This window comes from Leclercia sp. (assembly GCF_036780805.1).
Lineage (GTDB): Bacteria > Pseudomonadota > Gammaproteobacteria > Enterobacterales > Enterobacteriaceae > Enterobacter.
Genome location: NZ_DAIQCE010000017.1, coordinates 1 through 56,941, shown reverse-complemented (window position 1 = coordinate 56,941; position 56,941 = coordinate 1). Strand labels below are relative to the sequence as shown.

Sequence of the window (56,941 nt, the reverse complement as noted above, 5' to 3'; positions counted from 1 at the left end):
ATCCCGGCCTTCTCCCACAGGGAGAAGGTGCAAACCCTAAAAATGGCAGCCAAAGGCTGCCATTTTGCTTTTACCTAGGACGCCGCGATAAACAAGTCCCTGAGCTGGTGAAGCTGGTCGCGGATCTGCGCCGCCTCTTCGAACTCCAGATTCTGCGCGTGCTGCATCATCTGCCCTTCCAGTTCGTGAATTTTCTGCTGCAGCGCTTTCGGCGTCAGGGCAACGGTATCGGCCTCCACCGGTGAGCGTGACTTACCGCGTCCCTTGGCTTTGGTTTTGGCGATGTTCTGGCCGAGCGCCAGGATATCCACCACCTTCTTGTTCAGACCCTGCGGCGTGATGCCGTGCTCTTCGTTGTAGGCCTGCTGCTTCTCGCGGCGGCGTTCGGTTTCGCCAATCGCTTTTGCCATCGACGGGGTGATCTTGTCGCCGTAGAGAATCGCTTTGCCGTTAACGTTACGCGCCGCACGACCAATGGTCTGGATAAGTGAACGCTCGGAGCGCAGGAAGCCCTCTTTATCGGCGTCCAGAATCGCCACCAGCGACACTTCCGGCATATCCAGCCCCTCTCGCAGCAGGTTGATCCCCACCAGCACGTCGAACTCGCCGAGGCGCAGGTCGCGGATGATCTCCATGCGCTCCACGGTGTCGATATCCGAGTGCAGATAGCGCACCTTCTCGCCGTGCTCCTCGAGGTATTCGGTCAGGTCTTCCGCCATGCGTTTGGTCAGCGTAGTGACCAGCACGCGTTCGTTGATGGCGGCACGGGCGCGGATCTCCGACAGCAGGTCGTCTACCTGGGTGCCAACCGGACGCACTTCAATAATCGGATCCAGCAGGCCGGTTGGACGGACCACCTGATCCACCACTTCGTCGCCGGATTTCTCCAGCTCGTAGTTGCCCGGCGTCGCGGAAACGTAGATGGTTTGCGGCGCCAGCGCCTCAAACTCTTCGAACTTCATCGGGCGGTTATCCAGCGCGGACGGCAGGCGGAAGCCGTACTCCACCAGGGTCTCCTTACGCGCCCGGTCGCCGCGATACATCCCGCCAATCTGCGGGATGGTCACGTGGGATTCGTCCACCACCAGCAGGCCATCCGCCGGCAGGTAGTCAAACAGGGTCGGCGGCGCCTCGCCCGGCCCGCGCCCAGAGAGATAGCGCGAATAGTTTTCGATACCGGAGCAGTAGCCCAGCTCGTTCATCATCTCGAGATCGAACTGGGTACGCTGGCTGATGCGCTGCTCTTCCAGCAGCTTGTTGTTCTCCAGCAGGGTCTTGCGACGATCCGCCAGCTCAACTTTGATATCTTCCATCGCCTGCACGATACGCTCGCGCGGGGTCACGTAGTGGGTTTTCGGGTAGACGGTGAAGCGCGGAATAATCGACTCTACGTGGCCGGTGAGCGGGTCAAACAGCGACAGCCGCTCCACCTCTTCATCAAACAGCTCCACGCGCAGGGCGAAGTCGTCCGACTCCGCCGGGAAGATGTCGATCACTTCACCGCGAACGCGGAAGGTACCGCGCTGGAACGCCTGATCGTTGCGGGTGTACTGTAACTCGGCCAGACGCCGCAGGATGGCGCGCTGATCGATAATCATCCCCTGAGTCAGGTGCAGCATCATCTTCAGGTAGAGATCGGGATCGCCGAGGCCGTAGATGGCGGACACCGAGGCCACCACCACTACGTCGCGACGCTCAAGCAGGGCTTTGGTGGCGGACAGACGCATCTGCTCGATATGCTCGTTCACCGAGGCGTCCTTTTCGATAAAGGTATCGGAGCTCGGGACGTAGGCTTCGGGCTGATAGTAGTCGTAGTACGAGACGAAGTACTCCACCGCGTTATCGGGGAAGAACTCTTTCATCTCGCCGTACAGCTGTGCGGCCAGGGTTTTGTTGGGCGCCAGCACCATTGTCGGGCGCTGCAGATCGGCGATCACGTTGGCGACGGTAAAGGTTTTACCCGAACCGGTCACCCCCAGCAGCGTCTGGTGTGCAAGCCCATCCTCCAGCCCCTCTTTCAGACGGCGAATCGCTTCGGGCTGATCGCCAGAAGGACGGAAAGCGGAATTCAGTTTGAACGGTTTACTCATGAACGGCGACCTGATGATGATTAATACGGCAGGTGAGTAATTTTACTCCTGATGGCTATTTTTGCCAGTAAATTATACTGGATATAAAACCAGTAACATCTGCGCCATTTTGTGCCATCACCAGTGGGAATCAAGCAATGCTGCGCAAAATTTCGGCTGCGACGGGATAAAATTCCATCAGGGGTGGGTTATCCCCAGAATTTTTTGATTTTTAACATTTGTCAAGGCGAGCCGCCGGTCTTTAGCCCAGCAAATTGACACTTTGATGACAATGATTGCTTTTATTTAACGCGTTGATCTGCAATGAAGTTATCGAAAAGACGCGTTTCGCAGCAATTCAGGCGCAGGCCGCGTATTCTCTCGCTTACCCTGTGTTTTCTAACTCTAATGCACATGGTTATCCACAGGAATAGTGGATAACTGCCTCCAGCCCATACGGAACGTGACTCGGCCCGTTCCCGGTTTTTGCCCACAGCGCGGCGGTAAAAAATTTTTATCGCCTAATTATGGCGATCTGATGACAAAAATCAGCTAACGAAATGGTGAGGGACTGCTCACATTTTAACCAAAATGGTACCTGCACCAGGCACACCATACGGGGCACCGATGCAGTGCATCTCCCTGCCCTCGCCGCGCTGTTTTTTGAACCTAATCCGAAAAAAGCAGGTTTAATCGCCGTTTTTAGGGCAGTGGCAAGAGTCTTGCAGAGTATCAGGGGACACCGATGCCTGAAAAGGAGCACTACCATGTTAAGCCTGCGCGCCGTAAACCAGTATTACGGGGATCGCCACACCCTGTGGAACGTTGACCTCGATCTCCCGCCCGGCGTCTGCACTGGCGTTGTCGGGCTGCCCGGGATGGGGAAAACCACCCTTGTGAACTGTATTGCCGGCCTGCTGCCCATCGCCAGCGGCACCATGGTCTGGCACGAACCCCCCGGTGCATTACACCAGGCCGGAACGGAAATTAGCTTTGTGCCGCAGGACAGGCGGATCTTTTCGCAGCTGACGGTAGAGGAGAATCTGCATATTGCGCAGATGGCGAAAGGCGTCGCGGGCGGAACGGTGAGCCGCGACGTTTTTGAGTTCTTTCCGGAGCTTTACCCGCTGCGCCAGCAGCGGGCCTCGGGCCTGAACGACGACCAGCAGTACCAGCTGGCGCTGGCAAACGCCCTGGTGACCCGCCCTCGCCTGCTGATCCTCGACGAGCCCAGCCACGGCACCGGCCAGCTGTTTACTCTCAAGCTGGCGCAGCTGCTGCTGAGGTTCAACCGGGAGCTGGGGTTATCGGTGCTGCTGGCCGAGCAGCACCTCTCCCTGATCCGTCGGGTGGCGGATCGCTTTTGCCTGCTTTATCGCGGGCGCAACGTGGCCCAGGGCCGGGTCAGCGAGCTGGATGACCCGCTGATTGCCCACTGGATGGGGCCGACGGCGTCAGCGCAGTAAGGGAGAGATATTGCCCGACTGCCGAAGTGTCAGCCGCATCGCCCAGCCACGGGATCTCGCCCAACAGCGGTGCAGGCAGCACGCGCCGGAGCGTCGCCATGTATTCGGTATGACGTTTACCGGGCGGCACAACGCCGTTCGCCACCCAGCCTGCAAAATGCAGCCCCGCCTGCTGAATCGCCTGCGCGGTCAGCATCGCGTGGTTGATACAGCCCAGCTTCACCCCCACCACCAGGATCACCGGCAGGCGTTCGGCCAGCACCCAGTCGGCGAAGGTCTGCTCCTGCGACAGCGGCGTGAACCAGCCTCCCGCGCCTTCCACCAGCACCCAGTCGGCACGGCTCTCCAGCGTGCGTAACCCGGCCGAAAGCGTGCTGAACAGGATCGGGCGCTGCTCATCAGCGCTGATGATGTGCGGCGAGGTGGGCTCCGCAAAGGTATAAGGGTTTACGGTCGGGTAGCTCAGCGCCACGCTGCTGTTGCGCTGTAACGCCAGCGCATCGCTGTTGCGCAGCCCTTCGGCGGTCATCTCGCTGCCCGACGCCACCGGTTTGTAGCCGGCGGTATTACGGCCCAGCGCCCGCGCCGCCTGTAGCAGGGCGGTACTGGCGACGGTTTTACCGACCTCGGTGTCGGTGCCGGTGACAAAATAACGTTCAGTCACGTTCGATAATTCCATGAAAAAGTTGATAAGAGAGCGGGAATTGCCCCGCCTGCTGCGGCCAGGCCTGCGCCAGCTGCTGCAGCTGGCCGCGCGTCAGTGGCCTCCCGGCCCGCCCGGCGTGCAGATGAGTAGCACCGATCCCCTTGAGGGAATGCATCGCGCTGAGCGCATCGTCAAACAGCAGGGTGACGGTCTGGACCGCGCAGCGGTACTGCCAGCGCGCCAGGGCGTCGTTCACCTGCTGCCCGGTCAGAAAGCGGTTGGCGTGCAGCTGGGTGTCCACCGCCTGCCAGGCCTGATTCAGCTCCGGCAGCGAGCCGTTGAGCAGCGTGGTGAAGGCCACCTTGCCCCCCGGCTCGGTCACCCGGTAGAGCTCGGCCAGCGCCTGCGGCAGGCTGGCGCACCATTGCACCGCCAGATGGCTCCAGACCAGGCTGAACTGGGCATCGGCCAGCGGAATGGCTTCGATATCGGCCTGCAGATAGCTATCCGCCGCCTGGTTGCGGCGCGCTTCCTCCAGCATCGGCGCACTGAGATCCATCGCCGTAACCACGCTCCCGGCCTGACGCCAGGCCAGGCTGTTACTTCCGGGCCCGCAGCCCGCGTCCAGCACGCTGACAAACCGGTGCTCTGCGAGCAGGGCCCGCAGCCCGTCTGCGCTTTGCCGCTGGAGTGCGTCGTGGCGCGAGTAGCTGTGCGCCGCCCGGCCAAAGGCGGCGGCAATCGCCTGTTTATTCACCTGCGGCATGCAGCGCCTCCAGTAACGCGGTGATATCTCCCGGATCATGGGCCGCCGTCAGGGTCAGGCGCAGGCGCGCCGTGCCCGCCGGTACGGTGGGCGGACGAATAGCGGTTACCCAGATCCCCTGCTCTCTGAGGGTGTGCGCCAGACGGAGGGCTCGCGCATTGTCGCCGACGATCAGCGGCTGAATGGCGCTCTGCGAGGCGGTGATCGCCATCGGCAGATCGCGCACGCCCGCGCGGAACTGGCGGATATGCGCCGCCAGCCGCTGCCGACGCGCGTCGCCTTCGTCGCTGCGAATCAGGTTAAAGGCAGCCAGTAGCGCCACCGCCTGGGCAGGCGGCATGCTGGTGCTGTAGATCAGATGGCGGGCGAACTGCAGCAGGTAGTCGGCAACGGGTTCGCTGCACAGCACCGCCGCCCCGCTGATCCCGACGCCTTTGCCGAAGGTCACCACCAGCAGCTCGGGCTTAACGCCCTGGCTGGCAGCGCTTCCGCGCCCCTCTGGCCCGGTGACGCCAATGCCGTGGGCATCGTCCACCAGCAGCCAGCTGCCCTGACGCTGGGCCGCCGCGTGAATATCGCCCAGCGGGGCGCTGTCGCCGTCCATGCTGAAGATCCCCTCGGTCACCACCAGCTGTTGCCCGGCGCAGGGTTTATCCAGCAGCGAATCCAGCTGGGCGACATCGTTGTGGGCAAAGCGCCTGAGCTGAGCCGGGCTGTGGCTGGCGGCCTCCAGCAGCGAGGCATGGCTTAAGCGATCGGCCAGGATGCGGTCGTCCTTGCCGGTCAGGGCGGCAATCAGCGCCTGATTGGCGGCAAAGCCGGAGATAAACAGCAGCGCCCGCGGGTAGCCGAGCCAGTCGGCAAGATGCGCCTCCAGCGCCTGATGCGCGTGGGTGTAGCCGCTGACATGACCGGAGCCCCCGCTGCCCACCCCGTACTGCTCCGCGCCCTGCTGCCAGGCGCGGATGATGGTGGGATGCTGGCTCAGGCCGAGATAATCATTGCCGGAGAAGTTACAGTACCGCCGCTGCTCGCGGATGAGAAAGCGCCCCGCGCCGTTCTCCACCGGGGTGCGCACGCGCAGGGCGTCTGCCGCCCGGCGTGCAACGAGGGCAGCATCGATGCGTTGTTGCCAGGTCATACCGTCGCCGCGTTGTAGAACTGGTCGGTATCGGCGTTGAAAAGCTGCTGTTCGAGCTGGTGCTGCTGCTCGTTATCGCCGGTCAGAACCGCGGTCTGCTGCGGGTTGAGCCCCAGCTTGCGGAACAGCTGGACGTCTTTGTCCTCTTCCGGGTTCGGGGTGGTGAGCAGCTTGCAGCCGTAGAAGATGGAGTTGGCCCCGGCCATAAAGCACATCGCCTGGGTCTGCTCGTTCATCTGCTCGCGGCCCGCCGAGAGGCGCACGAACGACGTCGGCATCATCACCCGCGCCACCGCAATGGTGCGAATAAAATCAAAGGCGTCGACGTCGTCGTTGTCCGCCAGCGGGGTGCCTTTCACCTTGACCAGCATGTTGATCGGCACGCTCTCCGGCGGGGTTGGCAGGTTCGCCAGCTGCAGCAGCAGACCGGCGCGATCGGTTACCGTTTCGCCTAAGCCGACAATCCCGCCCGAGCAGACCTTAATGCCCGCCTCGCGCACTTTGTCCAGCGTGTCCAGACGCTCCTGGTAGGTGCGGGTGGTGATGATATTGCCGTAGAACTCCGGGGAGGTGTCGAGGTTGTGGTTGTAGTAATCCAGCCCCGCCGAGGCCAGACGCTGGGCCTGATGGTCGTCCAGCGTGCCGAGGGTCATACAGGCTTCAAGGCCCATCGCCTTCACGCCCTGCACCATCTGCTCGAGATAGGGCATGTCGCGCTCGTGCGGGTTTTTCCAGGCCGCGCCCATGCAGAAGCGGGTCGACCCGGCGTTTTTCGCCTGACGCGCCGACTCCAGCACCTGCTCCACTTCCATCAGGCGCTCGGATTCGAGGCCGGTTTTGTAGCGCGCGCTTTGCGGGCAATATTTGCAGTCTTCCGGGCAGGCCCCGGTCTTGATCGACAGCAGGGTGCTGACCTGAATCTGCTGCGGGTCGAAGTGCTGACGATGGATCTGCTGCGCTTCAAACAGCAGCTCAAGCAGGGGTTTTTCAAATAATGCAGTGACTTGCGACAGTGTCCAGCGAGTCTGGTGAGCCATGGGGCGTCTCCAAAGGGGTTTTGTTCAGGATGGGTTCGGGTTATGCTTGTAAACCTAAATGTTTTCAAAATGGTTTACAAGTCGATTATGACAACGGACGATCTCGCCTTCGATCGGCAACACATCTGGCATCCCTACACCTCCATGACCCAGCCCCTGCCGGTGTATCCGGTAACGGAAGCGCACGGCTGCGAGCTGACGCTGGCCAGCGGCGAACAGCTGGTGGACGGCATGTCCTCCTGGTGGGCGGCCATTCATGGCTACAACCACCCGCGGCTTAACGCAGCGATGAAAGCCCAGATTGACCGCATGTCGCACGTGATGTTTGGCGGCATCACCCATCAACCGGCGGTGGATCTCTGCCGTCGGCTGGTGGCGATGACCCCCGAGGCGCTGGAGTGCGTGTTCCTGGCCGATTCCGGCTCGGTGGCGGTGGAAGTGGCGATGAAAATGGCGCTGCAGTACTGGCACGCGAAGGGCGAAAGCCGTCAGCGGTTTATCACCTTCCGCAACGGCTATCACGGCGACACCTTTGGCGCGATGTCGGTATGCGATCCCGACAACTCGATGCACAGCCTGTGGAAAGGCTATCTGCCGGAAAACCTCTTCGCTCCGGCACCGCAAAGCCGTTTCGACGGCGAATGGGATGAGATGGACATGGTCGGCTTTGCCCGGCTGATGGCTGCCCATCGCCACGAAATTGCCGCGGTGATCCTCGAGCCCATCGTGCAGGGCGCGGGCGGGATGCGCATGTACCATCCCGAGTGGCTGAAGCGCACTCGCAGGATGTGCGACCGCGAGGGCATTCTGCTGATCGCCGACGAAATTGCCACCGGCTTCGGACGCACCGGCAAGCTGTTTGCCTGCGAGCACGCGGGCATTACCCCGGACATTCTCTGCCTTGGCAAAGCCCTGACCGGGGGCACCATGACGCTGTCCGCCACCCTCACCACCCGCCAGGTGGCGGAAACCATCAGCGACGGCGAAGCTGGCTGCTTTATGCACGGCCCGACCTTTATGGGCAATCCGCTGGCCTGTGCGGTCGCCAGCGAGAGCCTGGCGCTGCTGGAGAGCGGTGCGTGGCAGGATCAGGTGGCCGCCATCGAAGCCCAGCTGCAGGACGAGCTGGCAACGGCTCGGGATTCGGATTTTGTCGCCGACGTGCGGGTGCTGGGGGCCATCGGCGTCGTCGAAACTACCCATCCGGTGAACATGGCCGCGCTGCAGCGCTTCTTCGTGGCGCGCGGCGTCTGGGTGCGCCCGTTCGGCAAGTTAATCTACCTGATGCCGCCGTATGTGATTCGCCCGGACCAGCTCAGCAAGCTCTCCGCCGCGGTGGTGGATGCGGTTCAGGATCCTGCGCACTTTACGCTTTAGTTTATGCGTTACACTTCGTGCAGGGCTCACTATGGAGGAACAGTATGAAACTCATCAGTCAGGATCTGCGCGACGGCGATAAACTCCCGCTGCGTCATGTGTTTAACGGCATGGGGTATGAGGGAGATAACATCTCCCCGCACCTGGCATGGGACGAGGTGCCGTCGGGCACGAAAAGCTTTGTCGTGACCTGTTACGACCCGGACGCCCCTACCGGCTCCGGCTGGTGGCACTGGATTGTCGCCAATATCCCGGCCGATACCCGCGTGCTGCCGCAGGGCTCCGGCTCTTCGCTGGTGGCGCTGCCGGAGGGGGCCGTCGAGACCCGCACCGATTTTGGCAAAGCCGGATACGGCGGTGCGGCTCCGCCAAAAGGCGAAACCCATCGCTATATCTTCACGGTACATGCGCTGGACGTAGAGAGAATCGAGGTCGATAAAGAGGCGAGCGGCGCGATGGTGGGCTTTAACGTCCATTTCCACACCCTGGGCAGCGCGTCGATTACGGCGATGTATTCGTAAAAAAAGCCGGGTGGCGGCTGCGCCTTACCCGGCCTACAAATCGCGTGATAACGTAGGTGTTGTAGGCCCGGTAAGCGCAGCGCCACCGGGCGTTGTTTACAGGATGGCCGGTAACAACCCGACCAGACTGCCTTCATCCAGCAACCCCATCGCCGCATCAATATCCGGCGCAAAGAAGCGGTCGTCATCATAATGCGCCACCTGCTCCCGCAGGATATGCCGCGCCTGCTCCAGCAGCGGGCTGGACGTCAGTCCGTCGCGCAGATCGCAGCCCTGACAGGCCGCCAGCCACTCTACCGCCAGCACGCCGCGGGTGTTGCCCGCCATCTCCCACAGGCGGCGACCTGCCGCCGGGGCCATCGAGACATGATCCTCCTGGTTAGCCGAGGTCGGCAGACTGTCCACGCTGTGCGGGTGCGACAGGGCCTTGTTCTCGCTCGCCAGCGCGGCGGCGGTAACCTGGGCAATCATAAACCCGGAGTTCACGCCACCGTTGCGCACCAGGAACGGCGGCAGCTGAGACATGTGTTTATCCATCATCAGTGCGATACGGCGCTCCGACAGCGCACCGATTTCGGCAATCGCCAGGGCCAGATTATCCGCCGCCATCGCCACCGGCTCGGCGTGGAAGTTGCCCCCGGAGACCACTTCATTTTCCGCAGCAAACACCAGCGGGTTATCGGAAACGGCGTTGGATTCAACCAGCAGCACCTCTGCTGCCTGACGCAGCTGGGTCAGGCAGGCCCCCATCACCTGCGGCTGACAGCGCAGGGAGTACGGGTCCTGCACCTTGTCACAGTTGTGATGCGACTCGGCAATGGCGCTGGTGTCGGTCAGAACGTGACGGAACAGCGCCGCGGCGTCGATCTGCCCGCGCTGGCCGCGCACCTCATGGATGCGGGCATCAAACGGACGACGGGAGCCGAGCACCGCTTCGGTGGTCAGCGCCCCGCACACCACCGCTGAGGCAAACAGATCTTCGGCTTCAAACAGGCCGCGCAGGGCAAAGGCAGTGGAAGCCTGGGTGCCGTTGAGCAGCGCCAGCCCCTCTTTCGCCGCCAGCGTCACCGGGGCCAGACCCGCTTTTTGCAGGGCGGTAGCGGCCGGTAGCCATTCGCCACGGTAGCGGGCTTTGCCCTCTCCGAGCAGGGTCAGGGACATGTGCGCCAGCGGGGCCAGATCGCCGGAAGCGCCGACCGAACCTTTGGCCGGGATCCACGGGTAGACGCCAGCGTTGACCATGGCCATCAGCGCCTCAATCACGCTGAGGCGGATACCGGAAAATCCGCGCGCCAGGCTGTTGATTTTCAGCACCATCATCAGGCGCACAATATCGTCATCCAGCGGCTCGCCAACGCCCGCCGCGTGGGACAGCACCAGCGAACGTTGCAGATTTTCCAGATCGTGGGTGGCGATGCGCGTCTGCGCCAGCAGGCCAAAACCGGTGTTGATCCCGTAGGCGGTGCGCCCTTCAGCGACAATCGCTTCCACGCAGGCGACGCTGTCGTTGATGGCCTTGTGGGCCGCCTCATCGAGCGTCAGCTGGTGCGGCTGTCGCCAGACCTGGCGCAGCTGGGCCAGGCTCAGGGAACCGGGCGTCAGGGTTAAGGCGTTCATCAGTGGTTTCCTTGTGTGGTGGTGATCATCGGCAGGTTCAGGCCCTGCTCTTTCGCGCAGTCGATGGCAATGTCATACCCGGCATCGGCATGGCGCATCACGCCAGTCGCCGGATCGTTGTGCAGCACGCGGGCAATTCGGGCTGCGGCTTCATCGGTGCCGTCGCAGACGATCACCATCCCGGCATGCTGGGAGAAGCCCATTCCGACGCCGCCGCCATGGTGCAGCGAGACCCAGGTCGCGCCGCTGGCGGTATTGAGCAGGGCGTTCAGCAGCGGCCAGTCGGAGACCGCGTCGGAGCCATCCTGCATCGCTTCGGTTTCGCGGTTCGGGCTGGCAACCGAGCCCGAGTCGAGGTGGTCGCGACCAATGACGATCGGCGCGGAGACTTCACCGCGGCGGACCATTTCGTTAAAGGCCAGGCCCAGCTTCTGGCGCCACTCCAGCCCAACCCAGCAGATACGCGCCGGCAGGCCCTGGAAGTTAATGCGCTCGCGGGCCATGTCCAGCCAGTGATGCAGATGCTCATCATCGGCGACAATCTCTTTCACTTTGGCGTCGGTTTTGTAGATATCTTCCGGGTCGCCGGAGAGCGCCACCCAGCGGAACGGGCCGATCCCGCGGCAGAACAGCGGACGGATATAGGCAGGGACAAAGCCCGGGAAGTCAAAGGCGTTGGCCACGCCCATCTCTTTCGCCATCTGGCGGATGTTGTTGCCGTAATCGAAGGTCGGGACGCCCTGCTGGCTGAAGGCCAGCATCGCGTTGACGTGCTCGGCCATAGAACGCTTCGCCGCCAGCACGGTGCCTTCCGGATCCTGCTGCGCTTTCTGCTGATACTCTTCCCAGCTCCAGCCTTTTGGCAGGTAGCCGTGCAGCGGGTCGTGGGCGCTGGTCTGGTCGGTGACCAGATCCGGGCGCACACCGCGCGCTACCAGCTCCGGCACGATGTCAGCCGCGTTGCCGCACAGGGCAATCGAGACCGCTTTGCCCTGCCGGGTGTAGTTGTTAATGCGCGCCAGGGCGTCGTCGAGCGTTTCGGCCTGCTCATCGACGTAACGGGTACGTAGGCGGAAATCGATGCGGCTCTGCTGGCACTCAATGTTCAGGGAGCAGGCTCCAGCAAGGGTGGCTGCCAGCGGCTGTGCGCCGCCCATGCCGCCCAGGCCCGCGGTCAGTACCCAGCGGCCTTTCAGGGAGCCGTTATAGTGCTGGCGACCGGCTTCGACGAAGGTCTCGTAGGTGCCCTGGACGATGCCCTGGCTGCCGATGTAGATCCAGCTGCCGGCGGTCATCTGGCCATACATCGCCAGCCCTTTCGCATCCAGCTCGTTAAAGTGTTCCCAGGTGGCCCAGTGCGGCACCAGGTTGGAGTTGGCGATCAGCACGCGCGGGGCGTTTTCGTGAGTTTTAAACACGCCGACCGGTTTGCCGGACTGCACCAGCAGGGTTTCGTCGTTTTCCAGTTCAGTGAGCGCGGCAACAATGGCGTCATAGCACTCCCAGTTGCGCGCCGCACGGCCAATCCCGCCATACACCACCAGCTCGTGAGGGTTTTCCGCCACGTCGGGATCGAGGTTGTTCATTAACATGCGCAGCGGGGCTTCGGTGAGCCAGCTTTTGGCATTAAGCGTGGTGCCACGTGGGGCGCGGATCTCTTGCTGGCGATACTTACCTGACGACATTGTGTGCTCCTCATTGGGGAAAGAATATACACTAAGATATACTTGTATAGACAAGTGCGCACAAGGCCGGTTTTAACAATTAAGATACATTTTTGTTATATTGCGTCAGCAATCACGCTTTTGGCTTATGACATGAAATGGCCCTGCAGCCGGTAGCGGTTGCCCGGGAACAGCAGTCGGGCATGCGAGACGATATGGGATGCTGACCAGGTGCGACGGTGGATCAGCAGGCAAGGGTCGTGCTCTTTAATGCGCAGCAGCTCGCACTCCTGCGGCGTGGCGCGTACCGCCTCGACGATATGCTCCCCTTCCGTCAGCGGTGCAACCAGCGACAGGTAAGCGTGAGGTGTGGTGGCGGTGTAGTCCTGGTACAGGTAATCCGGCACCAGTCCGGCATTGACGCTGCGATCCTCGATCTGCACCGGGATGTCGTTTTCAAAGTGCAGCATCAGAGAGTGGAAGATGCGGGTTTCCTCTTTGACGTTCAACGCCGCGGCCTGCGCCGCGCTGGCCTGCGTCTCCTCAAGGAACAGCACCTCGCAACGATGCTGATGGTTGCGGGAGGCGATCTCATCGGCAATGCTGCGAATTTCAAACAGCGCCGACTGCCCTTTTGGCTCGGCCACAAAGGTGCCGACGCCCTGCAGGCGCACCAGCAGCCCCTCGTCGGTCAACTCCCGCAGCGCGCGGTTGATGGTCATCCGGCTAAAGCCGAACTGCGCCACCAGCTCTGCCTCGGACGGGATGCGATCGTGCGGACGCCAGACGCCGGTGGCGATCTGATGGCTGATCGCCTGTTTTACCTTTTCATAGAAAGGGGCTGGCGTATTAGCCTGCTGCTGCGGAGCGCGAGAGAACATAGCAATTCCTTAAGCCGTGATAAAAAGTCGAGTATATACAGGGTTCAGACCCACCAGTGAGCGATTTGCCAGGCCAGCCGCGCGGCGAGCTTCGCCCCCTGGCCGTCGCGATCGAAGCCGGGGCTCAACTCCGCCAGATCCGCCGCCTGCAGTTTGCCGCTGCGACAGATCCGCTCGATAACCGGGATCAGATCCCGGACGGGAACCCCCAGCGCGGCAGGTGCCGACACGGCGGGCATCTCCCCGGCGGGCATGACGTCGAGGTCAATGGTGAGATAGACCCGATCCGCCTTCTTCAGGACAGTCTCCAGCACCGGTAGCGCCTGCTGCTGGAAATCAAGATCTTCCACCAGGGTGACGTTAAGACGGGCCGCCTCATCCCACAGCGCCTGGGTATTCGCCGCCCGGCTGACGCCGAGGCAGGTATAGTGAAACTCACGCTGCTGCTGCGCGCAGTACAGCGCCAGCTGGCGGAAGGGAGTCCCGGAGGTCGCCTGGCTGGCGTGACGCAGATCGAGGTGCGCATCGAGGTTGATAATCACCACCCGCTCGCCGGGAAAGGCATCCAGCACGCCGCGACCGTGAGCCCAGGCGGTTTCATGCCCCCCGCCAAACACCAGGGTGCGCATCCCGGCCTGCTGGCAGGCAGTGACCGTTTCACTCAGCGCCTGCTGGGCGGCCTCCAGTGCCTCCCCGTCGACGCGGATGTTGCCCATATCGGTCAGCCGCTCGTGGCCCTGATGGCTGGCCATATTTCCCAGCGCCCGGCGTAACACGTCCGGGGCCTGGGCGGCACCGGTCCGGCCCTGGTTGCGTCTGACCCCTTCATCGCAGGCGAAGCCGATCAGGGCGATGCCGTTACCGGACGGCGTTAACGTGTCGCTTTGCCGGACGGTCTGGAACAGGCGCAGCGCGTTGCTGGCCTCGCTGCTGTCGTCGCGTCCCTGCCAGATGTCAGGTGAAACCGGCTGCCACAGGCTCATTGTACTTTTCCTCTGAATACGCGCTGATAAAGCGGGTTACGCCCCGGCTCATACACCATTTCCACCGGGTGTTTCGCATCCCAGATCGCCAGATCCGCGACAAAACCGGCCTTCAGCTGGCCGTGCGTTGCGCCGCGCCCCAGCGCCTGGGCGGCGTGCCGGGTTACCCCTGCCCACGCCTCTTCCGGGGTTAAACCAAATTGCACGCAGGCCATATTCATTGCCAGATGCAGGCTGGCAAAGGGGCTGGTGCCGGGATTGTAATCGGTCGCGACGGCCATCGGCACCGCGTGCTGACGCAGCAGGTCAACCGGCGGGCGCTGGCGCTCCTGCAAGAAGTAGAACGCGCCGGGCAGCAGCACCGCCACGGTACCGCTCTGCGCCATTGCGCTCACTCCGGCCTCATCAAGATACTCAATGTGATCGGCAGACAGCCCGTGGTAGCGACTCACCAGCGCGGTGCCGCCGAGGTTAGAGAGCTGTTCGACGTGGCCTTTGATCGGGATCCCCCGGGCCTGGGCCGCCTGGAATACCCGCTCGCTCTGTTTCGGGGTAAAGCCGACATTCTCGCAGAAGACATCCACGGCTTCGATAAGGCCTTTCTCCCAGAGCTGCGGAAGGGTGTACTGACACACGTGGGCGATGTACGCATCCGGATCCTGACGGTACTCCTTCGGCACGGCGTGGGCGGCCAGCAGCGTCGGGCTGATCTCAACAGGGTTGCTCCGGGCAAGGCGCTGGGCCACGCGCAGCATCTTCTCTTCCGCCTCGTCGTTCAGGCCGTAACCGGATTTGATTTCAATCGTGGTGACGCCTTCACGCATCAGCCGCTGTAGCCGCTGCTGCGCCAGCTGTTCGAGCTGTTCGGCGGTGCTGTCCCGGGTGGCGGTTACCGTGGCGTTAATCCCGCCGCCCTGGGCGCTGATGGTCTGATAGGAGACGCCGTTCAGCCGCTGCTCCCACTCGGCGGCGCGGTCGCCGCCAAACACCAGGTGGGTGTGGCAGTCGATCAGGCCCGGCGTGACCAGCCGCCCCTGTAAATCGCGGACGTTGGGCAGATCCTGCGGCAGGTCAGATTCCGGCACGATCGCCAGAATGGTCTCGCCGCGCACAATCAACGCCCGGTTGTCCAGCAGACCATAGGCCGTGCCGTGGTCGGGATCCATAGTCGCGAGGCGCAGGTTACGCCAGATTACGTCGTCGGGATGAAGTTGCAGCATCGGGCTTCCGCTTGTCATGGGTTGTATAGACATTTATTTTCATTCCCTTCGACCTGTCAATCGTCTTTACCGAAAATGTTATTTATTTGTGACAATTTTCCCGCTAAGCGCGGGAATAAAAAGTAACTTTTCTACACTCAACTCGTAAATTAAGTCGTTTTTTTAGAGCATTACTGAATGCTGATTTTATTGGTCATAATGAGAGCGAAATCCATACTGAAAATTAGATTGATGGACAGAGTGATGGGATTAAAAGCAAGACGGAATTTCTGCCTCCTTGTAGAGACAAACTCCCATTCAACGTATAAGAGACAACCGGTTTAGCAAAGGACTCAGACTATTAAACATACAGGCATTTCTAACAAGCCACTGATTAAACAGATCTAATGAGTTTTGACAAGTATGAAGAAGTCGTTAAGCGGACAGGATATCTCAGACGAGCAAATGACGCCGATTGCTTGTGTACTATCGCGAACATAAACCGCTATCGCTGGTTTGGGGCGTTTGCTGCCAGAACGGCAAGACGATGTCCCTGAGTGGAGTATCATGATGCTCGAGGCACCATCCCACTAAGGGACATGCAGTATGCCCCGTGAATGAGGCAAGAAAGAGACTAGTTTGGTCTAACCTCTGGGGCCTGCAGCTCTCTTCGTGGGCTGTAAACAACATTGCGAACTACTATGAAGTTCTCTTTTATCCATCGCGTCACAGCCTGAGGGTTTGTACCCTGGGCTTTCGCGAATAGAGCCTGGTTTCCACCGTAGTGGATCGCAATATAGTCTTTAACTGGCATGGTGTTTGCCTCACTGGTTAGGTTGAAGTAATCGTCCTTGCACCCGACGTATTATTTTTTGCGTCTGGGGTCCTTAACATCCACTCAATAAAACACAACATGATCTTCTGTAAAGAGCACACTTTTGACGGTGCAATCTATACAAAATTCGAGATAATCATCCAGCCCCGTTTCGTTCTGATAGTCTTCAAATTTGACGTAATACGGAACAGCCTGGCGACCTTCTCCCTTCTTTCGAAAGGCAATAGCTTCAGCGCGCATTTCGCTCAGCACATTCAGCCTTCGCTGCATCAATCCCATCATTTTTTTAGCGATATGTTCCGGGATATTGCTTCTGCCTGACTCATAATAACGCCAGGTGCGAGGCTCTACATCGCCTATATACCGCGCGGCTTCTACCACTTCCAGGAACAGTAATTTGCGGCATGCGATCAACGCTAAATTCTTCATTCTTCCCTCATTAGAGTTAAAAAAAGTGCATAAAGGCGGAACCTTCCGATGGTTTCCGTTTATCCCTTTACTGCCAAGCCATGATATCACGGCGTTTGTAAAGATACTGTAAGGAACCTTACATGTAATATTGTAGTTTTTTACGCAAAAAGTTTACAGATTATGGAACAAAATTCTTACAAATTCTGACATTGGTTACCAAAGTGACAATGAGGATCAAAAGAGTCCCTGGGTTAAATCGATAGCAAAAAAAACGGACTTAACCCATTAAAATCGTTATAGTGCACTACAAAAAACTGCTTTTTAGTTGCAATCATCTTATGGTTAGTGGAACGCCGTTAGAAGAGTATCAGCTTGCTGCACTCAACCGTGGGCTGCACATCCCTCGGATAGTTAAATCCCTAAATCATGACAGCGACGTAAGTTCAGGCCGCCAGGCATCTGCCTGTTGTGTGCCCGTATCACGCTGAAAAACAGTATCGAAGCTACGGTTATGGGCGATATCTCTCGTCCGATAACGATCTGGAAGACTGGCCTTAAGGGGTAAATGAACTCATGCGCCGCACCGAGGAGCTACTGCATATTTTTCTGCCTCGTGTATATCCGCTAAGGAACAAAAAGTAATCATGCTTGACTGGGGGTTGCCAGCTACTAGCCCAAAGAGTGCAAGGAGGAATGATTAATGCGTAATGTGCCTGAAATGGAAACGCCTGGCGTACGGACCGCTTATATGAAATCAGATGGCATCATTTACATGCATTATCTTGTGACAAAGCATGCCCTTCAACGCTTTAAAGAGCGTACCCGCGCATCAGCTGACCAGATTTTTGTCTTTCTCGATCGGGCGGTAATTGCTGAGGCGCGTCTGGCAAACGATCATCGTGTACAAGATGAAATTCGTAAAGCTGAAAGCCGGGGTGGCTACGCCCTACTCGATCCTGAAAGTAACACCTACTTCTTTATCGCTTTACAGGGCAATTTTCACATCGTCGCTACCGTCATGACCTACAACTTCATGACCTACGCGGAAGACATGGGGATATGTCCGTGACTGCTGGCCATTAACCTGGAACAATCAGATTCAGTACGGAGAAAGTGACAACTTCGGTGCATTATTTGATCGTGGCGAGTTTTTTTAGATTTATTAGTCATTGTCGGTTACGGGATGAATAGACACATCCCGCCCGAACACGTCAATAATTTCAGCTGCATCAAAAAAGGAGGTCGGCCATCACCCCGATGAGTATTACCCAGAGTAAGATCAGCATAATGGTTTCTATCCGGGTTTTAATATCCTCCCTCACTTACCCATTTCTCCGTCTGAAATCCAGCATTTTGGAGGTGGATATCGATGATTCTCCTTAACCTGCGCCACAGCTTCATCACATTCTGCAAATGTCATGATCAGCCGCCTTTACGCTTGAGGTGGATAATAAAGTCTGACCCCTTTTGGGCGCGACTATAAACGTTATGTGCGAGAAAGTTGACGCAATAGTGTGACAAACGATTAGCGGCAAGGTCATTGAAGATTATGTTGTCGCCATGTGAGCTGGTATTCCCGATGAAAATGTATTCGTCCACCAGCTCCAGGAGGCGAAGTTCATCTACGCCGTCAATGTTCCCAGATATACAAAATTTGTCTTCGCGGAATTTTTGCGTCGTCCATGCAGCAACAACAACGTTGGGTCGGAAATTTTTTACTGCCTCAATGGCTTCGAAACGACGAACATGAGAACCATAGGGCGCTGGTTTTTTTCCTGCGACCAGATAATTCGCCACAGTATTTTGCTGTTGCTGTAAATAACTGTCAGTAGCATCAATGCCGAGCGCTTTCGCCCACTGCCCCATGCCTGCAGCTATCTCAATAGTCTGGCTTTCACGGCCCGCGATGGCATCCTGGATAAACTTAACGGCTTCAATTGTTGGAAAGGAATAGATGCCATAGGTATGGCCGAACATGATACGCTGAGGGATGCTGGTAGATCCCCAGAACGCAGCGGGCACCGCTTTAAGGATCCCTTCATCGTCCCAGAGGCCTGATTCATCCACAGGCGTAATACCGCCATACGCGCCGATTGGCGTGGCGTTCGAAGCTACAATGTTCATTTGTCGGTTACTCGCAAAAAGGCCTCGCGTTATGCGGGGCCAGAATGACTTATTATGCTTCGCCGTTACGGCGAATTCTTAAAAGTCCTACTAGGTTACTTCAAATTCAGCGCAGAGCAGCTTGATCTGACGCTTCGTTTTCGATGATACATGAAATTAATGTGTGCCCTATTTTCAGCTTAACGTGTCTGGGCAAATAGAGAGATTTACGTCGGCTGAATTTTCGACATCCTAAAAGCGGAGATTTCAGGGCCATGAATCATTCCATCAAGTAAGCTTGTCTCTTGGGAATTGATTATGCACGGTTATAGAATTACCGGGCGAAGGGAGGAGCCATTCATCATTAAAGATGCTATCTGGCTCCCAACGGACCTTTCCCCGCTCGCGAATAACTGTAAGTAAGGAACCAACCTGCACGGATTCATGCGAGGCAGGTTCAGCGCCCGCCATGATCATGCTGTGAGTGGTGCTACCGCCATCTTTGCTTAAATCTTCCCTCTCAAGTAAGTGATATGGATAGGAAGATTTCATCGTATATTAATCTTCATTATCGCTACTGGTATCGTTCATTTGCTGCCTGCTTACGCGTCGGGATTGGTTCCGGCGTTCGCGGCGTTGCCTTTCTTGCTCTCTTTGTTTTTCCTCCTCTTGTGCTTTCAAACGTTCACGTTCGCGTGGTGGTAAATCTTTTAACGCCTGCTGGCTGGCTTCATGCTGATTTTCCACGTCTACAAGAGCTGCAAGCATGAGATCAATAATAGAAATGCTTTTAGGCGTTCGCTTTTCCCACCGTTCTGGAGTCGTGCGGCTAACGCCAGCCGTGCGGCAGAGTTGGGTAATATTGGTCCCGGCTGCTTTTGCACGCTGTTTAATGTCTTCCACGCGACGATAGAACTCCGCTTCGAAAGTGGAATCTTCAACTTTTTTGGTAGAATTCATCGGTTTTTCCTTATGCTTTGTCACCGGTTACTTTTACCATATTTGCATAATTTGGGATAGCCCTATGTATAAACGCTGCACTCACGTTAAATTTATACATTAAACCTATGATTTATATTAATTTATCCTTATAAAATTACGTCATATCGCGGGATGTAAGCGTGGTAATGATTGAAGCATAATGGGCGTTCACCTAATCACAGAGCAAAATCGATCTCGTGAAGATGTTCCTCAGAAATTAAAACTCAGCGATAGATAAATTGATGTTTTTTTGTTCTCGTTTCGGATTTACGGAACAAGTAGTCTATTCCGCCTGCGTGAGGATAGACTATCTGAAAACCATCCATCCTCCTGAGCAGCTCCATGGCCGGATTCTCCCCTTCATCCTGAACCTCTACACCAGGACCGCAAAACGCTTCTGGGTGATCTGATCCCTTGATGCGAAACGATTATCCAGAGTAGCGATCACCTCAACTTGGTAGCCCACGCGCCACGTACAGACCGTACCCCACAAACAGGCTCCCCGATTTGGATGGCTGGCACCTGCGCGGTAAAACTTAGCTTACGTGAAGATCTTTAAGCAACATTCAAGGGCTAAAACCTTTTCACCTGGTTTATGGCATCCAAAACAACATAACTACGCCCTTACTTATACTGCAAATTTGATAATGACTTAAAGTGCAATCCAATCATTTTTGATGGGTAAGCCCTTTGTAAAAACGGCGAACCTAACAGCGTTTCTCTTCGTCCACAAGTACACATGAATAGTGTAATGATTGATATTCAACTTTCTATTTTTAGTGTAGTTCTGAGGTAATATTTTTAGGTTTTCTGAACCATTTACGCCCTTCCGTTGCTGGAAACAATGCTGGAAAGCATTCATGAAGTTGTAGCTAGTTAGGAAAAAAAGGGGCTGAGAAAACGTCTTACAGAGAACATCTTCCTATTTACTAAACGCCTAAAGAGATGGAATTAGAGAAAATTCCTGGCTGCTTTTTTGATAAAGCTAGTGTATGCTCCATCACGTTTGACATACAGGTCGAACATTAACCGACAATAAGAGATCGACATGAAAGCTAAAGTAGCAATCGTCGTGGCTGTCCTGCTGCTTGCAGGTTGCTCCACGAAAGCCAGTCGTATGGGCGAATGCCTCAATGAAGGCAATGACCGTGACACTTGCTCACAAATTGAGGGCCAGCGTCAGGCAGCTATCCTTGGTGCAAGCATGGGTGCCGCATTTAACAATGCGAACGCCGCTGCAAATACCCCCTCCACCAGCTCCAGCAGCAATCACAAGCATCATCATCAAAAGCAGCAATATCAGCAGAATGATGATAACGACAGCAACGAAACCGACAACGATCAATGGTAAGCCCACTCATGAAAAATAACCTTCTGATTGCCGCAGTAATGGCCACCATTTTTGCAGGTTCCGTGGCTCCAGCTCACGCCATTAGCGAAGCGTACCGTAAGCAGCTCCAGCGCGAACATAAAACGCAGCAGGACGATGTAAATGGCGATCACACTGCCCCGACGAAAGGCCCTGGTGCTGGTCTCCACACTTACGCAGATAACATCATCGAAGTTCAGGCTGACTCTCGCTGCAATGTGAAGAAGGTGAACGGTTTTGCGCCTGCTGGCACCAAACTTGTTAAAGGCACCAACATCATGAATGTGAAAACCAAAATGGGCGCAACCATTTCAGTTGAGAAGCGTTCTGATGGCTCCTGCGATATGACCTGGACTAATGATGAAGGTCAGAGCGGTATCCTGAAGCAGCAATAATCTGTAAGAACGAGAAACGATTAAGCGGCCATAAGGCCGCTTTTTTTATGTGAGGGATCTATGAAGTTACGCAGACTGGCACAGTTCTGGTATTACGTGGGCATTTTTATTGGCGTAATGCTCTCTCTCAGCGCCCTTGAGCCTGACTGGTATTTTATCACGCTTCCAATTTCGATCATGCTTTACGGTATCGCGCGTTGGGGTGAGCATTATTTCAAGGAAGTACATCAAATGAAGTAAAAAAAGCCCCACCAGGGCGGGGATATAGTACTTAAAAAGTCATATACATACAGGAAAACCAAGGGTGAAAGATGGTCAAAAATATGCAGCACTCGTGTGATGACCATCTTCCTGAAAGCGTCTTCGGCCCTAACTCAAAAGGCAATAGGGTATTGCTGCTGGCATGGCTAAAATGGACACCAGCAACAGTGCGCAGAAATGTTGTATGTGTATGACCTTCCCTATAATGAGCAAAAGCCCAAACGCTGGATCGCGTCGTGGCAGGCGGGACAGTTTATCCTTAAAAAAGTCATGAATGAAATGAAGCCAACGGCTCAGAAATTATAGAGAAAAAACGCATAGTGGTTCAGGTCAGCGGTATGCCCGAATGACCACGTACCGCGAGTCTGGGCCTTGCAGCAGGAGGTGATTTGGGCTATTCTTATCCGGCGTTTTCGAAAGAGGCGCGTTAGTTGGTTTCTTGTCGGTTACTAGCTAAGAGAAAAAGCCCGCCTTGCGCGGGCTTTTTTTCGTCCTGATGCTGTAGCGTGAATATCAGGAAATCAGGTAGATGTTCTTGTTAACGCTCTCACTATTAAATATAACGAGTCGGAAAAGAAAGGCATCTCGAACCGGGTCGTAAACAGAAGTAATAAAAATCCCCGCAATGCGGGGCTTTTTATTACTTCTGTTCGTCGTCTTTGTCATCCGGATGCCGTGTCCCATACCAGAACTCGGCCATAATAATGGTGATAGCGGCAATTGCCCAGACGCAGGTGATGATACCTATATTATGGTGGTTCATTTACGGGCTGCTTCACCTGCCTGAATGGCTTTAATTACCGTTTTAAGTGAGATAATTACTTCAATTTGCTGGGCACTTGCAACCTTAATAGCTTCTTTGACCTTGTTGCCCTGTTCAGGTGTAGTAGCCAATGGTAAAGTTAATGCAGCATTTGCCTGCTTGTTCGCTTTTTCACCCCATTTTGCAAGCTGATTGAATAATGGACGTGCTTTTTGTCGGTCACCCACCAGACCAGCATTATAGCCTATTTCACAGAAACTATTGAAATCGATGTTATGTTCTCGAATGTATTTAACATCATCAGCATGATCTTTCGATTGTTCTACCAGTTCTGCTTCAATTATTTTATCGCATGCAGTTAAGGGCTTGGGCGCTGGGGCTGCACTTGAAGTAGTTTTCGCATTATCACAAGCGGACAAAGTTGTGACGGCCACAATGATGGCTGCGATATATTTTAAGTTCATGGTTATCTCTTGTCGGTTATTAAATACCCCGAAAGGGGCGGGTGAATCAACGTGGATTAATATTGTAAGCATCATCCAGAGCATTAGTCAGAAGCGTAGCGCTTCATTCCTTTTGCACGTTAGCCGCACTTTCAATCGCGTATTAATTTCATCAGCGCGGCAAGACAGAATATAAGCATTCGACGTTTCGGGTTGATTCCCGTGCAAGGAGCAGTGAATGCAGCGATCTGGGCTTCATCACAGTAATAGTTTTCCCAAATACTGGGTAACACGCGAACGGCTTTATAAATGTTTTCAGAACGATTGTCGGCAGCTCGCTGCGGCAATATTTAAAAAATTTTCGATGCACCAGCAATGATTCAGCACATTGCGGACATTTGCAGTGATGAGCGGTACCTTCCGGCTGGATGGCCGGGAGGCAGGCCAAAATGATCATTGCGAAAATACCAAGTAACAGGCCGATAAAGAACCAGCCACAACTACTGCGCCCTTTTCCACCAGCAATGCCTGCGGCGGCGCTCGCACAAACGATCCAGATTAGAATCCACATGTAAAAACTCTTAGTTGCTATTTGTCGGTTACTCGTTGCCAGATTGCCCGGCTGAAGATGCCAATTATAGATACCCGGGCGTTTATGTAAACAAAATCATTTACGTTATATATTCGTTAACGGGCTGTAATTTATAATTACTAACATTGACGCAAATAAATAATAAGGAGCATACTCATTCCTAAACCGACAAGGCTACGACAAAATGATTAATCTTTCTTTGGCTGAGGCTCGTCAGCATCTCTGTGATAGTGCCCCTGCCGCATTGACTGAGCAGAAAGCCACCTTTTACTTCAGTGATTCTAAGCATAATATTTCGCTTGTTAGCCAGGTGAACTGGATGCCTTACGCCGTCCGCATAATAAAGTAATAAAGTAATAAAGTAATAAAGTAATAAAGTAATAAAGTAATACAAGACACTAACTGGTAACCGACAATGACCGAAAATAAACACACCTGCGCGCCCTGTCCAAAAGGCGTAGCGCGGCTTTTGAAGTGTCAGGAGAAATGAAATGATCCTGTCCTGGAATGAATACATACTGAGTTACGTGGGTATTGTTGACGCACTGTATTTAGGAAAATGGAAGGTTGGGCATGTCGCCCATAGCTTTACCTTTCCTGAACCACCTGATGGAAAATATACTTTTTACTGTAACCTACCAGGGGTGCCTTGCTCTGCGCAGCCTTATGCTGATGCAGAAAAAGCAAAGCAGGCACTGGAAAATATTGTGAGAAAGTGGATGGAAGGTGCCAATGAGAGGCAAACTGACGCGGCGAAATAAGCTTCGCCTGAATCTTTGAGTGCGCAAGCTACTGTAAATTAGTTCCCTGGGTTCTGTACGTTGCGCTATAACTCTTGGCCGCAACTCATGCGCAGGGGCACAGTCCCCCTGTCTCACTTGAGATCCTATCATTGCTTGTAAACGTGCCGCGCATTCTCCACAGATTACTGCTCATTGTAACCATTAGACACATGCCCGTTTAATATGCCCCCAACATTACTTTCCATGCGCAGGTGGTGTCTGCCATGCCTCCCTACCGCAGCGATGTTGCAAAACATTCGCCGACAAGCAGAACGATATCACGATCACCACTGAACAAGCCTTGAGACTATCTACTTCGCGGATGATGTGTGAGGACTCCAGCAGGGGTAAAGGAAACCGTCACGAACGTGACTGGTGTACTGTTGACCAAAAACGCCGTTTGGGAGCCTTACAAACAAAAAAGCCCGCCTGTATGAAGGTTAAATTTTGCACATCTCTGGTGTCCGCGTGAGTAATGTTTTTTATTGCCGGATTATTCTTACTGTCTTAGTATGTTCCCATTAAGACATGGCGATAGACTTGCAAAAATTTTTCAAACGGAACAAAAATAATTCACCTCTATTATCCTTAAGGCGAGCAGGGTTGCGGATACTCCTATAATCTACATCTGCATAAGTAACAAGCAATTACCTGTATAGTAGTGATAGCGGGCTATCATGGGAGTGCAAGTTTACAGGATTGGTTGAAAATCGCTGATAACCTGTGAGATCCCTCATAAAAGTGAAGCATGGCAGCCGTAAAAATTTCGCTTCATTGATTAAACAATTTTGATTTGTATGTGCTGCAAATTTAATACATAGCAAGGTAACCGACAAATGAAAAACGTGATTTTCGCAATTGCATTAGCCACTATCTCTGCTGGCGTTTCCGCTTCTGTAACCTGTTTGAACTACGGCAGCATGACTTCATGCAGCAGTGTTGATACAGACGGCCAGCCTGTAAACACTGTCCCCATGGATTACGGCTCAATGTCCACCACTCCGGGTAAACGGGGCGATCATTCTGTGAATGCCGCGACGCAGCAGTATGGCAACATGACGACCAGTAACTAACATGTGCTTATTTGACTATTGGGTATTTGGCGGCCTGGCCGCCATGATGCTGACCGTGTTCATCATTGTGATGGTGTTCTTCTGATGGTTATTCAAATTATGGTGAGCTGGTTCGCCATTCTCGCCGGTGGCGTGGCTATCTGCTGGCTGCTGGAAGGGTACAAGGGCACGTCATTCTTTACGTCTGCTATGGTGGTGGGTATTTACTGGCTGATTACATGGTGTCTTGATATCACGCATTATGGTCTTCAATTAACATATCATCTGTCGGTGAGCTGATAATGACGATGTTTACTCCGCAGGCTGCTGAAGCTATTGACTGGTTATTTAAGTGTATCCCGGAACGTCATTTTAATAGCTTCCGGGATGATATGGATTGCGCTATGCGTGTGGTGCTTCAGAAATACGGTTTTGATCAGGCAGTGATCGATGGCTTTAATGTGAACCAACTGGTAGCAGACCGTATACCAACATTTATTACGGTGCCTGTAACTCTTTATGAAGGCCAGGGAAAGTATGCGCAACGCCGGTCGGGTAATTTCCCTCAAATTTATGCCTTCAAGGACGGTGAATGGGCAAAGTCCCGGCTGACGCTTGCTGAAGTTAAATCCATGAGCATCACGGCGGTGCCAGGTAATATGAAGATCAGGAGTGATAAGTTGTGACCGATAGCATTAAAGGGTTGCATAGGATTTTTATAACGGAAGATGAAGCACTACTCTCTGATGACGAAATGCTTCTTCAGGGTAATCATGATGGTGTTTATCCCATCCGACTGCTGATGCGCGCTCATGATTTTTAAATGGCAGTATGCGAATGGCGTTACATCGCAGCTGAAAGAAGACCGCCTGTTCCTTGGACGCAAATGCGTTGGTCGTGTCTATCCACATGGTAAAAACATGTGGCGAGCAGAATCGTATCTCCCTGATTCCAGCAATTACGGTGGCGTATATCTGGCAGATTTCCCCGCACCGGGGACTGCCCGTGGCTCACTTGAAGTAGCCTGCTCATCCTGGGTAAATGATGCATGTTTGTGGCGTGACCCCATCGCGCTCGATACGATGAAAACCCCTCAAGGCTATGAGAATGAACCTGCGTAAACTGATTGGCCACAACTGAAATGAATTAGAGGCCATGAACTTTATCCCAGAGCCGATCTTACACGCACTGGTGATAATTATATGGCCGAGTCAGTGAACTACGTATGGGAGGGATGGCGATTTGCACAGCAGCGCGAGGCACTAGACCCACCTGCATTAATAAGTAAATGGCCGCTTCGGCGGTCTTTTTTTGCCTTTATTTATTAACTTCATACCTGCGCCTTATATCAGGTGATATCTGCGTATGCTGCTGGGATGGTCGGTGTGAATTATTCATTGCCATGAGCGCGCGCGGCAAAAAGTCTACACACCATGATACTGCCTGGCGCACGGCCATTCTCTACGAAACGTACCCACTTCATCAGCACGGAAAACTGTTTGTCGCCGCTCTGCGTGACAACACCCGACAGGTCTTTTTCAGTTTGCCGCTAAACGGAACAGATACGGATACCCGAATTCTGTTAAGGGGAAGAATAGTTTATGAAGGCAACAGAGAAGCCGTCTCCTGATGCTGCCATGCCCTCTTAAATACAGGACCTGCACCTGTGGGTGATACGGACCATATATACCCCAAAATTCGCTCTGGCCATGCAGTTACGGCGCTTTCTTTGTTCCGGGTCATATTGCCATGCGCAGGCTATCGTGGCCCATCACAGGCTGATATTAAGAATACTGTTTAACGTTAACCATTCATAAAGTCACTAGACCAATATGCAAAAAAGCGGCAATATTATTTCCCTGCATAATATGGGACTTAAGGTATGACACTTGCTAATGCCCCTTCAGTCACAACTGACCGGGCGAACACAGTAATCGCGATGTGTAGCAGCGCTCCCATTTAAAGGGAAGCGCCCGAATAGTCCAGTGAACTCTCACAACAACCTGCAAGGCCTTGCCACGCTGCCGTACTGCGAGGGTGCTGAGTTAAGCCCTGCTTGAAAACAAAGCCAAAAAAGATTTCTGCCGTGATGACGTCATTGACGGACAGCTGCGTATCTGCCCGATCCGCGGGGCACTGACTCGTCTGGGATAGCACGTAGGCAACATAACCGACAAAGGAACCAAATGAATCTGCCGTTTAAGAAACGCTATATCTTGGGAGGGCTGATGGTGGCCTTCTTCCTGTACAAATGCAGTGGCCCGGATGAGGACGCACAATATCAGCAGGACCGCTTAAGCCGTGCCGCGGATGATGCGCGTGAACAAGCGAACCTGGAAGCCGTGAGCCAGAACCAGCCTGTCCCATATGCGCCAGTGGCCGCTGTACCTGCACAACCTGTCATCATTAACCAGCAGCCGACCGTGGCTCGTGATGATGGCGGTTTCTGGCAAGGTCTGGTTATGGGGCACCTGTTCAGCAACTATCACACACGAGATCAACAGACATACACCCGCCGTTACAATATCCAGCGCAATGTGACCCATGTCCACAACGTCACTAATGTGGCCAACCTTCAGCACACGCAACCTGTAACGAATACTCATAAGTCTACCCAGTCCGAACCCACACTCTGGAATCAGCCCGGTGCGGCTGTGCATAGCTCCAGGCCCCAAAAAACCAGCTATAGCTACAAGTCGTCGGGTTATCGTTCCAGTAACAGGAGCAACCGCTAATGTCTGCAAACTGGAGAGACAACTATTGCAAGCTGGCCGGGGACACTTTGCTGTTTGATAAAGCTCCTCCGCGCGCTGAAGTGGTCCTGGAAGTGATCGGGGAAAATCGTTATATCTTTGCCGAGGCATTCAGGGCCGGGGCCAAATGGTGGCACTGGGATGGTTTGCGTGGCCGTCGTGGGCTAGCGGGTGGCATGATCGTCGATTGCCACTGTAAAGCCACACGCCAGCCCCGCCCGGAGCGCCTGACGACCATTAATAAGGCTCAGAAGGAATGGGATGCAATCTTTGGGGTATCCAGGTCAATAACCATGGAAACGTTGGCTCCCTGTATGGTGTGCGGCGTAACAGGCATTCATGCTTGTACCGGGTATCCAGTTAAAGCCCTATCACCAGAGGAAGAAGGCGAACTGAAACGCAGGCTGCAGGAGGTGGGAAAGGAAATACGCAAACCCGATGCTATGAGCATATCCCTGAAGACCTGCATGGTGTGCGGCATACTTTCGGCGGATGGTGTGGTTCATAACTGCTCGCCGAACTGGGGCAAGTCATCCAAACCTGCACCCATGATCCTTCCTCCGGCCGAGGTGAAGTCTAAGTTTGTATCTTTTTTCGCTGAGGACCGCTTTGGGACGCGTCCCTGGATGCGCATCAGCCGATACGACCACATCAAGGTGTGCTTCTCTCTGATGGAGCACTTTACAGGCATGCTGGTGGAGGTGGAATTGGATCTCACCAATCAGCAGGTAAGAATCGGTGAATCGGACCACGGCAAGCAGCTCAATTCCCGGGGTTATCTGCATACCAGAAACCTGGCGAAGTACATCGAGTTTGGTGATGACAGCAATGTGATGGTTTTTCTGGACAAAAACCCTGATGGGTGGCTCTACGCCTCCCTGCCTTTAAAAACGCAAGATGAAAGAACCGAGCTTGTTTGATAAACCACCGAGATGCACTGGGGTGAGTATTTAAGCTTGCAAGGTCATCTCTGACTGTCGCCCTGCTGGCTCTGGCCGCGCCTGGGTAATTGCCTGGGCGTCATTCCATGATGACTTGCTTTTTGTCGAACTATTCCTGGTCGATGATGTTTTGCAAACCTTCCCTATCCTAAATTGTGCTACCGGTTTGGGAATTCTCAATCCGCTGGCATTAATTCGTCCTAAAAAATATTTTTACGTACTCTGGATGCTATCCGGCGCGAAAAAAATACCTCTCTGCATAACTCTCCAATTGTGAAGAAAATATGATGACATTGTTCCTTTTATGTATCTAAACGGAACAATAACAAGTCTCATTTTTTCGATTTAATAGGTGTGCATGATAACGCAATAGATAATTCTAGCTTGATGAAGTATCTAATAGAGCAACAATTAGCATGCTAAACATCCTTTTACAGCAGCATTATCCATATCAATAGCAAGATCTTTCTTTCGCTTGAAGATTAGCACCCCATTCCAATCAATGACTTATAAATTATTTTGAGCATTTGTGTGATTTTTTACTGTTAATAAATAACGGTTTAGCTAGCTCCTTATTTCGGAACGCGAACTAGCACCAAAAAAGATCTTGTGATCCATCCGAGCTTACTAGTAACATTTATTTCGTTCCAAAACTGTCCAGAGTAGGAACCCAGAATCACCCCCCGACAATGTGAGGTTAGGAATGCCTGGCGCATTAGCAGCGACGGCGGGAGTAGCGGAAAACTCATCCAAAGACTGGGTGGTGTTTACCGGGAAATTGCCAAGTGTCCTGAAGAAGAAAATCAAAATGGCATCGGCAGAAAGCGGCATGAAGCAGCAGGAAATTCTGGCTGAGGCCCTTTCACAATGGTTGCAGAAGAATGGCCGTTAAATCCTGATTTTGCTCTCAGCGCAATAAAGAAATGAATTAATTCGATAGCGGGTTTTTTTACGTGAATTTTCGCGGGACCAAACTCGGCTTGTGAATGGCAAGGAACGTTTTTCTTTTATAATATTAATGGGTTATTTATGAAAAAGGCTATTTTAGCGACCATTATCGCTTCTGCGATTTCAGCACCAGCTTTCGCAGTTATACAAACCCCAGTTGCACCGACAGCTGGTGACTTTAATGATACTGACGTACAAGATTGGGGCACAAAAGTACGTGCTGACCTCACTCACATTGACGGTAACGTCACTCTGAATGCCACAGGCATCGGTGTGAACAGCGGGAATATTGCTACTGCCCAACAAGACCTGGCTAATCTGACAACTACCGTTACCAATAACCAGAAAAACCAGAAAACTATCAACAACTCCCTGAAGCAGGGTAATGCTGATAACAATGCCGCGATTGCTAAGAAAGCGAATAAAGCTGACGTTATCACGCTGGCTAATGCTGCACAGGAAAACGCGGTAAATTACGCTGATAAAGTTGGCGACCAGGCAATGGCTCACGCTGACAAACTGATCGACCAGTCTTTTGATTACACAGATACCGCAGTCGATACTGAAACAGTCCGCGCCGATGCAGCAGAGAAGAAGAATGCTAAAGACATTGCTTCTAACAAATCAGATATCATTGGCAACACCGCTGATATCGCCTCCAACCAAGCTAACATCGCGACCAACAAAACTGGCATTGCGGGCAACAAAGCTGATATTGCTAAAAAGGCTAACCAGGCTGATGTTGTCACGCTGGCGAATGCAGCTCAGGAAAACGCTGTAAATTACGCTGATAAAGTTGGCGACCAGGCGATGTCCCACACTGATAAGATGGCAGAACTGTCTTATGACTACACTGATGCCTCTATCAAAGATGAAGCTGACCGCGCTGACGCAGCAGAGAAGAAGAACGCTGCGGGTATTACGGCCAACACCACCAACATCAACAATCTCTCCACTCAGATCGGCGGTAAAGCAAATCAAGTTGATGTCACTAAGCAGATCAACGCTGCCCAGGACAACGCTGTAGATTACGCTGACAAGCTGGCCGAACAGTCTTATGACTATACCGACGCCGCTGTCAAAGTAGAAACTGATCGTGCCGATGCAGCAGAGAAGAAGAACGCCGCCGGGATCACCACCAATGCTACGGGCATCACTCAGAACAAAGATAGTATCGACTCACTGACTAGGGGCCTTGCGCCATACATTAACAAAGTCATCACCACTGAAAACCTGGTAAATGACCCGACCACTGGCTTGGCTGCTACTAAAGCCATCGCTGATAAAAACAAAACTGATATTGCAGGCAACACAACCAATATCACTAACCTGACTACTCAGGTTGGCGGCAAAGCTAATCAGGTTGATGTCACCAAGCAGATCAATGCTGCTCAGGACAACGCTGTAGATTATGCCGACAAACTGGCAGAACAGTCCTACGACTACACCGATGCTTCTATCAAAGATCTGTCTAGTGTAGTTAACGGTAAAGCTAACCAGACTGATGTCACTAACCAGATCAACGCCGCTCAGGACAACGCTGTAGATTATGCCGACAAACTGGCAGAACAGTCCTACGACTACACTGACGCCGCTGTCAAAACTGAAACCGACCGCGCTGACGCCGCAGAGAAGAAAAACGCTGCTGGCATTACGGCCAACACCACCACTATCAACAATCTCTCCACTCAGGTTGGCGGCAAAGCGAATCAGACTGATGTTCTTACGCTGGTTAACAATGCGCAGAACAACGCTGTAAATTACGCCGATAAAATTGGCGATCAGGCGATGACGCATGCCGACAAGCTGGCAGACATGTCTTATGACTACACTGATGCCTCTGTCAAAACTGAAGCTGACCGTGCTGATGCAGCAGAGAAGAAAAACGCAACTGGCGTGGCTGACAACAAAGCAGCCATCAAAGCTGAAACTGACCGTGCTACCAATGCCGAAAATGGTCTGGACAAGCGTGTAACCTTCAACCACCAGCAGACGTTGTCTCTGGAAGGTGAGATTCAGAAAAACAATATCGCTGATATCAAACGTGATACTCGCATGGATGGTATTGATCAGTCCGTTAAGACTGAAGCTGCTACCCGCACTGCTGCTATCAACCGTGTTGATGGTGATATTGCTAAGAAGGCTAACCAGACTGACGTTACCAAAATGGTTAACGCCGCTCAGGATAACGCTGTAGATTATGCCGACAAACTGGCAGAACAGTCCTACGACTACACTGACGCCGCTGTCAAAACTGAAACCGACCGCGCTGACGCCGCAGAGAAGAAAAACGCTGCTGGCATTACGGCCAACACCACCACTATCAACAATCTCTCCACTCAGGTTGGCGGCAAAGCGAATCAGACTGATGTTCTTACGCTGGTTAACAATGCGCAGAACAACGCTGTAAATTACGCCGATAAAATTGGCGATCAGGCGATGACGCATGCCGACAAGCTGGCAGACATGTCTTATGACTACACTGATGCCTCTGTCAAAACTGAAGCTGACCGTGCTGATGCAGCAGAGAAGAAAAACGCAACTGGCGTGGCTGACAACAAAGCAGCCATCAAAGCTGAAACTGACCGTGCTACCAATGCCGAAAATGGTCTGGACAAGCGTGTAACCTTCAACCACCAGCAGACGTTGTCTCTGGAAGGTGAGATTCAGAAAAACAATATCGCTGATATCAAACGTGATACTCGCATGGATGGTATTGATCAGTCCGTTAAGACTGAAGCTGCTACCCGCACTGCTGCTATCAACCGTGTTGATGGTGATATTGCTAAGAAGGCTAACCAGACTGACGTTACCAAGCAGATCAACGCTGCGCAGGACAATGCAGTAAATTACGCTGATAAAGTTGGCGACCAGGCGATGTCTCACGCCGACAATCTGGCAGAACAGTCCTACGACTACACCGATGCTTCTATCAAAGATCTGTCTACTGTAGTTAACGGCAAAGCTAACCAGACTGACGTTACTAACCAGATCAACGCCGCGCAAGACAACGCAGTAAACTACGCTGACAAGCTGGCAAATCAGTCCTATGACTACACTGATGCGGCTGTCAAAGTCGAAGCCGACCGCGCTGATGCAGCAGAACAGAAAAACGCTGGTGGCGTGACTGACAACAAAGCAGCCATCAAAGCTGAAACTGACCGTGCTACCAATGCCGAAAATGGTCTGGACAAGCGTGTAACCTTCAACCACCAGCAGACGTTGTCTCTGGAAGGTGAGATTCAGAAAAACAATATCGCTGATATCAAACGTGATACTCGCATGGATGGTATTGATCAGTCCGTTAAGACTGAAGCTGCTACCCGCACTGCTGCTATCAACCGTGTTGATGGTGATATTGCTAAGAAGGCTAACCAGACTGACGTTACCAAGCAGGTTAATGCTGCCCAGGATAACGCTGTAAATTACGCTGACAAACTGGCAGACCAGTCCTACGACTACACTGACGCCTCTATCAAAGATGAAGCTGATCGTGCTGATACAGCAGAAAAAGCAAACGCTCTGCATATCATCACCAACTCGATCAACATCAATACTGCTCAAGACAATGCGGTGAATTATGCCGACCAGGTTGCTGAGCAAGCGATGACTCACGCTGACAAACTGGCAGATCAGTCATACGACTACACGGATACCTCCGTCAAAACTGAAGCTGACCGTGCTGATGCCGCAGAGAAGAAGAACGCTGCGAACATCACTAACAACACGACTGCGATCACCAACAACACCACCAACATCACCACTGCTCGGGGCGATATTACTTCACTGAACAAGCAGACCGATGACCTGAAGATCAGCAAAGCGGATAAAGGTGATGTGACCAATGAAACTGTTCGCGCCACCCTGGCTGAAATGCAGAACAAACGTGATATCAACAAGAATACCAACGATATTGCGAATAATTCCAAAGTGGAAGCACAGCACTTTACAACTCTGCAAACTGGCGTGAAACAAGCTACTGATTTGGGCATTTATGCTCAGAGCCGTGCTGATGCTGCATTCCAGAACGCTGAAGCTAACCGCAAAGCTGTGCAGGCCACTAACGCTAAAGTAGCGGCAAACACCCGTCAGTTGGCTGATCATGAATCTCGTATTCAGACTCTGGAAACCAAGAGCAATAAAGGCTTCGCAGACCTGAAGCGTCAGATTGATGACAACAAACACGAAGCAAATGCTGGCATCGCTGGCGTGGCTGCGATGGCAAACATCCCACAAGTTACTGAAGGTCAGCAATTCTCCTTCGGTGCGGGCCTGGGTGCTCGCGGTGATGAACAAGCGGTAGCAGTTGGCTTCTCTGCTCGCCTGGCTCCTAACGTTGTAACCAAAGCGTCTATCTCTACAGATACGCAAGATGGTTTCACCATGGGCGCCGGCGTGTCTTACGGCTGGTAATACCTCAAGCTCTCCCTTCGGGGAGGGCTTTTAAAACGGTCACTACGGGGGCCGTTTTAAAAGCCTCATTGAGTGCTGACCAGCTCCATTAACCGACAGGAGAAACCAAATGAAGAAAGTGCTTTTTGCTATCGCATTGCTCTTTACCGCTTCGGCTGCGGTTGCTTGCCCTAAAGGTACGCATCCTCACGGCGGTACAGGCTCCCACCACGCTGGTGGAACCTGCTTCTAAGCCGAAGGGCATGGATGCCCTACCAGTAGTTTCATCATTATTAATTGACCTTTGGTTAGTAGGTGTTTGGAACCATTACTGCCCCTCTCTGCCATGTAGGGGCTTTTTTTTGACCGGGGTGATAACAGACTAAACATTTTCAACAGGGATGCTATTCGCCCTCTATGGGGCATTATAAAAATATTGGAATCATTACGATGAAAAGCAAACTGGCGTTACTGGTAGTCGCTGCGATTGCAGCATCAAGCGCAGCTCACGCTGCCGAGATTTACAATAAAGACGGTAATAAACTTGATCTTTATGGCAAGGTGAAGGGTGAGCATGATTTTGCTGCTCATAGCAATTCAGATGAAACCTATGCTCGTCTTGGTTTTAAAGGTGAAACCCAGATCGCCGATCAGGTAACGGGATTTGGTCAGTTTGAACATCAGTTCAACGCCAATCAGCCGGAAGGCGCGCAGACTGAATCTACCCGTGTGGCATTCGCTGGTCTGGACTTCGGTGAAGCGGGTGCGATTGACTATGGTCGCAACTACGGTGTGGGCTACGATATAGGCTCTTACACTGACGTTCTGACTGAATTCGGCGGCGACTCTTATCAGTACAACGACAACTACATGAACGGTCGTTCTACTGGTTTGCTGACCTACCGTAACAACAAGCTGGTGGATGGTCTGTCTGTTGGCCTGCAATATCAGGGCAAAAACGAAGACAACCGCAACTGGAAAAAATCCAACGGCGAAGGCTTTGGCGCATCCCTACAATACGATATTGCTGATACTGGCGTAACCGTAGGTGCTGCATATACCAATGCAAAAACCACCGATGCAACAGATAGCTTTGGCACCAAAGTAGCGTCTGGTGAGAACGCCGAATCCTGGTCAACTGGCGTGAAATATGATGCCAATGCGGTTTACCTGGCAGCGATCTATTCCGAAACCCGCAACATGACCCCAATCACGCTGAAAGACGCAGTGGCTAAAGGTATTGACGCTCTGGCATTTGCTGACAAGACCGAAAACCTGGAAGTCGTCGGTGCATATACCTTTGACTTCGGTCTGCGTCCATCCATTGGTTATGTGCAGTCTCGCCAGAACATCCATGGTTTAGGCGCTGAATATGCAACCAAATATGTTCAGGTCGGCGTGGGCTACAACTTCAACAAGAATTTCCTTGTCGATGCGGCTTACAAAATCAACCTGGTTGATTCCGAACTGTCCCAGTACGGCATCAATACGGATGATTCTTTCATCCTGGGTGCTACCTACCAGTTCTAATCTGTCTGCCCCGCTCACGCGGGGCTTTTATGCGCCCTGGGCAAAACCAGTCAGCTCTTTGCTGAAGCAATAACTGCGAGTCATTTTTGGATGGATTTAACAGCAAATGACAATGAAAAAACCTTATAAAATAACGATCTCAATAATCCTTTTGAGCATGCTGGCTATCGAGATATTCGATGCCCTCGCGCCGCTGCGTCGCGGATTGTTTAACGAATTTTTCGTGAGGAAAGTGCTGGTAGTTGCCGCTCTGGTCCTCACTCTCGCCGGATGCTCAGGATCAAGTGTGGGCATTGGTGGCGCTACAGGTTTTCCCGGTGTAGGTCTGGGTGCTGGCTTCTCATTCCCGATTGGCACAAATCGGGATGAAGCGAACAGTGCCTGGGTGAGTAAGGTTAAGGGACTTGTGGAGAGCAAGATCCCTGACCTGAAAGCTCATTATGGCAAGATCTGCACCGTGCGCGTTACTGCCGATAAAGATGGTCAGTTGATGGATGTCAAACGCATGGATGGGGATAGCAAATTGTGTGATGCCGTTATGAAAGGCTTCTACACCTTTAATAAATTACCTGAACCACCAGCATCAATGGCCGAACACCTGAAACAAGGGATGATCATTGATATTAGCCCGAACTAATCCTGTCTGACTTAAAAAGTCAATGCTGTGTGGCGTATGCCACTTACTAACTACCCTGTGGTTAGGCTTGCCCCTCTGTCCGAGGGGCTTTTTTTGTGTGCTATGCCCGCAACCCGGTGCCTCTGAAATGAGCACTTTGCCAGCGAAAGTTGACTCAGCAACATCTGATATAGTTATCTTTTTGAATGGTAGTAAAAAAGAAAAATTTATTCACGAGGCCAAACTCACCGTCGTTCTTCACGAAATTAAAAAAGTATCATTCTCTTATGAAACGGTCGCCAACCAAGAACAGTTGTCTGACAGTTATTTCTTAGTCGGCTAAAAATCAGTCGGCAGCATTACCGGGTAGAATAACTGCTTTAAAAAAAGTATTTGGGCAGAATAGCAATGACATCATATAGGCTGAGGGAATGGCAGAGTCATTGCCTGGATGCAGCAATAAATGATTATCAATCTGGATCGCCTCATTCTCGTCATTTTTAGATGAAAGGTGGTGTACTTATTGTCTAAGTTTTTATGCTTGATACCAAAAGTCTGCCCATTGAAAAGTTGTGAAAGGAGATAAATCGGCCAAAAGTTAGACAAAACCCTTGTAAGATGCACCATCCAAAGGGTTTCTACGTTTTAGTTAGATGTATATTTCGCCTTTTAATCTTCCCGTTTCGCTCAAATTAGTATAAAAAAGCAGGCTATTTCGGTTATCCCCCTATTGATATGCTTAGCAGGAGCTTTCCCTTGAATATTTCCAGGATTTCTCGTCTGGCACTGGCCCTCGCATTTGGCGTGACGTTGTCTGCGTGCAGCTCTACTCCGCCGGATCAACTGCCTTCAGAGCAGGCCGCACCAGGCACGGCTTCCCGTCCGATCCTTTCCGCTGATGAAGCGAAAAACTTCCAGCAGGCTCGCTACTTCACGGCCATGGATCCCAACGCGGCGCCGTGGAGTCCTTACGCCATTCGCCTGCCTGAGCAGCCGAACTTTGTCGTTGGCCCGGCAGGCACTCAGGGCGTTACGCATACCACTATTCAGGCGGCGGTGGATGCAGCCATTGCTAAGCACAGCAGCTCCCGTCAGTACATCGCCATCTTACCAGGCGAGTACGAAGGCACCGTGTATGTGCCTGCCGCACCGGGTAGCGTGACCCTGTACGGTACGGGCGAGAAACCAATTGATGTGAAAATTGGTCTGGCGATTGATTCGGAGATGGATACCGCCACCTGGCGTCGTCTGGTCAACCCGGGCGGTAAATATATGCCTGGCAAACCGGCCTGGTACATGTTTGACCGTTGCCAGAGCAAGCACAGCGCCACCGTCGGCGTGATGTGTTCCGCGGTCTTCTGGTCGCAGAACACCGGCCTGCAGCTGCAGAACCTGACCATTGAAAACAATCTGGGCGACAGCGTTGATGCCGGAAACCACCAGGCGGTAGCCCTGCGTACTGATGGCGATCAGGTGCAGATCGACAAGGTCAATATTCTGGGTCGTCAGAACACCTTCTTCGTCACCAACAGCGGCGTCGAGAACACCCTGAAAAACAACCGCATCACCCGTACGCTGGTGACTAACAGCTACATTGAAGGCGATGTGGATATTGTCTCCGGTCGCGGTGCGGTGGTGTTTGATAACACCGATTTCCGCGTGATGAATACCCGTACCCAGCAGGAAGGCTATGTCTTCGCCCCGGCCACCCTGTCGAACATGTTCTACGGCTTCCTGGCAGTGAACAGCCGCTTCACCGCCGCTGGCGACGGTGTGGCGCAGCTGGGCCGCTCGCTGGACGTGGATTCGGCCTCTAACGGTCAGGTGGTGATCCGCGACAGCGTGATCAACGAAGGCTTTAACATGGCAAAACCCTGGGGCAACGCGGCGATTTCTCAGCGTCCGTATGCGGGTAATACCGGTGCGGTGGATGACAAAGGCAACGTGCAGCGTAACCTCAACGACGCGAACTTTAACCGCATGTGGGAATACAACAACCGCGGTGTAGGCAGCAAAGTGATCGCAGAACCGAAGCAGTAATCGGATTAGCAAAAAGGGGGAGTGACTCCCCCTTGATGCTGCGGCTGGGCACGTCAGGCACAGGTCTTAAGATACGCTTCCAGCAGTTGCAATACTGCAACCATGAGTTGCAGGAACAGAATTACCCATCCCATACTGCTCATACGCCACTCCTTTGGTCAGGAGCACTTCCACTGTCTTACCTTTCCGCTGCCTGTCGCCAGTGGGCGTTGGTTTACATCGATGTGCTCCGCAGTTAAGGCACTGACGGCACCACCCGCCAGCCAGGACTTGAAAACGATCCCTGATTGCGGACTGCCACACATTGATACCAACAGCTGATTATAAACAGACACAACTGTATATTTAAACAGCTCACATGCAAATAAGAATTTATAAAGACTAGCGATTAAAATTACAATAAATCAAATAGTTACATTTAATTCATAATAACCTGGTCTAACAGCAGTATGTGTCTGAGGTTGTGCAGGCGTTATCTGCGACGCTACAATAACCGAGTTGGTTTATATCGATGTGCTCACCCGGCTACCACCGGGCATAAAAAAACCTCGCATGTGCGAGGTTTTTTTATTTCGTCCGCCTTAGTAAGCGTTAACCACCACCCACATTGGCCCCTGGCCGACGGCGTAACGCCCCTTCTCTTCCAGCAGCCCCTGCTCGCCCTGAATCTCATACAGCGCGATATGGTGCGATTTTTGCCCCGCCGCAATCAGGAACTTACCGCTGTGATCGACGTTAAAGCCGCGCGGCTGGATCTCGGTCGGCTGGAAGCCTTCGATTGCCAGCACGCTGCCATCTTCGGAGACGCTGAAAATGGTGATCAGGCTTGAAGTACGGTCGCAGGTATAGAGGTGGCGTCCGTCAGGGGTGATGTGAATATCCGCCCCCCAGCGGGTATCGGTGAAGTCCGCTGGCATCATGTCCAGCGTCTGCACGCACTCGATGTTGCCGTGCGGATCGCGCAGCGCCCAGACGTCCACCGAGCAGTTCAGCTCATTCACTACGTAGGCGTACTGCTGATTCGGATGGAAGACCATATGACGCGGGCCCGCACCTTCAACGGTGGTCACTTCTGCCGGCGTTTGCGCTGCCAGCTTGCCGTCGTCGCCCAGCGTGAACAGGCAGATACGATCCTGTTTCAGCGCCGGTACCCACAGGGTGCGGTTATCCGGGGAGATATTGGCCGAGTGGCAACCTTCCAGCCCCTCAACTACGTCAACAGTCTCCGTCGGAATACCGTCATCCAGGCGGGTCACGCTTACGCAACCGGCATTGTAAGAGCCGCTAAAGATAAAGCGTCCCTGCAGATCGGTTGAGATATGGGTCGGGCTACCCGGCAGGGCGGCTTCGGCCGTGTAAGTCAGGGCCCCATCGTCAGGAGAAATACGGTACGCCAGCACGCAGAACTCCGGACGCACACCCACATACAGGAAACGTTTATCCGGGCTGATCACCATCGGCTGAACCTGGCCGGGAACATCGACGACCTGAACCAGGGTGAGTGTACCTTCGGGATTCAGACGCCAGACATGGATCTGCTGGCTTTCAGGACTGGCGGTATAAACGGTTTGTTTCATGAATGCTCCTTTCCTCACTGCGCGTAAAAGTAATGTACCAGGATAGTCTTTTTTAACGGTGAATGCTGAATTTTAACCAGGAATTTTGCAGCGTTAGTTACGCGGTGTACCATCTGCACATCCTGCCATTTCAACATTAACCCGGAATATCAAATGACCTCGCGTGTGATTGCACTGGATTTAGACGGTACGCTATTAACCCCGCAAAAAACCCTGCGCCCCTCTTCCCTCGACGCCCTGAAGCGTGCCCAGGAGGTGGGATATCAGCTCCTCATCGTGACGGGTCGACATCATGTTGCGATCCATCCTTTTTATCAGGCACTGGCGTTAGATACACCTGCAATTTGTTGTAATGGCACCTATTTGTATGATTATCAAGCAAAAAAGGTTCTGCAGGCCGATCCGCTTCCGGTTCCCCAGGCGCTGCAACTGATTGATCTACTCGATGAACATGCCATTCACGGCCTGATGTATGTCGACGACGCGATGGTTTACGAACGCCCGACCGGGCATGTGATCCGCACCAGCAACTGGGCGCTGTCGCTGCCGGAAGCGCAGCGTCCGGTGTTCACCCAGGTGCCGTCACTGGCCCAGGCGGCCCGGGACGTTAACGCCATCTGGAAATTTGCCCTGACCGATGAAGACACCACTAAGCTGAATGCCTTCGCTAAACACGTCGAGCAGACGCTGGGGCTGGAGTGCGAATGGTCCTGGCACGATCAGGTGGACATCGCCCGCAAAGGCAACAGCAAGGGCAAACGCCTGGCGCAGTATGTGGAATCCATCGGCGGGTCAATGAAGGACGTCATTGCCTTTGGCGATAATTACAATGACATCAGCATGCTGGAAGCGGCCGGAACAGGAGTGGCGATGGGAAATGCCGACGACGCCGTCAAAGCGCGCGCCAACATTGTGATTGGCGACAACACCACCGACAGCATCGCTCAGTTTATCTATACCCATCTGCTGTGATCAGGTGGTGATCGACACGCTCTTGATCTGCGCGTAGAGCCAGAGGCCAGGCTTGATCCCCAGTTCATCCCTGGCCCACGGGCTGATGCGCGCCCACAGCGTGCGGCTGCCAATTTCCAGCTGGACCTCAACCTGGCCGTTATCGTCGTAACACTGGGCCACTTTGGCGCGCAGAATGTTACGGATACTGCTCTGTAACGGCGGCTGTAGCACCAGCGAGACGTCCGACGCCTGAATGCGGATGCGCAGATTGGTTTGCAGCGGTTTATCCAGCTTGTTGACCCAGACATGCTGATCGCCGATGGCCAGCGCGGTCATGGCGTAGTGCGGATGGTGCTCCAGCACGCTCACCTTCAGAATGCTGCTCTGCTGCTCCTGCGGGAGCCATGGATGCATCACGCTGCTGCCCCACACCTCTTCCAGATTACCGAATGCCTTCACGCTGCCGTTTTCCAGCACCAGCACCTTATCGGCCAGATGCAGGATTTCGTCCAGCGAGTGGCTGACGTACAGCATTGGAATATTGATTTCGCGCGCCAGGCGTTGCAGATACGGCAGCAGCTCACGCTTGCGGGGAATATCGAGCGAGGCCAGAGGTTCATCCAGCAGCAGCAGTTCCGGGGCGGTGAGTAGCGCTCGGCCTATCGCCACCCGCTGCTTTTCGCCACCCGAGAGCGACGACGGCAGCCGGTCAAGCAGATGCTCAATGCCCAGCAGGGCCACCAGCTTATCAAACTGCCCGGCCATGCTTTTCGCCATGCCGTAGCGCAGGTTGCCCAGCACTTTATAGTGAGGAAACAGCCGCGCATCCTGGAAAACATAGCCAATCCGGCGCTTTTCCGGCGCCAGATAAATGCGCTTTTCCACGTCGTTCAGCACCCGATCGTTCAGCACAATCCGCCCGGACTGGGGCCGGGTCAGGCCGCTTATGGCGTTGATAAGCGACGTCTTCCCCGCCCCCGAGACGCCAAAAATGGCGGTGATCCCGCTGGCGGGCAGGGTTTCGTTGAGGGTCAGACAGTGTTCGCCCAGAGTCTGGGTGAAATTGAGTTCCAGCATATTCAGCTCCCCATCCGTTCACGGCTCAGGCGGGCCAGCCATTCCGATACCAGCAGCGACACCATCGCCAGCACAATGGAGATAATGCACAGACGCGCGGCGGCACCTTCGCCACCGGGCGTCTGAATCAGGGTATACATCGCCGACGGGATAGTGCGCGTTTCGCCGGGGATGTTGGAGACGAAAGTAATGGTCGCGCCAAACTCGCCCAGCGAGCGGGCAAAGGCCAGCACGGTGCCGACAATAATGCCCGGCAGCGTCAGGGGAAGCGTGATGGTCAGGAAGACGCGCCAGCGCCCGGCACCCAGCGTGCGGGCGGCCTGTTCAAGCTTCATGTCGACCCCTTCCAGCGCCAGGCGGATCGCCCGCACCATCAGCGGGAACGACATCACCGCCGCCGCCAGCACCGCACCGCGCCAGCTGAAGGCAAAGCTGAGGCCAAACCAGTCGTACAGTCGTTCTCCGATAAACCCGCGGCGCCCCATGGCGATGAGGAGCAGGTAACCGACCACCACCGGCGGCAGCACCAGCGGCAAATGCAACACACTGTCGAGGAGCGCTTTGCCTGGAAATTTACAGCGAACCAGTAACCAGGCGAAGAAGACCCCAAAGGGCAAACTCAATGCAACCGCGAGGGAAGAGACTTTCAGGCTCAGCAGCACGGCCTGCCATTCAGGATCGGTCAATATCATTCGTGAGTCGTAAATCCGTAACGTTTAAAGATTGCCGACGCCTGCGGCCCCTTCAGATAGTCGTAAAAGGCGCTGACGGTGGCGTTTTTATGTCCATCGACGATGGCAACAGGATATTCCACTTTCTTATGGGAGTCTTCCGGGAAGGTCCCCACCACTTTCACCCCTTTTCCGGCGACGGCATCGGAACCGTAGACGATACCCAGCGGCGCTTCGTTGCGCTCCACCAGCGCCAGGGCGCCACGCACGTCTTCCGCCGGTGCCAGTTTAGGTGACAGCGTCTCCCAGGCCCCCAGTTTTTGCAGCGCCTCTTTGGCATAAATGCCGGCAGGCACATGTTCCGGGTCACCCACCGCCAGACGCCCCTCTTTCAGCAGGCTGGTCCAGTTGGTCTCTTTGTTGATGGCGATCTCACCCTGGGTGCTCTCTTTTGGTGCCACGACCACCAGGCTGTTACCCAGCAGGGTTTCACGGCTGGCCGTATCAATCGATTTTTTCTCGACGGCGTAATCCATCCACTTCTGATCGGCAGAGATGAACAGGTCGGCAGGCGCGCCCGCTTCAATCTGACGCGCCAGGGTCGAGGAAGAGGCAAACGACGACACCACCTCGACGTTTTTCTCTTTTTTATACTCCGCAGCAATATCCTGCATCGCATTGGTCAGGGATGCTGCCGCGAAGACGGTAATTTTACCCTCATCCGCCAGCGCATGCCCGGTCAGGGTGAGCGTCAGCGTTGCCCCAGCAATAAAGCGTAAGCCAGTACGTGTCATCGTTAACTCCTTTGAGTGTCGTTATATAACGGGAAATATAACGATAACTATAAGGTTTTCCCAGCGTTAAATCGTACCGATCGGGGAGTAAATCAAATTGATGCCAAAAATAATATCGGCGCGGAGGGGGGAAACTTGAGGGCAAAACGCCCGGCGGAACCGGGCGTTTTTACAGGAAATTAATGCTGTTTTTTCGGCTGTTTTCTGTGGCCGATATTGGAAAAGATGTTGAACACCTCACCCAGGCCGTAGATGGCACCGAGAATGATAGCCATCACCACTGGCACCATGATCACGGCGAATACCAGACTTTTAAGCAACTCTAACATGGCTTACTCCAGACAATGTGAATGCCTTATTCTAACCGGAAAAGCGAGAATTACATCCCCTTTTGTGCGGTACAGTTTGCGCCCGGAACGAATTACGTCACAATAACCCTTTTGCCAGGACATTGTTATGCAGGCCGAAATTCTCCTCACCCTACGTCTTCAGCAAAAACTGTTTGCCGATCCCCGCCGCATCGCCCTGCTCAAACAGATTGCGCAAACCGGCTCCATCAGCCAGGGGGCGAAGAACGCCAGCATTAGCTATAAAAGCGCCTGGGATGCCATCAATGAGATGAATACCCTCAGCGAGCAGACCCTGGTCGATCGCGCGACCGGCGGCAAAGGCGGCGGCGGTGCAATCCTCACGCGCTACGGGCAGCGGCTGATCCAGCTCTATGACCTGCTGGCGCAGATCCAACAGAAAGCCTTCGATGTCTTAAGCGACGACGACGCCCTGCCGCTGGACAGTCTCCTCGGTGCTATCTCGCGTTTCTCCTTGCAGACCAGCGCCCGCAACCAGTGGTTTGGCACCGTCACCGCCCGCGATGACGATCATGTCCAGCAGCATGTGGATATTTTGCTTGCCGACGGCACCACCCGCCTGAAAGTGGCCATTACCGCCCAGAGCGGCGAACGGCTGGGGCTGGATGAGGGCAAAGAGGTGCTGGTGCTGCTAAAAGCGCCCTGGGTCAGCATCACCCAGAACAGGGAAATGGCGCGCCAGGCGGATAACCAGCTGCCGGGGATCATTAACCATATCGATCGTGGCGATGAGCAGTGCGAAGTGCTGATGACCCTGCCCGACGGCCAGACGCTCTGCGCCACCGTGCCTGTCGCCCAGAGCCAGGGTCTGGAAGAAGGTGCTGAGGCAACGGCATATTTTAATGCTGACCGGGTGATTATCGCCACGTTGTGCTAAGCGCATTGACATTCGCGTCGACACTGGGTATCCCTGATGCTTATTGCTGCAGAAAATGGGATAGATCATGTCATCATTGCAAATTTCGCAAGGCACGTTTCGTCTTAGCGATACCCGAACGCTCACGCTCGCGGATTTTACGCTCAATGCCGGTGAAAGCTGGGCGTTTGTTGGCAGTAACGGCAGCGGCAAGTCTGCTCTCGCCCGGGCGCTGGCCGGGGAGCTGACGCTGCTGAAAGGCGAACGCCAGAGCACCTTCACGCGCCAGACCCGCCTCTCCTTTGAACAGCTGCAAAAACTGGTCAGCGACGAGTGGCAGCGCAACAACACCGACCTGCTCAGCCCTGGCGAAGAGGATACCGGCCGCACGGCCGCTGAGATCGTCCAGGACGAGATCAAAGACGAGGCCCGCTGCCGCCAGCTGGCGGAACAGTTCGGCATCGCTCACCTGCTGGACCGACGCTTTAAATACCTCTCGACCGGGGAAACCCGCAAAACGCTGCTGTGCCAGGCCCTGATGGCCGAACCCGAACTGCTGATCCTCGATGAGCCTTTTGACGGCCTGGATGTGAAATCGCGCGGGCAGCTGGCGGATCTGCTGGCCTCGCTCAATCAGCAGGGTTACACCCTGGTGCTGGTGCTGAACCGTTTTGACGAGATCCCCGATTTTGTGCAGAACGCCGGGGTACTGGCCGATTGCAGCCTGACGGCGGTGGGTGAAAAAGCGGCCCTGCTGAACCAGGCCCTGATTGCCCAGCTGGCGCACAGTGAAAAACTGAACGGCGTCACCCTGCCCGAGCCGGATGCCCTCTCTGCGCGCCATGGCCTGCCGCAGGATCAACCGCGGATTGTGCTCAATGACGGCGTGGTGTCGTATGACGATCGCCCGATTCTTGACCATCTCAGCTGGACGGTGAATCCCGGGGAGCACTGGCAGATTGTCGGCCCTAACGGCGCGGGTAAATCGACCCTGCTAAGCCTGATAACCGGCGATCATCCCCAGGGGTACAGCAACGATCTCACCCTCTTTGGCCGCCGTCGCGGCAGCGGCGAAACCATCTGGGATATCAAAAAGCATATCGGCTACGTCAGCAGCAGCCTGCATCTTGACTACCGCGTTAGCACCACGGTGCGCAACGTTATCCTGTCGGGTTATTTCGACTCTATCGGGATTTATCAGGCGGTTTCCGACAAGCAGCACAAGCTGGCGCAGCAGTGGCTGGATATTCTCGGGATGGATAACCGGGTTGCGGATGCCCCGTTCAGCAGCCTGTCGTGGGGCCAGCAGCGGCTGGCGCTGATCGTGCGCGCCCTGGTGAAACACCCGACCCTGCTGATCCTCGACGAGCCCTTGCAGGGGCTGGATCCGCTCAACCGTCAGCTGATTCGCCGCTTTGTGGATGTGCTGATCAGCGAAGGGGAGACGCAGCTGCTGTTCGTCTCTCACCACGCAGAAGATGCTCCCGCCTGTATCACCCACCGACTCGAGTTCGTCGCCGACGGCGAGCGCTACCGCTACCAGACGGGCCGGGTCTGACATCCTGACGGGGGCCACGCCCCCGCTTTTTTCGGATAACCTGCAACATCCCTTAGCGCACGCTTTGATTTACAATCCTTTTTTAGCTGGAGAGCAGCCTTGCTTCAGGGAGTGTAAACGATTCCACTATTTTATCCCATGTCACACTTTCCTGCTCTCTGTTATGCTAGGATTATCTCATACCACAAGCCTAATGGAGCGAAATATGCGAGTTCTGGTAACAGGTGGTAGCGGTTACATAGGAAGTCATACCTGTGTGCAACTGCTGCAAAATGGCCACGACGTCATCATCCTTGATAACCTGTGCAACAGTAAGCGCAGCGTGCTGCCGGTCATGGAACGCCTGGCCGGTAAACAGCCTGCCTTTGTCGAAGGCGATATTCGTAACGAAGCGCTGATGACCGAGATCCTGCACGATCACGCCATTGACGCGGTGATCCACTTTGCCGGGCTGAAAGCCGTGGGCGAGTCGGTGTCGAAGCCGCTGGAGTATTACGATAACAACGTCAACGGCACGCTGCGTCTGGTCTCCGCCATGCGCGCGGCGGGCGTGAAAAACTTCATCTTCAGCTCCTCCGCCACCGTCTATGGCGACCAGCCGCAAATTCCTTATGCCGAAAGCTTCCCGACCGGGACGCCGCAAAGCCCGTACGGTAAAAGCAAGCTGATGGTGGAACAGATCCTCACCGACCTGCAAAAAGCCCAGCCGGACTGGAGCATCGCCCTGCTGCGCTATTTCAACCCGGTGGGCGCGCATCCGTCAGGAGATATGGGCGAAGATCCGCAGGGTATTCCGAATAACCTGATGCCGTACATTGCCCAGGTCGCAGTGGGACGTCGTGATTCGCTGGCGGTATTTGGTAACGACTACCCAACCCCGGACGGCACCGGCGTGCGCGACTACATTCATGTGATGGATCTCGCAGACGGTCACGTGGCGGCCATGCAGCAGCTGGCCGATAAACCAGGCGTCCATATTTACAACCTCGGCGCAGGCGTCGGCAGCAGCGTGCTGGATGTGGTTAACGCCTTCAGCGCCGCCTGCGGCAAGCCGGTGGCGTATCACTTTGCCCCACGTCGCGACGGCGATCTGCCCGCCTACTGGGCGGATGCCACCAAGGCCGAGAAAGAGCTTAACTGGCGTGTTTCGCGCACGCTTGATGAAATGGCACAGGATACCTGGCGCTGGCAGTCTCGCCACCCGCAGGGTTATCCAGACTAAGGATCTGTCATGACCCAATTTAACCCTGTCGATCACCCACATCGTCGCTTTAATCCGTTAACCGGGCAGTGGATCCTGGTCTCGCCGCATCGCGCCAAGCGCCCCTGGCAGGGCGCGCAGGAGACGCCAGCGCAACAGACGCTGCCGCAGCACGACCCTGACTGCTTCCTCTGTCCGGGGAATACCCGCGTCACCGGGGATATTAACCCCGATTACAAAGGCACCTTTGTTTTCACTAACGACTTTGCCGCCCTGATGACCGACACGCCGGACGCGCCGCAGAGTGACGATCCGCTCCTGCGCTGCGAAAGCGCGCGCGGCACCAGCCGGGTGATCTGCTTCTCGCCGGACCACAGCAAAACCCTGCCGGAACTGAGCGTTGAGGCCCTGACCGAGGTGGTGCAAACCTGGCAGGAACAGACCGCCGAGCTGGGACAGACCTACCCCTGGGTGCAGGTCTTCGAGAACAAAGGCGCGGCGATGGGCTGCTCCAACCCCCATCCGCACGGCCAGGTATGGGCTAACAGCTTTATGCCTAACGAAGTGGAGCGGGAAGATCGCCTGCAAAAAGCCTATTTCGCCGAGCAGCAATCGCCAATGCTGCTGGACTATGTCCAGCGCGAGCTGGCCGACGGTAGCCGCACGGTCGTAGAGACCGAACACTGGTTAGCCGTGGTGCCTTACTGGGCGGCGTGGCCATTCGAAACGCTGCTGCTGCCGAAAGCCCACGTCCTGCGGATCACCGATCTGAGCGAAGCCCAGCGCAGCGATCTGGCCCTGGCGCTGAAAAAACTGACCAGCCGTTATGACAATCTGTTCCAGTGCTCTTTCCCGTACTCCATGGGCTGGCACGGCGCGCCTTTCAATGGCGAAGAGAATCAACACTGGCAGCTGCACGCCCACTTTTATCCGCCGCTGCTGCGCTCTGCGACCGTACGTAAATTTATGGTCGGTTACGAGATGCTGGCGGAAACCCAGCGTGACCTGACGGCGGAACAGGCCGCAGAACGCCTGCGTGCAGTGAGTGATGTCCATTTTCGCGAATCCGGAGAATAACAATGAGTCTGAAAGATAAAACCCACGCCCTGTTTGCTGAAAAATTCGGCTACCCCGCCACTCACGCGATTCAGGCCCCAGGCCGCGTTAACCTGATCGGCGAACACACCGATTACAACGACGGTTTCGTTCTGCCCTGTGCCATTGATTACCAGACGGTAATCAGCTGTGCGAAACGCGACGACCGCAAGGTGCGCGTGCTGGCGGCCGATTACGACAACAAGATCGACGAATTCTCGCTGGATGCGCCTATTGTTGAGCACGACAGCCAGCAGTGGTCGAACTACGTTCGCGGCGTGGTAAAACACCTCCAGAAGCGCAACAAAAACTTTGGCGGCGCGGATCTGGTGATCAGCGGCAACGTGCCGCAGGGGGCGGGATTGAGTTCCTCCGCCTCGCTGGAAGTGGCGGTCGGCACCGTCTTCCAGCAGCTGTATCACCTGCCGCTGGACGGCGCGCAGATCGCCCTCAACGGCCAGGAAGCAGAGAACCAGTTTGTCGGCTGCAACTGCGGCATTATGGATCAGCTGATCTCGGCGCTGGGCAAAAAAGGCCACGCGTTACTGATCGACTGCCGCTCGCTGGGCACCAAAGCGGTCAGCCTGCCGAAAGGCGCGGCGGTGATTATCATCAACAGTAATTTCAAACGCACCCTGGTCGGCAGCGAATACAACACCCGCCGCCAGCAGTGTGAAACCGGTGCGCGCTTCTTCCAGCAGTCCGCCCTGCGTGACGTCTCGCTTACCGAGTTCAATAAGGTGGCGCACGAGCTGGATCCGGTGGTCGCGAAACGCGTTCGTCACGTCCTGACTGAAAACGCCCGTACCGTGGAAGCAGCGACCGCGCTGGAGAAAGGCGACCTGCGTCGAATGGGCGAGCTGATGGCCGAGTCGCATGCCTCCATGCGGGATGACTTCGAAATCACCGTGCCGCAAATCGACACCCTCGTGGAGATTGTCAAAGCGGCAATTGGCGAGCAGGGCGGCGTGCGTATGACCGGGGGTGGCTTCGGTGGCTGCGTGGTGGCGCTGGTGCCGGAGGCGTTAGTCCCGGTGGTTCAGCAAGCCGTTGAGCAGCAGTATGAAGCTAAAACCGGTATCAAAGAGACCTTCTATGTTTGCAACGCCTCACAAGGAGCTGGCCAGTGCTAAACGAAACACCTGTTCTCGCCCCTGACGGCCTGCCGTACCGCCTGTTAACCCTGCGCAATAGCGCAGGGATGGTGGTGACGCTGATGGACTGGGGCGCCACGCTGCTTTCCGCCCGCGTCCCGATGCGTGACGGCAGCGTACGCGAGACCCTGCTCGGTTGCGCATCGCCTGAGCAATACATTGAACAAACTGCGTTCCTTGGCGCCTCGGTGGGTCGTTATGCCAACCGTATCGCCAAAAGCCGCTTTGAGCTGGACGGCGAGCACTATGCGCTGCTGCCGAGCCAGGGCGAAAACCAGCTGCATGGCGGGCCGGACGGCTTCGACAAGCGTCGCTGGCGCATTGTGCAGCAGAACGATAGCGAAGCGCTGCTGACTCTCCACTCCCCGGATGGCGATCAGGGCTATCCTGGCAACTGTGAGACGAGCGTCCATTATCGCTTAACGGAAGATAACCGGATCGCCATTACGTATCGCGCTACGGTGGATAAACCCTGCCCGGTCAACCTGACCAACCACGCTTACTTCAACCTCGACGGCGATTGCAGCGACGTGCGTAACCACAAACTGCAACTGTTGGCCCAGCGCTATCTGCCGGTCGATGAAATGGGCATCCCACAGGAAGGGTTAAAAGCGGTGGCGGGCAGCAGCTTTGATTTCCGCACCACCAAGGCTATCGCCCAGGATTTCCTGGCGGATGACGATCAGCGCAAGGTGAAAGGTTACGATCATGCGTTCCTGCTTGATGCCGAGGGCGACCTGAGCCAGCCTGCGGCGCACCTGTGGTCGGCCGATGACAAGCTGCAGATGACGGTCTATACCACCGCCCCTGCCCTGCAATTTTATTCCGGTAACTTCCTCGACGGTACGCCAGCGCGCGAAGACGGTGAGTACCAGGCCTGGCAAGGCCTGGCGCTGGAAAGCGAGTTCTTACCCGACAGCCCAAATCATGCGGAATGGCCGCAGCCCGACTGCATTCTGCGCCCGGGCGAAGAGTACATCAGCGTCACGGAATATCAGTTTATTGCGCAATAAAAACCGGCCCTCTCTCAGGAGGGCTTTTTTTTGTCCATCTTGCTGAAAATAGCGCCGGTTACGGACAAAATCACAACCCCTCATTCACAAGCATCTTACACTGCGACACTATTTTCGCTATGGTTAGGGTTAAGCGTTGCCCGCGGCTGAGCTGCGGCAATATAATGAGAATTGTTATCATTCAAGTAATGCTTGTTCTGGAGGAGTAAAATATGGCTGTAACTAAGCTGGTTCTGGTACGTCATGGCGAAAGCCAGTGGAACAACGAAAACCGTTTTACCGGTTGGTATGATGTTGACCTGTCTGAGAAAGGCGTTGGCGAAGCGAAAGCGGCGGGTAAACTGCTGAAAGATGAAGGCTTCAGCTTCGATTTTGCTTATACCTCCGTGCTGAAACGTGCCATCCACACCCTGTGGAACGTGCTGGACGAACTGGATCAGGCCTGGCTGCCGGTTGAGAAATCCTGGAAACTGAACGAGCGTCACTACGGTGCGCTGCAGGGTCTGAACAAAGCAGAAACCGCAGAAAAATACGGTGACGAGCAGGTTAAACAGTGGCGTCGCGGCTTCGCGGTCACCCCACCAGAGCTGACCAAAGATGACGAGCGCTATCCGGGCCACGACCCGCGTTACGCGAAACTGACCGATGCTGAACTGCCACAGACTGAAAGCCTGGCGCTGACCATCGATCGCGTTGTGCCTTACTGGAACGAAACCATCCTGCCACGCCTGAAAAGCGGCGAGCGCGTGATCATCGCTGCTCACGGTAACTCCCTGCGTGCGCTGGTGAAATACCTCGATAACATGGGTGAAGACGAGATCCTCGAGCTGAACATCCCAACCGGCGTACCGCTGGTATATGAGTTCGACGAAAACTTCAAACCAATCAAGCACTACTATCTGGGTAACGCTGACGAAATCGCGGCTAAAGCTGCGGCCGTTGCGAACCAGGGTAAAGCCAAGTAATAAAAAAGCCCGGTCGCGATGACCGGGCCTTATGTTCTGAGTGCCGGATAACTATCCGGCATTTTTTTAGCCGCGACGGGCTTTTACCGCGTTCGCCAGCTGGCGCAGTACCGTTTCGGTATCGTCCCAGCCGATACAGGCATCGGTGACGCTCTTACCGTAAACCAGCGGCTCGCTGCCTTCCAGATTCTGATTGCCTTCCACCAGGTGGCTTTCAATCATCACCCCGATAATCGCCTTTTCGCCGCCCGCAATCTGCTGGCAGACATCGGTACTAACGTCCATCTGCTTTTTGAACTGCTTGCTGGAGTTGGCATGGCTGAAGTCGATCATCACCTGTGCAGCCAGACCTGCTTTGTCCAGACCCGTCTTCACTTCCGCCACGTGAGCCGCGCTGTAGTTAGGCTCTTTGCCGCCGCGCAGGATGATATGGCAGTCGCCATTACCGCTGGTATTGACGATCGCGGAGTGACCCCATTTGGTGACGGAGAGGAAACAGTGCGGTGCCCCGGCAGCATTGATGGCGTCGATCGCCACTTTGATGGTGCCATCGGTGCCGTTTTTAAAGCCGACCGGACAGGAGAGCCCGGATGCCAGCTCGCGGTGAACCTGAGACTCGGTAGTACGTGCGCCAATGGCGCCCCAGCTCATCAGGTCTGCCAGATACTGCGGGGTAATCATGTCGAGGAACTCACCCGCCGCAGGCAGGCCGCTGTCGTTGATATCCAACAGCAGCTTACGGGCGATGCGCAGACCGTCGTTGATCTGGAAGCTGCCGTCCATATGCGGATCGTTGATCAGCCCTTTCCAGCCCACGGTGGTGCGTGGTTTTTCAAAGTAGACGCGCATGACGATTTCCAGCTCATCCTTCAGCGCCTCGCGCAGCGTCAGCAGACGCGACGCGTACTCTTTCGCTGCAGCAGGATCGTGAATGGAGCACGGACCGATTACCACCAGCAGACGATCGTCATTGCCTTTCAGGATCTTATGGATCGCTTTACGGGCATGAGAAACGGTATTGGCGGCATTTTCGGTGGCAGGAAATTTCTCAAGGAGCGCTACAGGAGGTAATAACTCGTTGATCTCTTTAATACGTAAATCGTCATTCTGATAATTCATGTTCTTTCCGCGTTGCCATATTTTTATAAACGAATGCAATCCCTTCAATCTATCTTGTCAGTCAGGAAGTGTAAACTCGCTTTTACACTACGCACAGATAAATCCTGGAATTCGCTTAAAAAACGCCACAAAGTAGCGAAAAACGAGAACCACCCTAAACTTTTTAACTGTATGCACTGCATTTTTTAAATTTATTGCGATTACATACTGACCTAAGTATTGATCATGGCATCTTTAACCACTGAGCACCGTATCGATTTCGCATATGCACTGTGGAAAGAAGTTATCCAGAACATAACGACCAGAACAGGAGCAGCATGATGAAAATGACTAAACTCGCCACCCTTTTCCTGACCGCGTCCCTCACCATGGCAAGCGGTGCAGCACTGGCTGCTGACACAGCCTCCGGCTCTGACAGCAATAACGGTCAGGCTAATGCCGCCGCTGATGCTGGTGCAGTAGCGCCTGATGCGCGCCAGAATATTGCCCCAAACAATACCGGCAATAGCCAGATTAATACCGGTTCTGGCACTACCGGAACCACAGGTAGTGGCGGTAGCGGAACCATGCTTAACCCAGATGGCACCAACGCCACCACCAACGGTACGACTAACGGTACCGGTAACAGCTCTACCACTGGTGGCTCTAACTCCATTATGGGTAATGATGATCCAAGCAAGATGGGTAATGACGGCATGAGCAAGGATGAGCAGCACAAAAACTCGATGTGTAAAGACGGTAAATGCCCGGATCAGTCCGGTAAAGTCGATAAAGAGAAAACCCACGAAGAACAAAAAACTGATGGCACTACCCAGTAATTACCGGGTATTGCAGTTGTAATAAAGGAGAGCTTCGGCTCTCCTTTATTTTTTGTGTAAGATGTTAAAAACGCTACACTTACAAAAATAATGGACCTGGACATCATACATGGCGCACTCCCACTCACATGCCCCTTCTTCGCAGGATCAAAATGCTAAACGCTTAATGCTGGCGTTTGGCGTAACCGCCGCCTTTATGGTCATTGAGGTGATCGGCGGGTTGGTTTCCGGATCGCTGGCGCTGCTGGCCGATGCCGGACATATGTTGACGGACGCAGCAGCTCTGCTGTTTGCGCTGCTGGCGGTCGTCTTTGCCCGTCGCCCTCCAACACATGGCCGCACCTTTGGCTGGCTGCGCCTTACTACCCTTGCTGCATTCATCAACGCTATCGCACTGGTGTTGATCACCATTTTGATTGTCTGGGAAGCCTTCCAGCGTTTCCGCCATCCTCAGCCTGTCGCGGGAGTCACCATGATGGTGGTGGCGGTCGCCGGACTGATCGCCAATATCCTGGCGTTCTGGATTTTGCATCGCGGCAGTGAAGAGAAAAACCTCAACGTGCGAGCGGCAGCGCTGCACGTGCTGGGGGATCTGCTGGGTTCAGTAGGGGCCATCGCCGCGGCGCTGGTGATCCTCTGGACGGGCTGGACGCCGATCGACCCGATACTGTCGGTTTTAGTCTCGTGTCTGGTGTTACGCAGTGCCTGGCGGTTACTGCGGGAGAGCGTAAACGAACTGCTGGAAGGAGCCCCGGCGTCGCTGGATATTCCGGCCCTGAAGCGCAACTTAACGCGGTCCATTCCTGAAGTGCGTGATGTGCACCATGTACACGTCTGGATGGTGGGAGAAAAACCGCTGATGACGCTGCATGTTCAGGTCATTCCTCCCCACGATCACGATGCGTTACTGGGGCGTATCCAGCATTTTCTGGAGCACCATTACGCCATTGCGCACAGCACCATCCAGATGGAATACACCCCCTGTAACGGACCGGACTGCCACCTCAACGAGATCCAGTCCGGCCACGCCCATCATCATCACCATTAACGTGCCAGCGCGTGGGAACCTCGTTCACGCGCGCTGTTAATCCACATCCTGCTGCCGTTGAGGGCAATAAAGGTGAGGATCATATACTCCAGCGACATGGCATAGACGCCCTGCAGGGCGAAGATCACCACGCTTATCACATTAATGATCACCCACAGTAGCCAGTTTTCGACATATTTGCGGGTCATCAGGATCATGGCGGCAATCGACAGAACCATCATGCACGAATCCCAGAACGGGAAGGCATCGGGCTGCAGCTCCGGCAGGGTGACGTTCAAGCCCAGGCTGCTCATCACCGACACCGCCACGCGGGTCAGGAAAGCGAACACCGGATCGATATAGAGCGTCATCAGGCCGATAGCCACCACGCAGGCGGCCAGCCAGCCGATGGCTTTCGGCAGCGGCAGCCAGCGGATCTGCAGTTCCGCCTCCTGCTGACTGTTCTGCCGCGACCAGGCGTACCAGCCATAGATATTGGCCACGAAGAAGAACAGCTGTAGCAGCAGGCTGGCATACAGCTGGATCTGGAAGAAGATAATGGCGAACAGCGTAACGTTCACCAGGCCAAACGCGTAGTTAACGATCTTCTCCAGGCTGGCGAGCCAGATACAGAGCAGACCGGCTATCGTCCCGACGGCTTCAATCCATGACAAGTCATAGCCGCCGGTACCAATCGGTATATGTACCAGAATGTTTTGCGTGCTAAAAAAATCCATCTTCTTCCCTCAGCGTTACGTTACGTTGCTTAAGGACGTAGTGTAGCCGCAAAATCCAGCATCCGGTTAAGCGGAATTAACGCCCCTTCCCGCAGCACCGCGTCGACATGGATCTCATGCGCTGTGCCGCCCGACTCCAGCCCCTCGGCAATGGCCTTCAGTCCGTTCATCGCCATCCACGGACAGTGGGCACAGCTGCGGCAGGTTGCCCCCTCGCCCGCCGTCGGCGCTTCCAGCAGCTCTTTCTCCGGTACCGCCTGCTGCATCTTGTAGAAGATGCCGCGATCGGTCGCCACAATAAGCTGGCGATGCGGCAGCGTTTTTGCGGCAGCGATCAGCTGGCTGGTTGAACCGACGGCATCCGCCATATTGACGATCGCCTGAGGTGACTCCGGGTGAACCAGCACGGCGGCATCCGGGTAAAGGGCTTTCATGCGCTCCAGGGCCTGGGTTTTAAACTCGTCATGAACGATACAGGCTCCCTGCCAGCACAGAATGTCTGCCCCGGTCTGCTTCTGGACGTAGTTACCCAGATGTTTGTCCGGTGCCCAGATGATTTTCTCGCCCAGGCTGTCGAGATGCTCAATCAGTTCCACGGCGATGCTGGAGGTCACCACCCAGTCGGCACGCGCTTTGACGGCGGCAGAGGTGTTGGCGTAGACCACTACCGTTCTGTCCGGATGGGCGTCGCAGAAGGCGGTGAACTCGTCGATCGGGCAGCCTAAATCCAGCGAGCACTCCGCATTCAGGGTCGGCATCAGGATGGTTTTTTCCGGGCTGAGGATTTTTGCCGTCTCGCCCATAAAACGCACCCCGGCTACCAGTAGCGTCGAGGCCGGATGTTTTGCACCGAAGCGCGCCATCTCCAGCGAGTCCGAAATGCAGCCTCCGGTCTCTTCAGCAAGCTGCTGAATTTCCGGATCGGTGTAGTAATGGGCCACCATCACCGCATCTCGCTCTTTAAGAAGACGCTTGATCTTCTCGCGATAGAAGTGCTTTTCATCCTGGCTCAGCGGGACAGGTTTTGGCGGGAAGGGATAGATAGCGGCTTCAGGATCAAACATCACACTCATTTTGGCTTCTCGTTTTACTGGCTTAACAAATTTGCCTTGCTTAAGCGATGATGACAAAAGTGACGGCAATTGTGTTTTATATACTAAACAAGATAGCGAATTCGCGGATAAAAGTCACACCAAAAGCGAGTCAGTAGCATTTGTTGGATGAATCGCGCAGGGAGATGTTTTTGTAGGCCTGATAAGCGCAGCGCCATCAGGCATGTATTTCAGGCGCAGAAATAACAGATAGCAAAAAGGCGCCTTTAGGGCGCCTTTTTACATTGGTGGGTCGTGCAGGATTCGAACCTGCGACCAATTGATTAAAAGT

Annotated in this window: 56 protein-coding genes; 31 read left to right on the top strand and 25 right to left on the bottom strand. The window is 54.5% G+C overall.

All coding sequences use genetic code 11. From position 1 onward, the window contains the following. Positions 1-74: 74 nt before the first annotated feature. Entirely contained in the window at positions 75-2,090 is a 2,016-nt protein-coding gene (gene uvrB / locus V7Q49_RS22220; protein WP_333855274.1) for an excinuclease ABC subunit UvrB, read from the bottom strand. Positions 2,091-2,836: 746 nt separating this feature from the next. On the opposite strand from uvrB, the gene V7Q49_RS22215 reads away from it, so the two are divergent. Continuing rightward, positions 2,837-3,535, top strand: coding sequence for an ABC transporter ATP-binding protein (locus tag V7Q49_RS22215; protein ID WP_333855272.1), 699 nt, complete (start codon positions 2,837-2,839; stop codon positions 3,533-3,535). Here the strand turns inward: V7Q49_RS22215 and bioD are convergent. The 4 genes from bioD to bioB are packed head-to-tail and all read right to left on the bottom strand — an operon-like array spanning position 3,474 to position 7,125. Beyond that, positions 3,474-4,199, bottom strand: a complete 726-nt coding sequence (gene bioD, locus V7Q49_RS22210) for a dethiobiotin synthase (RefSeq protein WP_333855270.1) — start codon at positions 4,197-4,199, stop codon at positions 3,474-3,476. The two genes, V7Q49_RS22215 and bioD, sit on opposite strands and share 62 nt — an antisense overlap. Beyond that, on the bottom strand, positions 4,192-4,947 hold the full coding sequence (gene bioC / locus V7Q49_RS22205) for a malonyl-ACP O-methyltransferase BioC (protein ID WP_333855268.1): 756 nt from the start codon (positions 4,945-4,947) through the stop codon (positions 4,192-4,194). The genes bioD and bioC overlap by 8 nt, the downstream gene beginning before the upstream one ends. Then, positions 4,931-6,088, bottom strand: a complete 1,158-nt coding sequence (gene bioF, locus V7Q49_RS22200; RefSeq protein ID WP_333855266.1) for an 8-amino-7-oxononanoate synthase — start codon at positions 6,086-6,088, stop codon at positions 4,931-4,933. Before bioF ends, bioC begins: the two co-directional genes overlap by 17 nt. Beyond that, entirely contained in the window at positions 6,085-7,125 is a 1,041-nt protein-coding gene (gene bioB / locus V7Q49_RS22195; protein ID WP_333855264.1) for a biotin synthase BioB, read from the bottom strand. The genes bioF and bioB overlap by 4 nt, the downstream gene beginning before the upstream one ends. An 87-nt stretch (positions 7,126-7,212) precedes the next feature. On the opposite strand from bioB, the gene bioA reads away from it, so the two are divergent. Together bioA and V7Q49_RS22185 are read left to right on the top strand one after the other, a co-directional pair. After that, complete coding sequence (gene bioA, locus V7Q49_RS22190; RefSeq protein WP_442913092.1) at positions 7,213-8,502, top strand: adenosylmethionine--8-amino-7-oxononanoate transaminase; 1,290 nt, start codon at positions 7,213-7,215, stop codon at positions 8,500-8,502. 44 nt (positions 8,503-8,546) lie between these two features. Then, a complete protein-coding gene (locus tag V7Q49_RS22185; RefSeq protein WP_333855262.1) occupies positions 8,547-9,023 on the top strand; it encodes a kinase inhibitor in 477 nt (158 codons plus the stop codon). Positions 9,024-9,119: 96 nt separating this feature from the next. On the opposite strand, the gene hutH is transcribed toward V7Q49_RS22185, so the two are convergent. The 6 genes from hutH to V7Q49_RS22155 form a co-directional block, all read right to left on the bottom strand. Beyond that, the gene (hutH, locus tag V7Q49_RS22180; protein WP_333855260.1) at positions 9,120-10,640 is read right to left on the bottom strand and encodes a histidine ammonia-lyase; all 1,521 of its coding nucleotides are present in this window, start codon (positions 10,638-10,640) and stop codon (positions 9,120-9,122) included. Next, positions 10,640-12,325 carry a urocanate hydratase gene (hutU, locus tag V7Q49_RS22175; protein WP_333855258.1) on the bottom strand — a complete coding sequence of 562 codons (1,686 nt, stop codon included), beginning with the start codon at positions 12,323-12,325 and terminating at the stop codon, positions 10,640-10,642. Before hutU ends, hutH begins: the two co-directional genes overlap by 1 nt. A 125-nt stretch (positions 12,326-12,450) precedes the next feature. Beyond that, the gene (locus V7Q49_RS22170; protein ID WP_333855256.1) at positions 12,451-13,185 is read right to left on the bottom strand and encodes a histidine utilization repressor; all 735 of its coding nucleotides are present in this window, start codon (positions 13,183-13,185) and stop codon (positions 12,451-12,453) included. A gap of 44 nt (positions 13,186-13,229) precedes the next feature. After that, positions 13,230-14,168, bottom strand: a complete 939-nt coding sequence (gene hutG, locus V7Q49_RS22165) for a formimidoylglutamase (RefSeq protein ID WP_333855254.1) — start codon at positions 14,166-14,168, stop codon at positions 13,230-13,232. Then, on the bottom strand, positions 14,165-15,388 hold the full coding sequence (gene hutI / locus V7Q49_RS22160) for an imidazolonepropionase (RefSeq protein WP_333855309.1): 1,224 nt from the start codon (positions 15,386-15,388) through the stop codon (positions 14,165-14,167). The genes hutG and hutI overlap by 4 nt, the downstream gene beginning before the upstream one ends. Before the next feature lie 877 nt (positions 15,389-16,265). After that, positions 16,266-16,631 (bottom strand): Aca2/YdiL-like domain-containing protein, encoded by a 366-nt coding sequence (locus tag V7Q49_RS22155; RefSeq protein ID WP_333855252.1) that lies wholly within the window; start codon positions 16,629-16,631, stop codon positions 16,266-16,268. A gap of 682 nt (positions 16,632-17,313) precedes the next feature. Here V7Q49_RS22155 and V7Q49_RS22150 point away from each other — a divergent pair. Beyond that, positions 17,314-17,682, top strand: coding sequence for a hypothetical protein (locus V7Q49_RS22150; protein ID WP_333855250.1), 369 nt, complete (start codon positions 17,314-17,316; stop codon positions 17,680-17,682). A 353-nt stretch (positions 17,683-18,035) separates the two neighbouring features. Here V7Q49_RS22150 and V7Q49_RS22145 read toward each other — a convergent pair whose 3' ends face one another. Continuing rightward, entirely contained in the window at positions 18,036-18,737 is a 702-nt protein-coding gene (locus V7Q49_RS22145) for a hypothetical protein (protein ID WP_333855248.1), read from the bottom strand. Positions 18,738-19,274: 537 nt separating this feature from the next. Beyond that, the gene (locus tag V7Q49_RS22140; RefSeq protein WP_333855246.1) at positions 19,275-19,676 is read right to left on the bottom strand and encodes a hypothetical protein; all 402 of its coding nucleotides are present in this window, start codon (positions 19,674-19,676) and stop codon (positions 19,275-19,277) included. Positions 19,677-20,745: 1,069 nt separating this feature from the next. Here V7Q49_RS22140 and V7Q49_RS22135 point away from each other — a divergent pair. The 3 genes from V7Q49_RS22135 to V7Q49_RS22125 are packed head-to-tail and all read left to right on the top strand — an operon-like array spanning position 20,746 to position 21,701. Beyond that, entirely contained in the window at positions 20,746-21,048 is a 303-nt protein-coding gene (locus V7Q49_RS22135; RefSeq protein ID WP_333855244.1) for a hypothetical protein, read from the top strand. Between the two features lie 8 nt (positions 21,049-21,056). Then, positions 21,057-21,461: a hypothetical protein gene (locus tag V7Q49_RS22130; protein ID WP_333855241.1), complete on the top strand. Its 405-nt coding sequence runs from the start codon at positions 21,057-21,059 to the stop codon at positions 21,459-21,461. 60 nt (positions 21,462-21,521) lie between these two features. After that, the gene (locus V7Q49_RS22125) at positions 21,522-21,701 is read left to right on the top strand and encodes a hypothetical protein (protein WP_333855239.1); all 180 of its coding nucleotides are present in this window, start codon (positions 21,522-21,524) and stop codon (positions 21,699-21,701) included. Between the two features lie 661 nt (positions 21,702-22,362). On the opposite strand, the gene V7Q49_RS22120 is transcribed toward V7Q49_RS22125, so the two are convergent. The 3 genes from V7Q49_RS22120 to V7Q49_RS22110 form a co-directional block, all read right to left on the bottom strand. After that, positions 22,363-22,485, bottom strand: coding sequence for a hypothetical protein (locus tag V7Q49_RS22120; protein ID WP_333855237.1), 123 nt, complete (start codon positions 22,483-22,485; stop codon positions 22,363-22,365). Beyond that, positions 22,482-22,949 (bottom strand): hypothetical protein, encoded by a 468-nt coding sequence (locus V7Q49_RS22115; protein ID WP_333855235.1) that lies wholly within the window; start codon positions 22,947-22,949, stop codon positions 22,482-22,484. Before V7Q49_RS22115 ends, V7Q49_RS22120 begins: the two co-directional genes overlap by 4 nt. A 151-nt stretch (positions 22,950-23,100) precedes the next feature. Then, entirely contained in the window at positions 23,101-23,499 is a 399-nt protein-coding gene (locus tag V7Q49_RS22110; RefSeq protein WP_333855233.1) for a hypothetical protein, read from the bottom strand. Between the two features lie 512 nt (positions 23,500-24,011). On the opposite strand from V7Q49_RS22110, the gene V7Q49_RS22105 reads away from it, so the two are divergent. The 14 genes from V7Q49_RS22105 to V7Q49_RS22040 all read left to right on the top strand — a co-directional run bounded on the left by V7Q49_RS22105 (position 24,012) and on the right by V7Q49_RS22040 (position 38,574). Then, on the top strand, positions 24,012-24,281 hold the full coding sequence (locus V7Q49_RS22105; RefSeq protein WP_333855231.1) for a hypothetical protein: 270 nt from the start codon (positions 24,012-24,014) through the stop codon (positions 24,279-24,281). Between the two features lie 857 nt (positions 24,282-25,138). After that, on the top strand, positions 25,139-25,375 hold the full coding sequence (locus V7Q49_RS22100; protein WP_333855230.1) for a hypothetical protein: 237 nt from the start codon (positions 25,139-25,141) through the stop codon (positions 25,373-25,375). Between the two features lie 84 nt (positions 25,376-25,459). Continuing rightward, complete coding sequence (locus V7Q49_RS22095; RefSeq protein ID WP_333855229.1) at positions 25,460-25,654, top strand: hypothetical protein; 195 nt, start codon at positions 25,460-25,462, stop codon at positions 25,652-25,654. 2 nt (positions 25,655-25,656) lie between these two features. After that, positions 25,657-26,040, top strand: a complete 384-nt coding sequence (locus V7Q49_RS22090) for a hypothetical protein (RefSeq protein ID WP_333855227.1) — start codon at positions 25,657-25,659, stop codon at positions 26,038-26,040. Beyond that, positions 26,037-26,177: a hypothetical protein gene (locus V7Q49_RS22085; RefSeq protein ID WP_333855224.1), complete on the top strand. Its 141-nt coding sequence runs from the start codon at positions 26,037-26,039 to the stop codon at positions 26,175-26,177. Before V7Q49_RS22090 ends, V7Q49_RS22085 begins: the two co-directional genes overlap by 4 nt. Next, positions 26,167-26,475 (top strand): hypothetical protein, encoded by a 309-nt coding sequence (locus V7Q49_RS22080; protein ID WP_333855222.1) that lies wholly within the window; start codon positions 26,167-26,169, stop codon positions 26,473-26,475. The genes V7Q49_RS22085 and V7Q49_RS22080 overlap by 11 nt, the downstream gene beginning before the upstream one ends. 1,065 nt (positions 26,476-27,540) lie before the next feature. Next, positions 27,541-28,089, top strand: coding sequence for a hypothetical protein (locus tag V7Q49_RS22075; protein ID WP_333855221.1), 549 nt, complete (start codon positions 27,541-27,543; stop codon positions 28,087-28,089). Next, positions 28,089-29,027, top strand: coding sequence for a hypothetical protein (locus tag V7Q49_RS22070; protein ID WP_333855220.1), 939 nt, complete (start codon positions 28,089-28,091; stop codon positions 29,025-29,027). The genes V7Q49_RS22075 and V7Q49_RS22070 overlap by 1 nt, the downstream gene beginning before the upstream one ends. A gap of 724 nt (positions 29,028-29,751) precedes the next feature. After that, the gene (locus V7Q49_RS22065) at positions 29,752-29,940 is read left to right on the top strand and encodes a hypothetical protein (protein ID WP_333855219.1); all 189 of its coding nucleotides are present in this window, start codon (positions 29,752-29,754) and stop codon (positions 29,938-29,940) included. A 137-nt stretch (positions 29,941-30,077) separates the two neighbouring features. Continuing rightward, entirely contained in the window at positions 30,078-34,409 is a 4,332-nt protein-coding gene (locus tag V7Q49_RS22060) for a YadA C-terminal domain-containing protein (protein ID WP_333855218.1), read from the top strand. A 429-nt stretch (positions 34,410-34,838) separates the two neighbouring features. Further along, a complete protein-coding gene (locus V7Q49_RS22055) occupies positions 34,839-35,918 on the top strand; it encodes a porin (protein ID WP_333855217.1) in 1,080 nt (359 codons plus the stop codon). Positions 35,919-36,024: 106 nt separating this feature from the next. Beyond that, on the top strand, positions 36,025-36,555 hold the full coding sequence (locus V7Q49_RS22050; protein ID WP_333855215.1) for a cell envelope integrity protein TolA: 531 nt from the start codon (positions 36,025-36,027) through the stop codon (positions 36,553-36,555). Positions 36,556-36,682: 127 nt separating this feature from the next. Beyond that, on the top strand, positions 36,683-36,877 hold the full coding sequence (locus tag V7Q49_RS22045; protein ID WP_333855213.1) for a hypothetical protein: 195 nt from the start codon (positions 36,683-36,685) through the stop codon (positions 36,875-36,877). Between the two features lie 413 nt (positions 36,878-37,290). Next, entirely contained in the window at positions 37,291-38,574 is a 1,284-nt protein-coding gene (locus tag V7Q49_RS22040) for a putative acyl-CoA thioester hydrolase (protein WP_333855211.1), read from the top strand. Between the two features lie 53 nt (positions 38,575-38,627). Here V7Q49_RS22040 and V7Q49_RS23605 read toward each other — a convergent pair whose 3' ends face one another. Then, positions 38,628-38,708 (bottom strand): hypothetical protein, encoded by an 81-nt coding sequence (locus V7Q49_RS23605; protein WP_442913091.1) that lies wholly within the window; start codon positions 38,706-38,708, stop codon positions 38,628-38,630. 447 nt (positions 38,709-39,155) lie between these two features. Beyond that, positions 39,156-40,151 (bottom strand): 6-phosphogluconolactonase, encoded by a 996-nt coding sequence (gene pgl / locus V7Q49_RS22035; protein WP_333855209.1) that lies wholly within the window; start codon positions 40,149-40,151, stop codon positions 39,156-39,158. Between the two features lie 153 nt (positions 40,152-40,304). Here pgl and V7Q49_RS22030 point away from each other — a divergent pair, with 153 nt between their 5' ends. Continuing rightward, complete coding sequence (locus V7Q49_RS22030) at positions 40,305-41,123, top strand: pyridoxal phosphatase (protein WP_333855207.1); 819 nt, start codon at positions 40,305-40,307, stop codon at positions 41,121-41,123. Here the strand turns inward: V7Q49_RS22030 and modC are convergent, their stop codons facing one another. The 4 genes from modC to V7Q49_RS22010 form a co-directional block, all read right to left on the bottom strand. Continuing rightward, on the bottom strand, positions 41,124-42,182 hold the full coding sequence (gene modC / locus V7Q49_RS22025; protein ID WP_156263232.1) for a molybdenum ABC transporter ATP-binding protein ModC: 1,059 nt from the start codon (positions 42,180-42,182) through the stop codon (positions 41,124-41,126). It lies immediately after the preceding gene. A 2-nt stretch (positions 42,183-42,184) separates the two neighbouring features. Then, positions 42,185-42,874 (bottom strand): molybdate ABC transporter permease subunit, encoded by a 690-nt coding sequence (modB, locus tag V7Q49_RS22020; protein WP_333855204.1) that lies wholly within the window; start codon positions 42,872-42,874, stop codon positions 42,185-42,187. Further along, positions 42,871-43,647 carry a molybdate ABC transporter substrate-binding protein gene (gene modA, locus V7Q49_RS22015; protein WP_333855203.1) on the bottom strand — a complete coding sequence of 259 codons (777 nt, stop codon included), beginning with the start codon at positions 43,645-43,647 and terminating at the stop codon, positions 42,871-42,873. Before modA ends, modB begins: the two co-directional genes overlap by 4 nt. 179 nt (positions 43,648-43,826) lie before the next feature. After that, positions 43,827-43,976: an AcrZ family multidrug efflux pump-associated protein gene (locus V7Q49_RS22010; protein WP_039029358.1), complete on the bottom strand. Its 150-nt coding sequence runs from the start codon at positions 43,974-43,976 to the stop codon at positions 43,827-43,829. Positions 43,977-44,103: 127 nt separating this feature from the next. On the opposite strand from V7Q49_RS22010, the gene modE reads away from it, so the two are divergent. The 7 genes from modE (at position 44,104) to gpmA (ending at position 51,857) form a co-directional block, all read left to right on the top strand. Next, positions 44,104-44,892, top strand: coding sequence for a molybdenum-dependent transcriptional regulator (modE, locus tag V7Q49_RS22005; protein WP_333855199.1), 789 nt, complete (start codon positions 44,104-44,106; stop codon positions 44,890-44,892). Positions 44,893-44,959: 67 nt separating this feature from the next. Next, on the top strand, positions 44,960-46,429 hold the full coding sequence (gene modF / locus V7Q49_RS22000) for a molybdate ABC transporter ATP-binding protein ModF (protein ID WP_333855197.1): 1,470 nt from the start codon (positions 44,960-44,962) through the stop codon (positions 46,427-46,429). A 205-nt stretch (positions 46,430-46,634) separates the two neighbouring features. Next, positions 46,635-47,651 (top strand): UDP-glucose 4-epimerase GalE, encoded by a 1,017-nt coding sequence (galE, locus tag V7Q49_RS21995; protein ID WP_333855195.1) that lies wholly within the window; start codon positions 46,635-46,637, stop codon positions 47,649-47,651. A 9-nt stretch (positions 47,652-47,660) separates the two neighbouring features. Beyond that, positions 47,661-48,707 carry a galactose-1-phosphate uridylyltransferase gene (gene galT / locus V7Q49_RS21990; RefSeq protein ID WP_333855193.1) on the top strand — a complete coding sequence of 349 codons (1,047 nt, stop codon included), beginning with the start codon at positions 47,661-47,663 and terminating at the stop codon, positions 48,705-48,707. Positions 48,708-48,709: 2 nt separating this feature from the next. Continuing rightward, positions 48,710-49,858, top strand: a complete 1,149-nt coding sequence (gene galK / locus V7Q49_RS21985; RefSeq protein ID WP_333855191.1) for a galactokinase — start codon at positions 48,710-48,712, stop codon at positions 49,856-49,858. After that, on the top strand, positions 49,852-50,892 hold the full coding sequence (galM, locus tag V7Q49_RS21980) for a galactose-1-epimerase (protein WP_333855189.1): 1,041 nt from the start codon (positions 49,852-49,854) through the stop codon (positions 50,890-50,892). Before galK ends, galM begins: the two co-directional genes overlap by 7 nt. A gap of 212 nt (positions 50,893-51,104) precedes the next feature. Continuing rightward, positions 51,105-51,857 carry a 2,3-diphosphoglycerate-dependent phosphoglycerate mutase gene (gene gpmA, locus V7Q49_RS21975; RefSeq protein WP_032617105.1) on the top strand — a complete coding sequence of 251 codons (753 nt, stop codon included), beginning with the start codon at positions 51,105-51,107 and terminating at the stop codon, positions 51,855-51,857. A gap of 66 nt (positions 51,858-51,923) precedes the next feature. Here gpmA and aroG read toward each other — a convergent pair whose 3' ends face one another. Beyond that, positions 51,924-52,976 (bottom strand): 3-deoxy-7-phosphoheptulonate synthase AroG, encoded by a 1,053-nt coding sequence (gene aroG / locus V7Q49_RS21970; protein ID WP_333855187.1) that lies wholly within the window; start codon positions 52,974-52,976, stop codon positions 51,924-51,926. Positions 52,977-53,296: 320 nt separating this feature from the next. Between aroG and V7Q49_RS21965 the strand changes: the two genes are divergently transcribed. Further along, positions 53,297-53,794, top strand: coding sequence for a protein YbgS (locus tag V7Q49_RS21965; RefSeq protein ID WP_333855307.1), 498 nt, complete (start codon positions 53,297-53,299; stop codon positions 53,792-53,794). Between the two features lie 109 nt (positions 53,795-53,903). After that, positions 53,904-54,842: a CDF family zinc transporter ZitB gene (gene zitB, locus V7Q49_RS21960; RefSeq protein WP_333855185.1), complete on the top strand. Its 939-nt coding sequence runs from the start codon at positions 53,904-53,906 to the stop codon at positions 54,840-54,842. On the opposite strand, the gene pnuC is transcribed toward zitB, so the two are convergent. Together pnuC and nadA are read right to left on the bottom strand one after the other, a co-directional pair. Continuing rightward, positions 54,839-55,558: a nicotinamide riboside transporter PnuC gene (gene pnuC / locus V7Q49_RS21955; RefSeq protein WP_333855183.1), complete on the bottom strand. Its 720-nt coding sequence runs from the start codon at positions 55,556-55,558 to the stop codon at positions 54,839-54,841. The genes zitB and pnuC overlap by 4 nt on opposite strands. A gap of 29 nt (positions 55,559-55,587) precedes the next feature. Further along, positions 55,588-56,631, bottom strand: a complete 1,044-nt coding sequence (nadA, locus tag V7Q49_RS21950; RefSeq protein ID WP_333855181.1) for a quinolinate synthase NadA — start codon at positions 56,629-56,631, stop codon at positions 55,588-55,590. Positions 56,632-56,941 lie beyond the last annotated feature (310 nt).

Bases quoted from the DNA above. Each gene is read 5' to 3' on its own strand.
- V7Q49_RS21965 (WP_333855307.1), top strand. From the start codon at position 53,297: ATGAAAATGACTAAACTCGCCACCCTTTTCCTGACCGCGTCCCTCACC.
- modA (WP_333855203.1), bottom strand. From the start codon at position 43,647: ATGACACGTACTGGCTTACGCTTTATTGCTGGGGCAACGCTGACGCTC.
- V7Q49_RS22045 (WP_333855213.1), top strand. From the start codon at position 36,683: ATGAGCACTTTGCCAGCGAAAGTTGACTCAGCAACATCTGATATAGTT.
- bioF (WP_333855266.1), bottom strand. From the start codon at position 6,088: ATGACCTGGCAACAACGCATCGATGCTGCCCTCGTTGCACGCCGGGCG.
- hutI (WP_333855309.1), bottom strand. From the start codon at position 15,388: ATGCTGCAACTTCATCCCGACGACGTAATCTGGCGTAACCTGCGCCTC.
- galT (WP_333855193.1), top strand. From the start codon at position 47,661: ATGACCCAATTTAACCCTGTCGATCACCCACATCGTCGCTTTAATCCG.
- V7Q49_RS22095 (WP_333855229.1), top strand. From the start codon at position 25,460: ATGGTTATTCAAATTATGGTGAGCTGGTTCGCCATTCTCGCCGGTGGC.
- V7Q49_RS22115 (WP_333855235.1), bottom strand. From the start codon at position 22,949: ATGAACTTAAAATATATCGCAGCCATCATTGTGGCCGTCACAACTTTG.
- V7Q49_RS22110 (WP_333855233.1), bottom strand. From the start codon at position 23,499: ATGTGGATTCTAATCTGGATCGTTTGTGCGAGCGCCGCCGCAGGCATT.
- V7Q49_RS22140 (WP_333855246.1), bottom strand. From the start codon at position 19,676: ATGAATTCTACCAAAAAAGTTGAAGATTCCACTTTCGAAGCGGAGTTC.
- V7Q49_RS22065 (WP_333855219.1), top strand. From the start codon at position 29,752: ATGCCTGGCGCATTAGCAGCGACGGCGGGAGTAGCGGAAAACTCATCC.
- V7Q49_RS22010 (WP_039029358.1), bottom strand. From the start codon at position 43,976: ATGTTAGAGTTGCTTAAAAGTCTGGTATTCGCCGTGATCATGGTGCCA.
- galE (WP_333855195.1), top strand. From the start codon at position 46,635: ATGCGAGTTCTGGTAACAGGTGGTAGCGGTTACATAGGAAGTCATACC.
- V7Q49_RS22150 (WP_333855250.1), top strand. From the start codon at position 17,314: ATGCGTAATGTGCCTGAAATGGAAACGCCTGGCGTACGGACCGCTTAT.
- hutU (WP_333855258.1), bottom strand. From the start codon at position 12,325: ATGTCGTCAGGTAAGTATCGCCAGCAAGAGATCCGCGCCCCACGTGGC.
- V7Q49_RS22135 (WP_333855244.1), top strand. From the start codon at position 20,746: ATGAAAGCTAAAGTAGCAATCGTCGTGGCTGTCCTGCTGCTTGCAGGT.
- uvrB (WP_333855274.1), bottom strand. From the start codon at position 2,090: ATGAGTAAACCGTTCAAACTGAATTCCGCTTTCCGTCCTTCTGGCGAT.
- V7Q49_RS22100 (WP_333855230.1), top strand. From the start codon at position 25,139: ATGAAAAACGTGATTTTCGCAATTGCATTAGCCACTATCTCTGCTGGC.
- aroG (WP_333855187.1), bottom strand. From the start codon at position 52,976: ATGAATTATCAGAATGACGATTTACGTATTAAAGAGATCAACGAGTTA.
- gpmA (WP_032617105.1), top strand. From the start codon at position 51,105: ATGGCTGTAACTAAGCTGGTTCTGGTACGTCATGGCGAAAGCCAGTGG.
- zitB (WP_333855185.1), top strand. From the start codon at position 53,904: ATGGCGCACTCCCACTCACATGCCCCTTCTTCGCAGGATCAAAATGCT.
- V7Q49_RS22125 (WP_333855239.1), top strand. From the start codon at position 21,522: ATGAAGTTACGCAGACTGGCACAGTTCTGGTATTACGTGGGCATTTTT.
- V7Q49_RS22080 (WP_333855222.1), top strand. From the start codon at position 26,167: ATGATTTTTAAATGGCAGTATGCGAATGGCGTTACATCGCAGCTGAAA.
- V7Q49_RS22130 (WP_333855241.1), top strand. From the start codon at position 21,057: ATGAAAAATAACCTTCTGATTGCCGCAGTAATGGCCACCATTTTTGCA.
- V7Q49_RS22030 (WP_333855207.1), top strand. From the start codon at position 40,305: ATGACCTCGCGTGTGATTGCACTGGATTTAGACGGTACGCTATTAACC.
- V7Q49_RS23605 (WP_442913091.1), bottom strand. From the start codon at position 38,708: ATGGGATGGGTAATTCTGTTCCTGCAACTCATGGTTGCAGTATTGCAA.
- V7Q49_RS22075 (WP_333855221.1), top strand. From the start codon at position 27,541: ATGAATCTGCCGTTTAAGAAACGCTATATCTTGGGAGGGCTGATGGTG.
- modC (WP_156263232.1), bottom strand. From the start codon at position 42,182: ATGCTGGAACTCAATTTCACCCAGACTCTGGGCGAACACTGTCTGACC.
- modF (WP_333855197.1), top strand. From the start codon at position 44,960: ATGTCATCATTGCAAATTTCGCAAGGCACGTTTCGTCTTAGCGATACC.
- nadA (WP_333855181.1), bottom strand. From the start codon at position 56,631: ATGAGTGTGATGTTTGATCCTGAAGCCGCTATCTATCCCTTCCCGCCA.
- V7Q49_RS22090 (WP_333855227.1), top strand. From the start codon at position 25,657: ATGACGATGTTTACTCCGCAGGCTGCTGAAGCTATTGACTGGTTATTT.
- galK (WP_333855191.1), top strand. From the start codon at position 48,710: ATGAGTCTGAAAGATAAAACCCACGCCCTGTTTGCTGAAAAATTCGGC.
- modE (WP_333855199.1), top strand. From the start codon at position 44,104: ATGCAGGCCGAAATTCTCCTCACCCTACGTCTTCAGCAAAAACTGTTT.
- V7Q49_RS22060 (WP_333855218.1), top strand. From the start codon at position 30,078: ATGAAAAAGGCTATTTTAGCGACCATTATCGCTTCTGCGATTTCAGCA.
- modB (WP_333855204.1), bottom strand. From the start codon at position 42,874: ATGATATTGACCGATCCTGAATGGCAGGCCGTGCTGCTGAGCCTGAAA.
- V7Q49_RS22105 (WP_333855231.1), top strand. From the start codon at position 24,012: ATGATCCTGTCCTGGAATGAATACATACTGAGTTACGTGGGTATTGTT.
- V7Q49_RS22155 (WP_333855252.1), bottom strand. From the start codon at position 16,631: ATGAAGAATTTAGCGTTGATCGCATGCCGCAAATTACTGTTCCTGGAA.
- V7Q49_RS22170 (WP_333855256.1), bottom strand. From the start codon at position 13,185: ATGTTCTCTCGCGCTCCGCAGCAGCAGGCTAATACGCCAGCCCCTTTC.
- bioB (WP_333855264.1), bottom strand. From the start codon at position 7,125: ATGGCTCACCAGACTCGCTGGACACTGTCGCAAGTCACTGCATTATTT.
- V7Q49_RS22070 (WP_333855220.1), top strand. From the start codon at position 28,089: ATGTCTGCAAACTGGAGAGACAACTATTGCAAGCTGGCCGGGGACACT.
- V7Q49_RS22120 (WP_333855237.1), bottom strand. From the start codon at position 22,485: ATGAACCACCATAATATAGGTATCATCACCTGCGTCTGGGCAATTGCC.
- hutG (WP_333855254.1), bottom strand. From the start codon at position 14,168: ATGAGCCTGTGGCAGCCGGTTTCACCTGACATCTGGCAGGGACGCGAC.
- V7Q49_RS22055 (WP_333855217.1), top strand. From the start codon at position 34,839: ATGAAAAGCAAACTGGCGTTACTGGTAGTCGCTGCGATTGCAGCATCA.
- bioA (WP_442913092.1), top strand. From the start codon at position 7,213: ATGACAACGGACGATCTCGCCTTCGATCGGCAACACATCTGGCATCCC.
- V7Q49_RS22185 (WP_333855262.1), top strand. From the start codon at position 8,547: ATGAAACTCATCAGTCAGGATCTGCGCGACGGCGATAAACTCCCGCTG.
- pnuC (WP_333855183.1), bottom strand. From the start codon at position 55,558: ATGGATTTTTTTAGCACGCAAAACATTCTGGTACATATACCGATTGGT.
- hutH (WP_333855260.1), bottom strand. From the start codon at position 10,640: ATGAACGCCTTAACCCTGACGCCCGGTTCCCTGAGCCTGGCCCAGCTG.
- V7Q49_RS22050 (WP_333855215.1), top strand. From the start codon at position 36,025: ATGACAATGAAAAAACCTTATAAAATAACGATCTCAATAATCCTTTTG.
- bioC (WP_333855268.1), bottom strand. From the start codon at position 4,947: ATGCCGCAGGTGAATAAACAGGCGATTGCCGCCGCCTTTGGCCGGGCG.
- V7Q49_RS22215 (WP_333855272.1), top strand. From the start codon at position 2,837: ATGTTAAGCCTGCGCGCCGTAAACCAGTATTACGGGGATCGCCACACC.
- pgl (WP_333855209.1), bottom strand. From the start codon at position 40,151: ATGAAACAAACCGTTTATACCGCCAGTCCTGAAAGCCAGCAGATCCAT.
- V7Q49_RS22145 (WP_333855248.1), bottom strand. From the start codon at position 18,737: ATGAACATTGTAGCTTCGAACGCCACGCCAATCGGCGCGTATGGCGGT.